This is a genomic window from Cystobacter fuscus (assembly GCF_044360685.1).
GTDB lineage: Bacteria > Myxococcota > Myxococcia > Myxococcales > Myxococcaceae > Cystobacter > Cystobacter fuscus_C.
The window spans coordinates 3,105,797-3,161,666 of record NZ_CP043491.1 but is presented as its reverse complement, the minus strand read 5'-3'; the positions used below and the strand labels follow the sequence as shown (position 1 = coordinate 3,161,666).

The window sequence follows — 55,870 nt, the reverse complement described above, 5'->3', positions numbered from 1 at the left end:
TCGTCGGTCTCCTTGCCCATGACGAACACGTCCTTGCCGCCGAAGCTGTTGGCGTGCGCGTAGCCGTCCTGGGTGACGTTGCCGACCTTGCCCTTGCCCTTGTCGATGTCCGTGACCTTCACCCGGTCGTTGCCGGAGATGATCTCCAGGCCGCCGGTCACGGTCATGTTGTTGTCCGCGGGCACGGTGGAGACGTTGATGCGGGTGCCATCGCCGAGCACGAAGGTGCTGTCGCGCTTGAAGTCCCACTTGCCGCCGTCACCCTCGTCCACGTGCGGGTCACCCCACACGCGCGTCGACTTGCCGTCCGGACCGGTGATCTTCCACTCGTGCTGGCTCGTCGCCTCGATCTTGTAGCCGCCGGGGGTGGTGATGACGCCGTTGGAGCTCGTCTTCAGGCTGCCCGAGGGATGGCTCGAGTCGGTCGGAGAAGGACGCGACGGGGTGCTCGCCCCACCCGTCCCCACCACCGCGTTGAAGATGTCCATGATCGAGCGGTTGGGGGGGAAGAGCTGATCCGCCGAGCCAGGCGCGCCCGCCGCACCCGTCGCCGTGGTGCTCGTGGTCGTCGTGGTGGTGGTCGTCGTGGTCGTCGTGGTGGTGGTCGTCCCCTGGCCGATGCCGGCCAGTTGCGACCCCAGCTCATTGAGCAACCCCTGGGCCGTCTGCAGCGCCTGCGCTGCGGACAACACATTCTGCTGCTGGGGCAGAGCCGTCATGACACCACGAGCAACGTTGCTGATGTCCTTGATGGAAGACATGGATTTTATCCTCCAGCCCGCTGGGGGCTGAGTTGTTTGATGGGGGACCGACAGCGACCCTACAAACAGATTATCGGAATCTGAGGGCCCAAGTTTCCGGTGCATTTAAAGGTGATTTCCAAAAGTTTCGGGAACCCCTGAGCACCCCTGGGAACGAAGCTCCGACGGAGTCCCCCCACGGCAGGCCACAGGGGAAACGAAACGAAACCGGCCCCGTATGGATTCCCCCTGAAGGGAGAGCCATACGAGGCCGGTTCCGAACGAACGCTTGCTGGAGGAGCGACTACCCGCCGATGTTCTTGATGACGGACATCGCCATCTCGTGCATCTGCTTCATCATCTGGGTGATGAGCTGGAGAAGTTCCTGCTCCTTCTGCATCTTCATCTGGGCCTCGAGGAAGGGCTTCATCTCGGCGGGGGCGTTCGCGAGCATCTGGTTCTGCGCCGCGGACAGACCACCGATACCACCCTGCGCGTTGCCGACAATACCCATCAAGGAACCCATGGTGTTCTCCTCAAGGCCCTCTGTCGGGGCCGAAATCGGGGGGGAAACAAACAGCTTACAAACTGATTATCGGCCCATGCGCTCCGGAGTTTCCTGCTGATTTTCCCCACCCATTTCTCGGGCACCTGGGATCACGAGGGCGGCACCACCGGAAGAAGCCGGCACGGACCCCAGGCACGAAAAAAGAACCGGCCCCGTATGGAGCCTCCCTGACGGGAGGGCCATACGAGGCCGGTTCTAGAAGCTCGCTTGATGGAGAAGAGACTACCCGCCGATGTTCTTGATGACGGACATCGCCATCTCGTGCATCTGCTTCATCATCTGGGTGATGAGCTGGAGAAGTTCCTGCTCCTTCTGCATCTTCATCTGGGCCTCGAGGAAGGGCTTCATCTCGGCGGGGGCGTTCGCGAGCATCTGGTTCTGCGCCGCGGACAGACCACCGATACCACCCTGCGCGTTGCCGACAATACCCATCAAGGAACCCATGGTGTTCTCCTCAAGGCCCTCTGTCGGGGCCGAAATCGGGGGGGCGAAGCAAACTGCCTACAAACTGATTATCGGCCCATGCGCTCCGGAGTTTCCTGCTGATTTCCTCCGGCTTTTCCCGGGGCCACCGGGAACTCTTGGGGAAGGCTAACCCTTCGTCTTCCCGAGATCAGGGCTCTGAATCCACGTCTTGAAGGAATCGAGCTGCTGGGTCTCGGTCTTGGGCGTGATGGGCTCGGGGACATGCCCGTCCAGCTGAGCGACGACGGGCGCCCGGCGAGGGGGGCTCTCGAAGCCATCCTGGGCACCCCGGGCCCGCTTGGGCGCGGGAGCCGACTTCGCAGCCCCGGCCGACTTCGTGGGAACCCCCTCGGCGAGGTTCACCTTGGAGAAGGCCGCGGGCACCGGCGGCGCCCCCTCGGGCCACTCCATCTGCCCGGAGAAGCCCACCGTGACGAGCCGCTCCTGCATGAACTCCACGCACTCCATGATGATGGGCGGAGGCGGAAGGACGGGATCCTTCATGAAGCGCACGAAGGCGTTCTTCACGTCCACGTAGAGGTTCATGCTGAACGGCGCGCCCACCTTGGTGTTGGCGAGCAGCTCGTACATCTTGCGCATCACGGGTTGCGCCGTCCCCTTGGCCGTACTGGCCTGCTTCTCGAGCGCAGCCAGAAGCCGATCCCGCTTCGCCACCAGCTCGGGCGGCTCGACCGGGACCGCGTACTCTGACTTCGACTTGCCTTTCGCCATGAACAGGCCTCTTCAAGGGGGGGGAATGAGACTTCCCTGGGGAAGTCAGGGGTCATACTAGGAAGAAATGAACTAACCGATCAAGCTTGCCGCCCGGGAATTTACTTCCCACAGCGCAATATTCGGGCCACTCAACGATGGAGCAGTCCGCTGAGGATCGCGGCGGCCTTCTGGGCCAGGGGCTCCCGCTCGGGGAGCAGGGAGGCCACGCGGCGCAGATCCTCCACCGCCTGGGAGCGCTGCCCGAGCGACAGCCGGACCTCGGCGCGGCCCACGTAGGCCTGGGCGTCACGGCCATCCAGCTTGAGGGCGACGTCGTAGGCGGCCAGGGCGCCCTGGGCGTTGCCCGCGGCCATCTCCACCACGCCGAGCGCCTTGGCGAAGTAGCCGTCCGCCGGGTTGACGGCGTAGAGCCCCTGGAAGAGGGTGCGCGCCTCGGCGATGCGGCCCTGGTAGAAGAAGACGTAGGCCGTCTTGGCGATGGCGTAGAGCTCCTCGTCGGTGTAGCCGCGCACGTCGCGCAGCGTCGCCTTGCCCTCGGCCCACCGCTGGAGCTGAGCGGCGAGCTTCGCCTCGTCCTGGTTGTTGTTCACGCGCTGTGCGGTGGCCATCGCCTAATACCCCTCTTCCTGCTGCTCCTCGCGCATGCGGCGCTGGATGTCCTGGATGTCGGCGTGCACCTGGCCCACGAGCGAGAGCATCTGCGCCTCGCGCTGCAACAGGCCCTTGAGGCGCTCCATGCGCTCGGGCGTCGTGTTGATGAGCGACAGGCTGCGCTCGAGCAACTGCCGCTGCTCGGTGTCCGCGCGGCCCGCCACGCTGCCCAGGAAGGGCCGGTCCGAGAAGCCCTCGAGGTCCGCGTCATGGCCCCGGGGCTGGGGAGGCGTGGGCAGCCGCAGTTCCTCCGAGGAGTGCGCCGGACCGATGAAGTCCAGCAGGGCCGCCGAGGCGAGCGCTGGATTCTTGGGGTTGCCAGCCTTGCGCTTCTTGCGGTCGAACTGCGAGGGCTCGACCAGCTTCTCGCGAACCGCGCGGGGTCCCCCCCAGGGCCAGAGTGGCGCTCGGGGGGGTTGGTTGTTGATTTTGGCCATGGCGGGGGCGGATTTCACTCCAGGAGGGGCGTTGCCGTCCAGCCCCTACCCCTCAGCGCTTGCCGCCTGCCTGCCCGGCGCGCTGCAACTCGTAGACGAAGTTGAGGATCTCCGCGACCGCGTCGTAGAGTTCCTCGGGCACTTCCTGGCCCACGTCCACCCGGTAGAGCGCGTTGGCGAGCGCCACGTTCTTCATCAGGGGGATGTTGTTCTGGCGGGCGATCTCCCGGATCTTCTCCGCCTTGAGACGCAGCCCCTTGGCCACCACGCGCGGCGCCGCGTCCTTGTCCTTGTCGTACTGGAGCGCGATCGCCATCTCGACATCGTCGTTCATGGGAGTGCCTCTCAGGCCCGCGCCGCGGGCGTGTCGTTCTTCAGGCCGTAGACGAAGTTGAGCACCTCGGCGACGGCATCATAGAGCTGCTCGGGGATTTCCTCGCCCACGTCCACGCGCAACAGCGCATGCGCCAGGGGCACGTTGCGCAGCGTGGGCACGTCCCGCTCGCGCGCGAGCGCCTTGATGCGCTCGGCCCTGGAGTCCAGCCCCTTGACGATCACCCGCGGCGCCGTGTCCTTCTCCTTGTCGTACTTGAGCGCCACGGCCACGTGGTCCGGGTTGGTGACGATGACGTCCGCGCTCTGCACCGCGTGCATCTGCGCCTCCTCCAGGATCTCGTGCGCCACCTGCTTGCGGTGGGCCTTCTGGTGGGGATCGCCCTCGCTCTCCTTGTATTCCTTCTTCACGTCCTCCTTCGACATCATCTGGTCCTTCATGTACGCCTTGCGCTGCCACCAGACGTCGAAGATGGAGAAGAGGAAGAACACCATGACGACGCGCGTGGCGACGATGAAGATGAGCTCGCCCATGACGGCCAGCGTCACGTGCACGTCGCCGCGCACCGCCCCCACCACCATGGGCATGGTGCCCTTGAGCGCGCCGTACGTCACGTAGCCGGCCACCGTCATCTTCAAGACGTTCTTGATGACCTCGACGATGGTCTTCTTGGAGATGAGGTTCTTGGCGCCCTCGATGGGATTGAGCTTCTCCGGCTTGGGGATGAGCGGATCCATCGTGAAGAGCGCGCCCACCTGGAGGAAGTCCAAGAGGCCGCCCATGATGGCCACCGCGCACACCACCGGCAGGGACACCAGCAAGATGGATTGCAGCGCCAGGCTGGCGAGCTGGTAGGTCGCCTGCTGGAGGTCCTCCGGGTGGGAGATGTGATCGAAGCTGAAGTGGAAGAGCTCGGTAATCTTCTGCTCGAACATCGACCAGATGCCCTTGACGACGCCCAGGCCCACCACGAGACCGGCCACGCCCGTCAGGTCCTTGCTCTTCCAGACCTGGCCCTTCTTCCGGGCGTCATCGAGCTTCTTTTGTGACGGCTCTTCTGTTTTCTCGTCGGACATGGGGCGGTTCCCCGGCTCAACCGAGCAGGCGCAGCGCGTCGCGAAGCAGGGCGAGCATGTGGACGAACTCCTGCTGCATGCGGCCCATGATGAGGCTCAAGGCGATGGAGGTGACGATGACCGTGGCCAGGGGCTTGAGGGACTGGGCGAGGAAGGACACCTGCACCTGGGACGCCATGCGGTTGATGGCGCCCAGCGCCACGTCCGTCACGAAGGCCGTGAGCAGGGTGGGCGCCGCCAGCGCCATGGCGATGGTGAGGATGTCCGCGAAGGAGCGGATGAACAGCTCGAAGAAGGGCCACGAGCCCGAGCTGAAGCGCGGAAACCGGTCCAACGGGACGATCTCGAGGCTCTCGGCGATGGCCTGGATGATCAGGTGGTGGCCATTGAGGGTGAAGAACATCACCACCGACAGCTGCCCCTTGAGGTTGGCCAGCAGCGTCACCTTGTCGTTGACCAGCGGCGCCTGGAGCTGCGCGCTGTTGGTGCCCGCCATGGAGTCGGCGAGGTTGCCCGCCACGCGCGCCGCCTCGAACACCTTGCTGACGATGAGCGCGAGCGACACCCCGATGAAGATCTCCTTGAGCAGCAGCGCGATGTAGGGCAGCGAGCTGGTGGGCAGCGCCCCGATGCGGTGGCTCACCAGGGGGAACATCACCGCGGAGAGCGTGATGCCCACGCCCATCTTGATCTCCGGAGGCACCTGCTCCTCGCCGAGCAACGGCGAGAGCACCAGCACCGGCATGATCCGGCACATCAGCAGGCCCATCGTGAAGATGGCGAGCGAGAAGTTGGCCTGCTCGGTCAGCCGGGCGATGACTTCGGAGACGTTCATCGGATGAGCACGGGGAACTGCTCGAAGATGAGGATGGTGAAGCGCGCGAACTGGCTGCCCATCCAGGGGCCCATCAGCGCGAGCAGCAGGAACACGGTGATGAGCTTGGGCGCGAACGAGAGCGTCTGCTCCTGAATCTGCGTGGTGGCCTGGAAGACGGCGATGATCAGACCCACCATCAGGGCCATCAACACCGGGGGCAGCGACACCATGATGACCAGGGTGAGGCCCTGCTGGACGATGCTCGTGAGCTGATTCATGGGCGTCTCACAGGTAGCCGACGACGAGGCCCTTTGCGATGAGGTACCAGCCGTCGACGACCACGAAGAGGAGCAGCTTGAAGGGCATGGAGACGGTGGTGGGCGACAACTGGTTCATGCCCAGCGCCTGGAGGATGTTGGCCACCACCATGTCCACCGCGAGGAAGGGCACGAAGAGCAGGAAGCCGATCTGAAAGGCCTGCTTGAGCTCGGACACCACGAAGGCGGGGATGATGATCATGAAGTCCCGCTCGGTGAGGGCCGCGCGGTCCTCCTCGGTGGCGCGCAGCTTGGCCAGGTTGAAGAAGAGCGAGCGGTCCTTGGCGGTGATCTTCTTGTTGAGGAAGGCGCGCAGGGGCTCCTTGGCCTTGCTGGCCGCCTCCAGCAGGTTGCCCACCGACTCCGAGGACAGGAGGCTGGGCCCCTTGGCCATGATGTCCACCTCGGCCGCCCGGTACATGGCCTGACCCACCGGCGCCATGATGTAGATGGTGAGGATGATGGCCAGGCCGGTGATGACCTGGGTGGGCGGAATCTGCTGGGTGCCGAGCGCCTGGCGCACGATGGACAGCACCACGGAGATCTTCACGAAGCTCGTCACCATCATCAGCACGAAGGGGACGAGCGACAGCGCGGCCAGCGCCAGCATGAGCACGAGCGGCCGCGAGGCGAAGGACTCGGGGTTGACCGACTCGACGGCCACGGCGGCGTCCGGGCCCGAGCCGCCGCGCTTGGCGGCGAAGGCGAGCACGGGCTCCAACGCGAAGACCAGGGCGAACAGCCACGGCTTGAGACGCGGGACGGGGAGGCGAACGCTGGGCATGACTCTCACGGGGATCGGCTCTTCAGGCGGCGTCCGGCGGACGGGGGACGCTCGGAGGGGTGGAACCCGGCGGAGTGGCGTCGCGACGGGCGATGAGCTTCTTGAGGAAGGGGGACAGCGGCATCACGTTGGACGCGGGCGGCGTGGAGCGGATGTTCTCCACCGCCCCGGTGTCGAGCTTCGAGAGCAGCTGCAGACCATTCTCGCCACCGCCCACCAGCAGGTACTCGCCCGCGGCCTTCACCACGAAGAGGGTGCGGCGCTGATCCAACGCCACGCGCTCCACCACCGACACCACCGATTGCTGCCCCACGGGCACGCCCTGCAAGCCCATCAGCTTGCGCAGGCCCACGTTGAGCGTGAGGTAGATGAGCGCCATCACCCCGCCGAACACCACCAGGGTGCGCATGAGCATCCACCCGAGGCTCTCGGTGGGCGCCTCCACGCCGGACGTCAGATCGGCCTCGGGTGGCACCTCGACCGGTGCCGACGGCGGAGCGGCGCCCTCCACGGCGCTCGCGGGAGCGGACGCACCGGACGGCGGGGGCGCGAGCTCGGCGGCGGTGGGAACGGCGGCGGGCTCCTCGGCACGGGCTGGCGGTGCCAGCCAAAGGCAGGCGCAGAGCGCCAGGACATGACGCGCGGAGAAAACGGATGAGACGGCCATGGTGGGCCGCGAGGCTAGTTCATTGCACGAGAGACCGCCACGGGCCCCCCTGCCCTTCCCCCTCGCCTGCCTGCCTGGGCGCGGGGCCTCAGCCGGCGAGCGTGAGGATGCGCACACCCAGCTGGCCCTCGATCTCCACCAGTTCACCCCGCGCCACCACCTTGCCGTTCACCGACAGGTCCACGGGCTCGCCCGGCGCGCGGTGCAGCTCGACGACCTGGCCCGCCCGCAGCGACACCACCTCATCCGCCGTCACCGGCACCCGGGCGAGCTCCACGCAAATCTGCAACGGGATGTCACCCAGCAGGTCGCCTGCATCCATCTGGTCTTCCATCTCTCCACTCTCCGCCGTGGGGTTGTCCGACTCGGGGTTGGTGTACTCCTCCCCCTCCCCGCTGGCCTCATCATCCGAGCCGCTCAGGGCCTCCGCCGCGGCCTCGTCCGACTCGGAGGGGCCCCGCCGATCCAGATGAGACGGCTCGGTGAGCACCACCTCGGTGATGCGCGCCTGGTACTGGCCTTCCTCGACGAAGACCTCCGAGGCCAGGAAGCCCCGGCGGCCGAGCCCCAGGAACAGCCGCGCCGTGCCCTCCGAGCCCTGATCCGGCCGGGCCGAGAACTCGTCCACCAGCACCACGTCCTTCACCCGGAGGCTCGCCAGGTCGTGGTGGCTGATCTCCGCCAGGCCGATCTCCGCGCGCAGCCAGGTGCGCACCGAGGACAGGCGGCTCAAGTGGGCCTCCATGTCCATGCGCAGCAGCGAGCGCCGCTGCTCGGGCGAGGGCTCCGGCGTCAGGCTCTCCAACACGCTCGCGGGCAGGAACAGGCGCACCATGCCCTCCTGGGTGCCGAGCCGGGCGCGCAGCTGGAGCACCGCCACCTGGGCCTCCTCGCTCAGGCGCGACACCGCCTCGTCCACCCCGCGCGCCGTGCCCTCCAGCCGCAGCCGGCCCTGCTGGGGCTCCGTCCCTGGCATCAGGGCGCGGATCGCCTCGAGCACCACGAAGCTCGCCACGCCCTCCTCGATGTCCGTCAGGGGCCGCAGGCCCACGGTCTCGCCGGCGCCGCCCAGGAGCAGATCCACCGCCGCGTGCGCCAGCGACAGCTCGACCTCCAGCACCGCGCGCCCGTGATGCCCGCCGGGCACCAGGAAGCACAGGAAGGTGGGCTCGGCGAGCAGACGGCGCAGCTCGCCCGAGCCGAGCACCCGCGACGACTCCAGGCTGAAGCCGACCTGGGTGTCGAAGATGGCCTTGAAGCGCTCGCCCAGCGCCTCGACGGCCTCGGCCCTGGGCTTGAGCCACGTGAGCCGCTCGAGCAGCCGGGTCTCCGTGAGGGAGACCTTCGCCAGGCGGGGGAAGACGTGGGGCTTCCAGGGTTTCGATGAGCGGGGCTTGAGCTTGCGCGCATCGACCACCATCGTGCGCTCCTCACCCGGCCCGTCATCCGTATCGAGGCTCATGTCTTCGCCTCGACCCTCATGTCCTCGAGAGTGAGCCCGCGGCTGGCCAGGGCGTTCTTGAGACCCTCACGCTGCCCCTCGAGCATCTTGAGCACGTCGCGGTCCTTGCCGCTGAAGACGGCGTGGATCTTCCCGTTCTTCGCGCTGAGCTTGATGGACAGGCCACTGAGCACGTCGCCGCGCAGCTCGATCTGGAACTCCGCGTTGCCCGCGGCGTTGGTGCCCACGCGCACCCGCTCGACGATCTTCTGGGCGATCTCATTGGCGATGGCGCGCAGCCGCTCCGAGCCGGTGTTGGGCTTGGGTTGCGCCACGGGCACGGGCGCCATCAGCGCCGGGTTGAAGCGGAAGCCCGCCGCCAGCTCCCCGTCCTTCTTGTCCTTGCCGTCCTCGCCCCCACCCTTGCCACCGCCGTCCGCGTCCGTCTTGAGCGCGCCCTTGCTCCGGCTCGTCTGGGCCCCCGCGGCCGCGGTCTCGTTGCTCTGCTCGGACTCCTCGCCGCGCTTGAGCAGGAGTTCATCGGCCGTGCGGGTGTCCGCCGAGCGCGACTCGACGCGCGAGCGCAGCACGCCCTGCTCGCCCTGCCGGGCCTGGGTCTCCTGCGTCCCCTGGGAGAGATCCTTCTGGCGCCCCTCGGCGACGGAATCCGCCTCGGCCTTGCCCGTCTGGCGCTGCAGGCCGCGCACGTCGCCGCCCTTGCCCTCCTGGAGGCGGGCGAGGACGGACTTGCCCAGGGACTGGGGAGGAGTCTGGGTGGCCTTCTGCTGCTGAGCGTTCTGGGCGTCCTTCTGCTGCCCCACGAGCTTGGAGAAAGCGGAGGCGCCTTCCTGACGCTGCTTGGCCTTCGCCTCCTGGAGCCGTTTCTCCTGGGCCCGCAGCTCAGCGGCTCTCTCCGCCTGACGATCGTCTTCGACTCGGCTCATCGCTTCACCACCTGGGGGGGTCCGAGTCTACTTTCGCTGGCGCATCATGAACAAGGTGTTCCCGATCTCCTCCTGGTTCATTTCCTCCTTCTTGTCGCGCTCTTCCTTGAGTTGCTTCTTCCAGTTCTCCTTGTGCTTCTCGATGGCCTTGAGCTCCTTGGCCGCCTCGGCCATCTCCCGGCGCTTCTGCTCCACGAGCTTCTCGGCGGTGATGACGGCGTCCTTCTGGCGCTCGACTTCCAGGGCGAGCTGCGCCTCCTCGTCCTTGAGGCGCTCCTCGTAGCGGTTCATCTGGTTGAAGCCGCCAATGCCGGTGACGCCCTTGGCCATCACCTGCTGGAGGTACTCCTGGACCTTCTGCTTGCGCATCGCCTTGCGCGTCACGAGTTCTTCCTCGAGACGCTGGAGCTCTTGCTTCTCCTTCGCCAGGGCCTTGACGGCGGCGGAGAAGGCCTGCTCGGCCTCCTCCTTCGCGCGCTCGCGCATCTCGATCAAGGTCTGCAATCGATAGGGGGGCATGGTGCCCGCATCCTATCTCCAAACGGCGCGCGCGCGTTACTCCGCGAAGAGCTCGATGAGCTGCTGCACCGTCACCTCGAAAGGACTGTTGGAGTGGGTGTCCTGTTTGAGGAAGTCGATGATCGCGTCGTACTTGTCGATGGCGTAGTCGGTGCGCGGATCCGTGCCGTACTGGTAGGCGCCCAGGAGGATGAGGTCGCGCTGCTTCTCGTAGGTGGAGAGCGTCTCGCGCAGCTTGCCCGCCGCCTTCTTGTGCTCCTTGGAGACGATGCCGCTCATCACACGCGAGAGGCTGACGAGCACGTCCATGGCGGGCCACTGGTTGCGCTCGCCCAGGGCACGGTTGAGGATGTAGTGGCCGTCGAGAATACCGCGGACCTCGTCGGCGATGGGGTCTTCCATGTCACCGCCGGCCACGAGACACGTGTAGATGGCGGTGCACTTGCCCTTCTCGGAGTTGCCCGTGCGCTCGAGGATGCGCGGCAGCATGGAGAAGACGCTCGGCGGATAGCCCTGACGCGCCGGGGGCTCGCCGATGGCGAGGCCAATTTCACGCTGGGCACGCGCCAGACGCGTCACCGTGTCGAGCATGAAGAGCACGTTGCCGCCGCGCTCGCGGAAGAACTCGGCGATGGCCGTGGCCACGTAGGCGGCGCGCAGACGCACGAGGCTGGGCTGGTCCGAGGTGGCGCACACCAGCACGGAGCGCTTCATGCCCTCCTCGCCCATGGCGTCCTCGATGAACTCACGCACCTCGCGGCCACGCTCGCCGATGAGCGCCACCACGCACAGATCCGCCTTGGTGTTGCGCGCGATCTGTCCCATGAGCGTGGACTTGCCCACGCCCGAGCCGGCGAAGAGTCCCACGCGCTGGCCCTCGCCCACCGTGAGCAGGCCGTCGATGCAGCGCACGCCCAGGGGCAGGGGCCGCTCGATGCGCTGGCGCGTGAAGGGGTCCGGACAGTCCCGGTCCACCGACCAGTCCGCCATGCCTTGCGGCAGGGGCGTGCCGTCCATGGGCTCGCCAATGCCGTTGAGCACGCGGCCGAGCAGCTCGTAGCCGCACTTGATGGTCAGCGGCCGGCCCGTGGGGATGACCTCGCTGGACGGGCCGATGCCCTGCAGCTCGCCGAGCGGCATGAGCATCACCTCGTCGCCCTGGAAGCCCACCACCTCGGCCTTCACCGAGGCGCGGCCTCCGTGCCCCTTGATGACGACCACCTCGCCCACGCGCACGCCGGGCACGCTCGCCTTGACGACCAGGCCCGTCAGCTCGGTGACGCGGCCGCGCACCCGGTACAGCGGCGTTTCCTTGATGAGGGAGAAATAATGCGAGAGATCGATGGCCATGGCTTACGCGGGGCCTTCCTTCTTGCCCTGATCAGGCAACAGCACGTTCTGGAGCATCTCGAACTGGGTGGGCAGCTGCGCGTCCACCGTGCCGAACTCCGTCTGGACGATGCAGCCCACGGGAGCCACGTCCGGGTCCTCGCGGATGGCCACGTCCACCGCCCGGCCGATGAGCTCCATCAGCTCCGCCTTGCGCGCGCGCAGCACCGCCGCCGACTTGGGGTTCACCCGGAGCACCACCGCCCGCGCGTTGCGCAGCTCCTCGATGGCCTTGGCGCAGATGTCCGCCAGCAACAAGGGATCCCGCTCCACGTCCCGGCCGATGATCTTCTCGGCGATCTTGCACGCCAGCGCCACGACGTCCCGCTCCTGCTGGACGAGCAGCTCCCCGGCATGCATCTTCGCGCGCACCATCAGCTCGGTGACCTGGGACAGGCCCTCCTGGCGGCCCTGCTCGCGCGCCTTGGCGATCACGTCCTCGCGCTCGCGCTGGGCCTCCGCGAGGATGCGCTCCTTCTCCCGCTGCGCCTCCTCGAGGATGGCCTGGGCCGACTGCCGGGCCTCGAAGACCTCGGCGTTCATCACGCCAGGACGCGGCGCACGCAGCGAGGGCCGATCCCCACCGGGCAATGGCTCCGACCCCGAATCGCCCTTGATCACCTTGCCAACTGCCATGGAAAGCTCCTTGTCGGCGGGATGCTAGCGCGTTCCGCCCCGAGGTCCACGCCCACTCGCACCCCCGGGCCGAGGCCGCTCGCCCCTCCCGGACTGGGTGTCCTCGCGCCGGGTGCCCGGATTGGTGCCCACCACCCGGGGAGGGCGCTCGGAGTCATCCCGGGGCACGGGGGGCAGGACGACCCCCCGGCTCTGCGTGCGCGCCAGCGGGGAGCGGAAGATGCGCGAGCCCTCCGCGTCCGAGGCGGAGACGGCCGGCTGTTCGTTGACCCGGGAGCGGCGGGGCGGAAGCGTGAGCCCACCCGGATCCACGGCCCGCGGCACCCCGTCCCGGGTACCCCGGGGCAGGGGGGCGCCCCGGCTCACGCGAGCGGGCTCGGGCGCGACGAGCGCCTTCTGCCGGTCCGCGTAGCTGAGACTGGCGGCGCCCGCCCGACGCGCCTCGCGCTCGGCGATGGGATCCCTGCGCTGGCCCCCGGACGTGAGCGCGGGCGCGGGCATGGACACGGAAGCCCGGCGCGGCGCCGGAGCCCCCTTCATCGCGGGCGGAGGCCCGAGGGCCGGCGGACGGGGCGGGCTCAACCGGACGGGCCGATCGATGAGCCCCCGGGCCGCGAGCCGCTCGAGGTCGGTGACGATGTCGGTACGGCCCCCATCCCCGCGGCTCGTCGGCTTGGCGCGCTCCTCGCGCACCCACTTCGCGAGGATCTGCCCGAACTCCCCGCGGTGCTTCTCCACGAGGCGGGCGGCGAACTCGGCGGACTGGGCCACGCTCGCGCGCGCCAGCCGGTGCACCCCGGCGCCCCGGATGGCCGCGGCCAGGTTCTCCATGCCCCCGTACTGCGCGAGCTGCGCGTGGGCTTCCTCCTCGGGGAGCCGGCGGGGGGCATTGGCCGTCACGGCGCGCACGGAGAGCTGGCGCAGGTGGGGCGGAAGCTGAGCGAAGGCCGCCTCCCGCTCCGCCTCCGGGATCCCCGCCAGGGCCGGGCCCAGCACCCGCGCCCCGAGGCGATCACACACCGAGAGCAGCTCACGCGCCTGGAGCATCAGCACGTCGGTGAACTTGAAGGGCACGTGCGCCGAGGCATCGCGGGCGAGCCGCTCCTCCAGCTTCCAGCGCACGATGTCGAGGATTTGAGGCCGCACCTCGCGCGTGAGCTTCACCCGGCGCGTGTTGGGCAGGTACGAGCGCACCGCCTCGGCGAGCGGCCCCGGCAGCGCGCGCAGCATCACCTCCACCAGCGCGGCGCGCTCGCGCTTGAGCAGCGCCGCCAGCCGCTCGGGATCCGCGCTCCACATCTGCCCGCGCCGATCCTTCACCAGCCGCTTGATCTCCTGGACCAACAGCGGAATGCGCTTGTCGCGCGGAATCTGGAGGATGCCCTGGGCGCGATGCACCAGCAGTTCCGCCTCGTCCTCGGGCAGATGCTCGAGCGCGGCGACGCCCTCCTGACCCCCGAAGGTGACGGCGGTCAGGAGCATCATCAGCTGGCGCTTGCTCAGCGAGGTGAAGAACTGGTCCAACGGTCACCCCACTCGAGAGAGACGTCGCAGACGAACCACGTGGGGGGCTCGCATCAATCCCGCTTCGCGCGGGCCCGTGCCGCCGCGGCGCCCCCACTTCCGCGGATGAGCGGCCAGGCCGCCAGGCCGATGGAGGCCAGGATGAGCAGCACGGCCACCGCCGCCATCATCCGGAACTGGCTCAAGCTGGAGGCCGTCATGCGCATGCCCATCACGTCCTGCAGCCGGCTCTCCGGACCCACCTCCGCGTCGGGAGGAATCGCCGGCGTGAGCAGCACCGTCACCGCCGTGGGCTTGAGTTCCGGCACCGACGTGGAGACGAACTGCTGGATGTCCTCGCGCTTGATGGGCGGCTCGTTCTTGGGCCCCGGCCGGTACTTGATGAACACCGACGCCGAGGGCAGCGGCTTGTTCTCCGGCTGGGTGAGATCGTTGTTCTCCGGAATCATCACGATGACCCGGGCCTCCAGCACGCCGTCGATCTGATTGAGGGCGTTGGAGACCTCGCCGCCGAGCGACTTGAGCATCATGGCGCGCTCCTCGGTGGCGGTGGGCACCATGCCGCCCTTGGCGAAGTGGTTGAGCCCCGCCTCCATCGGGCGAGGCAGCGAGTACGCGCGCAACAGCTCGGCCGCCTGGGCCGCGTCCGCCTTGGGCACCTGGATCCGGAAGCGCAGCTCGTTGCCGCCTTCTTCCTTCAGCTTGGTGGCGGCGATGCCGTTCTTGCTGAGCAGGACGTAGATTTCGTTGGCGTCCTGTTCGGTCAGTTCGTGTTGCAGATCGATGGTGCAGCCAGTCCCCAGCGCGAGAACGAGGAGGGCCGCGAGCGCGTACGGTCGGAGCGTCATGGGCGGCGCGTAGCTTAGATGGGGCGGCGTGCTTCCAACAAGGGCTGCTCTGGAAAGACCCGCAACGCCCGAGGGCGCCCCCTCGCTAGAGGAGACGCCCTCGGAAGACAACGACCGCCAGTCCGGTTGCCTGCTAGACCTGGGTCTTGAGCGTGTCCTTCAGACCGCTCGTGGCCTTCTCGACCACCTTGCTCGTCAGATCCAGCTCCTGCGTGTACTTGTACATGCCGGCCTGGAGCGACAGCAGCTCCGCGTTGGAGAAGGTCTTCCCGGACGCACCCGACTGGATGAGCTTCTCCATGTTGACCTGGCCGCGCTCCAGCTCGCTCACCACGTGGGAGATCATCGCGCTGGCCTTGCTGGTCTCGGGCTTGGCGTCCACGGCCTGGGCGCCCTTGGCGGTGGCGGGCTCCTGGCCGGCGGGGTTCACCTTGTTGAACGCCGCCTTGTTCGTCTTGTCGATGGCCTCGGCCTGACGCACCTGGTCGGCGCGCTGGGTGGCCTGGGTCGCCTGGGTGGCCTGCGCGCCCTGCACCTGCTCGGCGCCTTGCGTCTTGTTGGCCAGGGCCGCGTCGAACTTCGAGGCGCCCTGCTTATTGACCTGTTGCGCGCCCTGGTCTTGGGACTTCTGCTGGGCGATCTGCGCCGCCGACACGCCGGCCATTGGACCCGCCATGTGACTGCCTCCTTGAATCCTCGGGGGAGGAAGGTTCCTCCTCGTTCAAAAGTTCCTTGAGCCGCTCGATGGCCCGCGCATGCAGCCGCGACGCCCAGCTCTTCGACTGCCCGATCTCCGCGCCCGCCTCTTCCAGCGTCTTGCCCTGGAAGTAGTAGCCCTGAAGCAGCCGGCGCTCCTTCTCCGGCAGCTTCTCGATGGCCGCCCTCACCCTCACCCGCTGCTGCTCCAGCTCCATCCGCTGGTCCGCCGGCAGGGACTCATCCGTGAAGCCCAGGGCATCCGAGCCCTCGAGGCTGGTGGCGAACACCATCGCCAGCCCCGCCACCGCGTTGGAAATCTCCATGACATCATCGTCAATGGACCCTCCGCGGTTGCCTCCTCCCTGCTCACGATCCGAAAGATTTCCCAAATAGGCCGTGGCGCGCTCGCCCATGTAGGCGCCGCGCGCGTCACTGCCCTTGAGCACTCCCATCTTTCTCAGGCCGTCATAGATGGCGCCCTTGATGCGGTAGTGGGCAAATGTGAGGAAGTTGGCCCCCATCTTGGGGTCAAAACGGTCCGCCGCCTCGAGCAGGCCGATCTGGCCATAGGCGAGGAGCTCATCCAGTTCGAGCTGGGCGGAGAACTGCTTGCGCACGGTCGAAGCCAACGACCGGACGTAGGGGCCGTACTTCTCCAGCAGGACCTTCTTGTCTTCACCGAGACCCAAGCGCGCGGCTCACTCGGCCTTCGACCACAACCGCTCGAGGGCCTGATTCAGACGGGGGTCATCCTGCAGGGCATCCGCGATCTTGGTCGTCAGGGCCGATGACTTCATGTTGAGCTTCTCCTTGAGCACCTCGGCGACGAGCTTGCGCGTCGCCTCCTCCTTGCTCTTGAAGTTCCCGTTCTTGAGCTGCTTGGAGATGGCGAGGGCCTGGGCACTCATCGGATCCAGGGCCATGGGTGCCTGCACGTTGCTGGAGCCCACCATGCCCGAGGGGCCGACGAGCCCTGCGGTGCGGTCCACCTGACCACCGAAGGAAGCACCTCCGGCCTTGCCCGCGGGCGCCTTGCCCACGGCGCCCTTGGCGCTCCCGGTACTCCCGGTGCCCCCGGTTCGTCCTCGACTGCCCCCGCGTCCGACTCCACCGACCGACATCGGCATCTCCTCCTATCCGCGCAGACTAGCGCCTGGCCGAGGGCGGCGGCAGTGCCCCCGCTTCCTTGGCTTCGAGGAGGCTCTGGGCCAGACGCGCCCCGTCTCCCTCGGGTTCCAACTCCATGGCGGCCTTCAACTCCTTGACGGCCTCCGGCACCTTGCCCATGAACAACAAGGCCTCACCCACATGGGCGCGGGGAAGCGCCGACTGGGGGGCGAGCCGCTGGGCGGCACGATAGGCCTGGAGGGCCTTGTCATGCCGTCCCTGGGCGAACTCCAGCGAGCCCATGGCCAGCTGGGGCACCTCGCTGCGGGGCATCAACACCACCGCGCCGGCGAAGACCTCACGCGCCTTGTCGAACTGGCCCATGTCGAGCCAGAGATAGCCCGCCTCGAGGAGGATCATCGCCTCGCGCCTGGCGAGAGGAATGAGGCTGCCCGAGATCTCCGAAGTCTCCGCCATGTGACGTGTGCGTCCTTTCCTGGCCCGGAAGGAGATCTCCCGGGCACTGGAACCCCGCGGCCGAGCGCGGCCGCGAACTACTTGATGTTGCCGATGGAGTTCTTGGCCGAATCGTGCCGCGTCTTGAGCACGTTGGAAATGGTGCTGAACACCTGATTCTCACGCTGCATGGCCACCTGCATGCCCAGGAGCTTCTTCTGCTCGGTGAACATGCTGGACATCTCGCTGTTGAACTCGGTGCCCACGCCACTGCCGCCGGTGGGCACGGTCACCTGGTTGCCGGCGCCGATGCTGATGTTGGCCACGGGGTTGCCAATACCCCCCAGGCCGCCGGCCCCACCGCCGGCCGCCACGCCGCCCCCGGCGCCCACCGTGGTGTTCAGGGAGGTGGCCCCCGAGCCGAGCGCCGCGCCGTAGTAGGGCGCCGAGCCCGAGCCACTGCTGTTGCCGAAGGTGGTGAGCGAGGACACCGCCGCGGACACCACGGAGCCACCGGGCACCATGTTGGCCACCACGCCCACGCCGCCCGCCACCGCGTTGGCGGCCGTGCCCACACCCGACTGCACGCGAGCGGCGAAGCTCGTGTCCGGCGTCACGCGCGCCGTGGTCAGGTTGGTGGACATCCGCGGCATGTTCAGGTTGCTGTCGATCTTCATGGTTCCTCTCCAGGCGGTGGAACGACCAAGGACTTGGGAGCCAGGCTCGAACACCGGGTCCGGCGCTCCCTTTCCCTGATTATCGCCGATCCGCCCCTACAGTTGCGTGGGGGGCTCCCCCCTCGTGTCATTTCTCAAGAAAACCGAGTTACTTCCGGCCCTTGGCGCGTGACTCCGCCACCAGTTGCTCGCGGGTGTCCAGCAGCACGGCCAGCAGTTCCTCGGTGCGGGAGATGGCCGCCTGGACCTTCTTGGCGTGCTCGGCCTTGGGGCCCTTGAGGTTGGCCAGCTCGTTCTTCAGCGGCGTGAAGAAGGAGCGCACCTCCTCGGCGGAGGCGGTCTCGATGAAGGCCTCGATGGCCGGAAAGGACGGCGTGGGCAGGGGCTCGGCGACGGGCGCGGGCGACTGCTTGGGAGGCGGAGGCATGCGGGACGAGGACTCCTGTCGGGGCCAGCTCCAGGCCGGCGCGATCGAAGCCCCGACGGTAGGGGAAAAGTCCCCTCCACTTCAAGCCGCCTGCCCTCCGAGCGGCGTGGCGCTCCGCGTTGGGACGCCCGCCCAGGGCTCGGGCAGGTCCGCTGCCCCGGGGCACGGTGTCCTCGGCACCCGCCGCACCTAGCTTTTCGTGGCGGCGGGCACGTCCATGGGGGGCACGGCCACCGCCATCAACCAGGAGGGATGTCATGACGAAGAAGATCGTGGGTCTGTTCGCGACCGTGGCGATGCTCGGCTCGGGGGCCGCCCTCGCCGGAGGAGACAAGCAGCACAAGCAGCAGACGCAGACCCAGAGCAGCGAGCAGATGGGACAGGACGCCTACGGTGGCGCGGGCGCCCAGCAGGACCTGCAACACGAGCAACAGCAAGGACAGCCCCAGGGACAGCAGCAGGCGGGCACCGCCGCCAACCAGATGCTCGGCGAGAAGCAGATCTCCGGCACGGTGATCAAGAGCAGCGGGGATGAGCTGAAGCTGCGCACCGAGAACGGCGTCATCGCCGTGAAGGTCAACAAGCAGACCCAGTTCCAGGACGCCTCCGTCAAGCGCATCAAGGACCTCAAGGAAGGCCAGCAGGTGCGCACCAGCTTCACCGTGGAGAAGGACAGCAACATCGCCAAGAGCATCTCGCTCGACAGCGGCATGGGCGGCAGCGGCCTGGAGGTCGACCCCGGCATCAACCAGGGCCTGGACAGCTCGCCCCATCACCAGACCGACAACCAGGACCTCCACCAGGGCATGAACCCGAGCCTCCCCAACACCGGCGGTGAGCACTCGGGTGACAAGACCTTCTAGTGGAGCGCGCTCGAACGACGCTCGCGGTGCCCATTGGACGCCGCGAGCGTCTCGCGCTCGCGCCTGGCCGCCTGTCCGGGAGGCCACGGCGCGGGGGCTCCCCTCCCCTTTCGTCCCCACCGCTCCAGGAATGGACAGGTTCAACGCCATGAACGGATTGATCGCACTCTCCCTCTCCTGGCTGCTCGGCCAGACGGCGCCCGCCACCGAACCCACCGAAGCGGAAGCCACGAGCGCCGTGCAGGCCGCCCAGCTCGAAGAGCTGCGCGCGCAGATGGAGCTGCTCCAGGTCCAGAACGAGGAGCGCGCTCAACAGACCCAGGCCCGCCTGGAGACGATCGAGCAGGAGCGCGCCGATGAACAGGCGGCGCGCCAGCAGGCCGAGCTCCTGCGGCAGGAGAGCCTGCGGAGCCTGGCACGGGCTCAGGAGTGGCTCGCCGCCATGGATCGACTCCTCGAGACGGGGGAGGAGCCCATCGGTCCGGCCGTCGTCTCCGCCCAGCGCGAGCTGTCCGACGCGCTCGCCAGCACCGCGGACATCGGCCGGGGCGAGAGCGCCCGGCTCATCCAGAACGTGCTCCAGCGGCTCGGCACGCTCGAGGACTCCGTCGCGCAGCGCAATCCCGACGCGGCGCGACTCCAGCTCTTCTTCGCGAGCGGCGAGCTGCGCTCGGCCTGGAGGATGAACCTCGACCAGACGAGGCTGCCCGCGCTCGAGCCCTGACTCAGTCCCCGAAGTGGGGGGTGATGGACACGGGCGGGCTCGCCGGCTTGGCGATGAGGTAGCCCTGCACGAAGTCCACCCCGTGCGCGCGCACCCACCGCAGCTCCTCGGGCGTCTCGATGCCCTCGGCCACCGTGAGGATGCCGAGCTGCTGCGCGAGCTCCAGCAGCTTGCGCGTGATGGAGGCCTTGTAGGGATCCTGGTGGATGCCCCGGATGAGCTCCATGTCCAGCTTCATGATGTCCGGACGCAGCTGGTGGATGAGGTTGAGCGACGAGTAGCCCGCCCCCAGGTCATCCAGCGCCACCCGGAAGCCCGTGCGCCGGTAATAGGCGATGAGCGACTTGAGGTGGTTGGCGTTGGGCGTGTGGTCCGACTCGATGATCTCGAACACCACGTCGCTCGGCGAGATGCCCATCTCGTTGATGGCGGCCACCGTCGAGCGCAGGCAGTACTCCGGATCGTAGATGGCCGTGGGCGTGAAGTTGATGAACAGCGGCGCCTTGAGTCCCAGCCGGGACGCCTCGCGCACCGCCGACAGGCGCGCCGCCAGGTCCAACTGGAAGAGCAGGTCCGCGTCGCGCGCCAGCGTCAGCATCTTGCCCGGGAACACCAGCGCCCCATCTGGCTCGAAGCCGCGCATCAGCGCCTCGTAGGCGTACACCCGCCGCGTGTCCTTGGCGTCCACGATGGGCTGGTAGTGGCTGGTGATGCGCTTCTCGGCCAGCATGTCCACCAGCCACCCCGAGCGCGCCATGGTGACGAGCTGCGGCAGCGAGCCCACCCGCGGAAAGTCCCGCAGGCCCGGCTCCGCGTCGCCCGGAACGAAGAGCACGCGCGTGGCACGCGACTCCTCGTCCGTCAACGCGCCCAGCACGTCCGCCGCGAACGTCCCCAGCTGCGCGCCCTCCAGCCGCACCGCCACGCACTGATCTTGCGGCAGCGGTTGGAAATCCCGGCCGGACTCGCCCAGCACACGCACCAGTTTGCCGTAGCTGTGGCCCAGCGGCAGCCAGAGGAAGAGACGGCCCCATCCCTCCAGCTCGTGCTTCTGGGGAAGAGACTGGCACCGCTCACACGACTTCAATACGGTCTGGCTCATGTGCCTCACTCACTGCTCCCGCAGAACGAGCAACCCACGTGACGTTTCCGCGGCGTAGAGGTAACCGTCTCCCGGTACCTTCACCGCACTCAACCCATCGACGAACGCCCGTCCCCGGCCTGGATCCGATTCCCGCCACGTATTGTAGTAGGCTTGCTGCCTCGGTGTACTGGGGCTGGAGACATCCAGGATGCGCAGGCCGTCCTGCGCATAGGCCACGTACAGCCGCGTCCCCACCAGGGTCATCGCACTCACAGTGGACTGGGGTCGCGTCTGGAATTGTCCCACCTGGGTGATGTGCTGAGGATCCGACACGTTCAGCGCCCGCACCCGGGAGTCCCAGCCCTCACTGGCCTCGAAGGCGATGGTCTGCCCCTCGATGAGACCGGCCGCCACCGGACGGCTGGTGGCCTTGTCGTACTGGAAGCGCCCCAGGGTGACCGGGGCGTTCGGGTTGGACACGTCCGCCACCGCGAACCCGTACCGCCAGTGACCCATGTAGAGCCGGTTGCCCGTCACCACGCCCTCGACGGGCAGCTCGCCCCGGTTGAGCAGGCTGTCCTCCACGAAGTAGCGCTTCATCAGCAGGGGCTTGGTCGGATCCTGGTGGAGGTCGAAGATGAGGACCTCGGCCCGGGGGGACGGAGACATCACGTAGAGCCGCTCCTGGTCCTCGTACAGCCCCCAGGCCTCGACCGGGGCTTCCGCCGGCAGCGCCGACAGACGCTTGGGCAGCGCCGGGTTGCTGACGTCGTAGACGAGCAGACCCTGGGCGGCGCTCGAGACGTAGAGCGTCTGGCCCTTCACCCACGCCCGCCGCCAGACGTCCTTCGTGGGCGTCACCTCCGCGACCTTCTGGGGCGCCGACGGGTTCTTCACATCGAAGACGAAGAGGCCGTCCGCGTACGCCGTCACATAGGCGTAGCCCCCCGACACGAAGAGATCCGACGCCACCGCGCCCCGCGGCAGGGGCACCTCCGCCACCAGCTCCACCCCCGACGCCTCCTCCTCCCCCGCCACCCGCTGCACCCGCACCGCCTCGAAGGTGCCCTTGAGGTCCGCCGCGCCGTTGGCGCACCGGCGGAACTCGCCCGTCACGCGCGTGGCATCCGGGGCCTGGCAGGCGGAGAACGCCAGCCGCAGCGGCACCGAGGAATCCGTGTACTCGCTCGACAGGAAGAACGGGCCGCCCTCCGCGGGGCGCTCCTTGAGCGGGGTGTTGAAGATCAAGGGGCTCTCGGGCAGCAGACGCAGCGCCCCGGGCGTGTCCAGCCCGTCCAGCGTCACGTTCGCCTGCCAGATGCCCTCGGCCTTGATGGCGCTCACCGCTGGGACGTCGCACGCCGAGCGGTCGAAATCCTCGGACTGGCACCCCACGGTCTCCGGCTCCGTATTGGCGCAGCCCATCCACACGGGGAATAGGGCCCCCGCCATGGCCACCAGTAAACGATTCATGAACTTCTCCATACCGGGCGCACGCTCCGGACAAAAGCCCCCCACCCCCTCCTGGGACGTAAGACGCTGAGCAGTCGCGCGGAAGCGCTCGGTTGGCCACTCGTCTCCATGGGATAGGTTGCTACCTTGCCTCCGTCCCCGTCTCCCCACCCGGGAGGTCGCCCTCTTGAATCGACGCATCCCCATCGCCGCCCTGCTCTGCGTGCTCCTCCCCGAGGCGGCTCTCGCCCAGGTCTACGTCATCCCTCGCCGGGCCTACCGCTCGCCCGTCCACACCTACGAGTTCGATTGGAAGCACCTGGACATCCTCGTCGGGCCCAACGCCGAGGGGGTGGCTCCCCCCGCTGCCCACCGGGCCCATCAGCAGGCCCCCGGCGCCCCGGGCGGCCCCCTGCCCACCGCGCCCGCCGTCCCCACGACCCATACCGGCGACAACCCGGCGGGCCACTCCGCCCAGGACGCCCTCCCCGGAGGGGCCGAGGCCACCCGCTCCGGAGATCCCGGCACCGCGGGCGCGTCCACCGAGGATGGGGGAACCCGCCTCGACCCGGGCCCGCTCTCCGTGCCCATCTTCCTGCCGAGCGCGGATGGCGGCACCGCGGACGGCGGCCCCGCCTATGCCCAGTCACTCGGGGACAAGAGCGGCGGCGTGCGCTTCTACTTCTATGAGAACGAACGCGAGGTGGCCCAGTACGCCGCGCCCCAGCTCGAGGACGCCTACCGCTACCTCGTCGGCCGCTTCAAGTTCGTCCCCACCCAGACCTTCCCCTACATCCTCTACAGCTCCTACCAGGAGTTCCTCCAGACCAACATCACCCCCGTCTCCGAGGGAACCCTGGGGGTCACCAGCACCCAGGGCAACCTGGAGCTGACCCTGCCCTATCTGGGAGACCACCGGCAGTTCGGGGAGATCAGCTCCCACGAGATGGCCCACCAGTTCACCATCCAGAAGGTCCGCTTCCTCGCGGACCGGGAGAAGGTCGGAGGGGATCCGCTCAACGGCATGCCCCTGTGGTTCATCGAGGGGCTCGCCGAGTTCTACGCCAAGGGCGGCCTGGACCCCGAGGGCGAGATGATGGTGCGCGATCTGCTCGTCAACCCGGACCTGGCGCGCGGCTACGCCTTCCTCGACTTCTGGTCGCCCGGGCCCTACGGCTTCCTGTGGATCTACAAGGTGGGCCAGGCGCGCTGCCAGTTCCTCGAGGACACCTACGGCGAGGGCTTCATCCAGAAGGTGCTCGACAACTCGCCCAAGCTCGTCTCCGGCACGGACAAGGTGCAGCACCTGGAGTTCGACGGGCTCCTGGAGCTGCTCACCGGGGACGCGCCCCAGACGATCGCCGCGCGCTTCGAGGACTGGCTCAAGCAGCGCTCCTACCGCGCCTACCTCAAGTCCGAACAGAACACGCCCGGGGTGGAGCTCTTGCGCGAGCGCCAGGGCATCGTCACCGCGCTCAACAGCCGGCCGGATGGGCGCGTCCTGCTCTACCGCAGCATCATCCCGGAGACGGGCGAGAGCCAGCTCATCCTCGTGGACCCCCGCGCGCCCGAGGACACCCGCAAGGTGCAGGGCGATGGCGTGCCGGGCTACGAGTCACTCCACCCCGTCTTCGGCCGCAACTTCGCCCTCTCCGATGACCGGATCGCCTTCGTGGCCGAGGCGCTCGCGCGCGACATCCTCTACGTCCAGCGCTACTCGCACTCCATCAAGGCCGCCACCAACCGCGACGGCACCGCGCCCCCGGCCAGCCGCAATGCCTACATCAACAACCCCACCGGGTTGTACAAGGAAGCCCCCTACGAGGTGGACTTCGACCTGGGCGAGCGCGTGGCCTGGCCGCTCGAGCGCCACGGCCTCATCGCCGCCCACTCCCCGGCCTTCTCGCCGGACGGCAAGCAGCTGGCCTTCATCGGCCTGAACGAGAAGGGCACGCGCGACGTGTACGTGCTGCCACTCGACCAGGGCGCCGACGCGCAGCCCCAGCAGCTCACCCACGACGTCTACGCCGAGCGCAGCCTCACCTGGGGCGCGGCGGGCATCGTCTACACCTCGGACGCCACCTCGCACGGCTACTACAACCTCTTCCGGGTGAAGCCCGGCAACGGCGAGGCGCCGGAGCGGCTCACCACCGAGGCGCGCGACCACGCGGACCCCACCGTGCTGCCCAACGGCCGCCTGTTCTTCGTGGCGTATGACCAGAGCCACTCGGATCTCCACGAGTACACCGGCGGGGGCTCCATCGTGCGCCGCACCGACGTGGCCACCGGCCTCTTCGAGCCCAGCCCCGCGCCGGACGGCAACCTGTGGACGCTCTTCCACCTGTCCGGAGAGCGCAAACCCGCCCTGATCCGCGCCCAGCAGCTCTTGAGCATCCCCGTGCCCGCGGGCTCGCAGGACCGCACCACCCCGCCCAGCCCCCTGCCCCAGCGCGCACTCGAGGGCGCCGAGCGCTACAACCCCTTCGCCTGGAAGAACATCGACCTGGGACCCATCCTCGGCTTCGCGGGCGGCGGCGGCGGCGGCTTCTACGGCCAGGTGGCCGCCTCGGCCACGGACCGGCTGCGCAACCACGCCCTGCTCCTGCAGGTGGCCGTGTACGGCTCCTTCGATCTCACCGATGGCATCCTGCTCTACATCGACCAGTCGCGGCGCACCACCTGGGGCGGCGGCCTCTTCCAGTCGCTGCGCTTTCGCGTGGACCGCTCGCTCGTGCAGGCCTCCCAGGGGCAGATTCCCCTGGGCTACCTCATCTCCGGCGAGCGCTTCTTCGGCGCCACGGGCCTGGCGCGCTACCCGCTGAGCACCTTCACCTTCCTCGAGGCCAGCCTCAACGTCGGCGGCGCCTCGTACTTCCTCGATCCCTCCACCGCCTTCATCCTCAACCTGCAGGAGCTCAACGGCGTGGGAGACCTCTATACCCAGTGGAAGCAGAACCAACCCGGCATGCGCTTCCAGACGGAGGTGTCCGGCGCCTTCGGCTACAACACCCTGCACTACCACTACACGGGCGTGGCCACCTCGGGCACCTCGTTCCTGGCGGAAGTGACCGCCGGCGTGCAGCCCTTCCACGGCGAGTTCTTCGGCAACGTGCGCCTGGACGCCGAGCGCTACTTCCCCATTCCCCTGGGCAGCACCCACATCATGCTGCGCGGCGGCGCGGGCACGAGCTTCGGCGGACGCTTCGCCCGCTCCTACTATCTCTCCAGCTTCGACACCCTGCGCGGCGTTCCCTTCGGCGACACGGACTGGCTGCTCGGCCAGCACTACCTCTACTCCACGCTGGAGCTGCGCGTGCCGCTCGACGCCATCGTCCGCATCGCCTTCCTCAACAGCATCATGGGCGTGGCGGGCTTCGACGTGGGTGGCGTGGGCGGCTCGCTGCACGACATGTTCGACCGCCGTGTGGTCGACGCCGCCGTGGGCATCAACGTGGGCCTGGGCCCCATCCTCCTGCGCCTGCACTTCGCCTACCCCTTCGACACCAAGGCCAAAGCAGGCCGGCCGGACACCAGGTGGGTGACGCAGTTCTCCATCGGGCTGGCCGGACTCGAGGGCTACATGTTCAAGCAGCGCGGCGGCACGAAGCCGGCGAAACAGGGCCCCGCGCCGCCCGTGAGCCTCAGCGGGATGCGCGGAGGCGTGCGCTAGCCCAGGCACTCAGTCGGACTGGGCGGCCACCAGCGCGGCGTTCGCCCGCGCCAGGGGGCCGCCCTCGTGCGGAATCCGCATGAAGTCTCCCCGGAGCGCCTTGAGGGCGAACTTCTCCAGATCGATCTCCCTCCGGGTGCGCACGCCCAGCCGGCGCGCGAGCAGCGACAGGGGACCGAAGCCGAACACCCCCTGCTGCAACAGCAGCCCCGACGCCACCGCGCCCACCAGCCGCCAGGCCCCGCCGCGCGGTGGCCCCACCACGCACCCCAGCAGCGACACCGCCGACGCGGCCACCATCACCACCCGGTTCAGGTCCCACTCCTTCTCCAGCCCCTCCAGGTAGCGGCTGATGACCGAGTGGTCCGTCTGCTCCGCCATGTGCCGCACGCACCGCTCCACCTCGGCGTCGATGCGGCGGTTCACCTCTCCCGGCGCGTGCATGCGCACGGCATCGGTCGAACTCTGGTTCCAGGATTCCATCGTGCCTCCAGCAGCAGTGGGTAGGCGCTGCCCCTCGAAGGTAGAGATGGGTGCGCCCGCGGGTCATACCCAGGGTGGCCCCCGCGCTCGCCCGAGCCCCCTCCACCCCTGCGCAGTCCACCCCGGGATGCCTAGCTTGGGCCGCGTGAATGCCCTCTCGCGCCTCTTGATCGCCTGCCTGTGGTGCGGCACGGCGTGCGTCCGCCGGGATTTCCCGGAGCAGCTCCGCGTCCGCGACCACGTACCCAGCTCCGGACCCGGGCTGTCCCTCGCCCTCTACCAGTCCGTGGGCATTGGCCTGCGCCCCGGCCATGGGGTGGAGCTCGTCCAGGACGAGCGCATCCTCGACACCCTGGAGGAGGAGATCCGCGAGGCGCGCGAGTCCATCCACCTCCTGCTGGCCCGGTGGGAACCCGGCGACGCCTCCCGGCGGCTTGTCCAGGCGCTCGCCGCGCGCCGGCCGGACGTGGTGTGCCGCATCCTGGTGGACCCGCTCCAGAGCCCGGCCTTCAAGGAGCAGGTGGAGTCCGAGCTGGTACGCGCGGGCTGCGAGGTGCGCGCCTTCCGGCCCTTCATCGGCCAGGAGGTGGTGTTCGCCGACTCGCGGCTGGAGGCGCGCAACCACCGGCAGCTCGTCATCCGGGACGGCCGGGGCGGCCTCACCGGCGGCTTCGGCGCCGTGGCCCCTCGCGGCGGCACCCGCGACACCCATGTCCACGTCGAGGGCCCCGCCGTGCGCCAGTTGCAGCAGTCCTTCGCCCGGGACTGGCTCGAGGCCGGCGGCGGGCTGCTGCCCGAGTCCGCCTTTCCCGCGCTCGACTCCCAGGGCCAGGCCCGCGCCGGCTTCATCGCGAGCACCGGCTCGCCCTCGCTGAGCCACTCCGAGCGCATGGTGCAAGTGCTGCTCGCCTCCGCCCAGCACCGCCTGTGGCTCACCAACGCGTGCTTCGTGCCCACCCCCGCCACCGTGGACACGCTCATCCACAAGGCCAAGAGCGGCGTGGACGTGCGCATCCTCGTGCCCGGGCTCGAGGGCACGGACACCTCCGCCAGCGTGCTCGCCGCGCAGCGCTCCTCCTATGAGCGGCTGCTGGAGAACGGGGTGCGCCTGTGGGAGTACCAGCGCGCCCCCCTGGAGTCGCGCACCGTGCTCGTGGACGACCACCTCGTGGCCGTGGGCTCCACCAACCTCCAAGCCCATGCGAGCGCCCTGCTCGAGGAAGGCGCGCTCGTCGTCGAGGACGGACCCCTGGCCCACTCACTCGCCACCAGCTTCGAGCGGGACCTGAGCCAGGCGGTGGAAATCCGCAAGGAGCAGTGGCGCGAGCGCGGCTGGTTCCAGCGCTTCACCTACCGGCTCCCCCCTTCGGCCGCGGGCTGCCGCTGACCCCTGGACAAGAAGCCCAGGGCCCTGTTGGGAGAAAATCATTTCACCTCGGGCAGGGCCTTTTCCCATGTCCGGGTCCGCAACGTCTGACATCGGACGGTGCGAGCCTTCACCACCCGGCATCCGTCTTGCTCAAGCGACGCGTCATGAAAATCGCGCGTCCTCTTTGCCTGCTCACCTTCTCCGCCCTGCTCGCGTGCAACCCCGGGAGTGAGTCACCGCCCGTGGTGGGAGGTACTCCTTCCATTCAATCGCCCCCGCCCACACCGGGCACTCCGCCATCGAGCGAACAGCCCCCTCCCGCGCCCTCCTCGGAGCAACCGCCTCCGTCGACGGACCAACCTCCACCCGTCCCCGACGAACAGCGCCCCTTCGTGCTGCCCGCCGTGCAGCAGAGCGTGCAGGCGTATGAACTCCTCTTCCCTCCCGGAGTGATGGAGAAGTTCTACGCGAACAAGGACACGCCCGAGCAGGACGCCACCTTCCGCTACGAGGGCGTCGACTACCCGGTGAAGGTGCGCCTGCGGGGCGCCTCCGCGCGGGACTTCCCCAAGAAGAGCTGGAACGTGAGCTTCGAGAAGGACTCACCGTTCGAGGGGCGCACCTCGCTCAACCTCGTGGCCGGCTACTCGGACGCGTCGATGCTGGCGGAGAAGATCGCCTTCGATCTGCTCGCCGCCATGCGGGTGCCCGCCGCGAAGGTGAAGTTCGTCCGGCTGAGCCTCAATGGAAAGCCCGAAGGCGTCTTCCTGGACATCGAGCAGATCAACAAGTCCTTCCTGAGCGCCCATGACTTCCGGGACAAGGACGCCTCCATCTACCGCGCCGGCTGGAAGGACACCGAATTCAAGCTGCGCTCCTGGAAGGTGCCCTACCAGGGCGATTGGCAGAAGAAGACCAACGAGAAGAAGGAAGGCCACGAGGCCCTGGACGAGGTGCTCGCCGTCATCAACCGCACCCCCGAGCCCGAGCTGCCCCAGGCGCTCGCGCGCGCCATGGACCTGGAGGGCTACCTGCGCTCCATGGTCATGGACGCGCTGATGGCCAACAACTACATCGAGGACTCGGAGAGCTACTTCATCCACGATCATGTGACGAAGCGCTGGGTCTACGCCGCGTGGGATCTCAACAACGTGGACGCGCGCTGGTGGTACCAGATGGCGCGGGGCCCGGACCTGGTGCCCATCTATGATCAGCCGCTCTACTCCTTCACCCTGGGCAACCCCGAGGTGGCCAATCGCTACCGCGATCGCAAGGGCATCCACCCGGGCTACCTGCCCGTCTTCTCCAACCTGGCCACCCGCGTCGTGATGAATCCCGAGTTGCGCTCGCGCCTGGAGGCCCGCCTGGACAAGGCCCTGCGCGAACTCTTCACGATGGAGGTCATGGGGCCCTACATCGATCAGTTGCACGCGGTCATCGCGCCGTACATGGCCCAGGATCCCTACATGGACCACGCCAAGTTCGAGGAGGGCGATGAGTTCATCAAGGAGTTCGTCCGGCTGCGGCGCGATTTCATTCTCAAGGAACTCGCGCGCATGAAGGCCCAGAAGCCTGGCGTGGTGCTGGAGACACTGGACGCGAAGGCCGGCTGGGTGGAGCTGCGCAACCGCGGCACCACGCTCGTGGACGTGGGCGGGTGGGTGCTGACCACGAACCTGCGGCGCAACATCCCCGCCCTGCTCCAGCCCGAGCCCACGGCGGCGCCTCCCGAGCAGGCCCGTGCCGGCAGACCCGTGGGCAGCGTGCTCCCCGCGAGGAAGCTGGCCCCCGGGGCGCGCGTGCGGCTGACCGCCGCCGAGCTGGGGCTCACCTTCACCCCCGAGGGGGAACTCGGCCTCTTCGATGGCCAGTCCGTGTCGGGTCTCAAGGACGCGCTCTTCTACGGCAAGCTGCCGGAGGGCCAGCACTACGAGCGCGCCGAGGACGGAGCCTGGAAGACGCGTTGAGGCGGCTGGCGGTTCCCGCTCGGGGCCCGGCCTTCACCCGCGCTCAGGCCAGGGCGAGGGTCAGCAAGGCCGCGGCCGCGAGCGAAGCCACGGTCCGCACATGGTTCCACGCCGTCCAGTTCGTCAGGTAGCTGGACCATAAAGCGGCGGCCTCCGGGCTCGAGGAGGGGGTCGCCGCCAGCTTTTCATTCATCGGCACGTTGAACACGGCCGTCACGAGCAAGCCGCCCACCAGGTAGAGCGCGCCCCCCGCGAGCCGGCAGGCGGAGCCCTCGTGGTGCCAGCGCAGGAGCGAGGCCACGACGGCCCAAAGACATACCGCCGCGGTTCCGAAGAAGAGCGTGAAGAACAGTGGATTCAAGATGGCGGAGTTGATCGCTTGCATCGCGGCCATGCCCTCCCCCGGGGGCAGGCGCGACAGGGCCCTCATGACGAAGGTCGAGAAGGTGAAGAAGAGGCCCGCCATCAGCCCGCAGCCGAGTGCCGCCAGCACGGTCAGGGGGAGGAAGGATTTATCCAGAATCATCCTCGCGACCCTACTTCACGGCCTGTTCGAGCCTCAACCGCGAGGATTCCGGCGAGGGCCTTCCGTGCCTCGAAGCACGGGCGGGACGACGCCTCGCGGCAGGGTGTCCCCGCAGCCCGCGCGCACGAGCACGCCGCCCCCCACGATGAGCAGAGCCCCGATGATGGTCGATGAGCCCCTCCACCACGTTGAACGCGCCCCAGCCGATGGAACGAGAGGAGAGCAGGCTCGGCTCAGAGCGGCGGGCAACCTCTACTGGAAGCGGCGGGAATCAAAGCCGCCAAAGAGGGAGCCGCCTCCACTCGCGACCAGAGGAATCCCCCCGTTTTCCCTTTGAAAGTGCGTCCGCTCGGTTTGGTCCCCTTGGACCGCTCGCCGACGGTAGACGCATTCGGAGAGGGAGACCCCATCGAGAGGCACCCTGCCTCCGCCTTCCCTCTCACGGAAAGGTGTCACAGGACTCGTTCTCGTCCCCTACGAGTCGTCCGACCCCCTGGGCGGCCGTGTGCGTCAGTTCACCTCCGGGGTGTGAGGCAGATCACGGAGCCAAAGCGGTTCGGGTGGCAAGCTGCTCTCAACCTGGACGCCAGAGGGTGGCCGACAAGGGACTTCCCAATCCGTCAGGAGTCCCTCGCCAAGAAAGAGACCGAACCATGAACTCCATCCCACTCGTCGAACCACAATTCCGCCCTGGAGAGGGGTCCAACCATGACGCCAGGCGTGCCTCGGACGTCATCAACATCATCGTCCTGGTTGCTGGCACCGTGGACCCGCTCAACATGGACAGCAGCACGCGTGCGGCCAGTTACAGCCGGAGCGGGCTGGCCCAGGACACCAACTGGTATTGGAGTGACGACACCCAGCTCATTCAGGACCTTGAACGGTTGAGGGAAAGCCACAAGAACCTCCATGTCTTCACCGAGCATGGCTGGTCCGGCGCCAATGCGGTCGATAACCGGAAGGTCGCGGGGGCCTACCTGGCGGATCGCCTGGCTGGACAAGGCGGTGAGTCCGCCTACTACCAGGGCTTCCTGAAGCGAGAGGTGAACTTCCACCTCATTGGCCACTCTCATGGCGGCAACGTCATCAATGAGCTGACGCAGCGCGCGGCGGAGGTGTGGCCGAAGAATTGGAGGATCCGCAGCATCAGCTACCTGTCGACTCCCTTCTTCAAGAAGAAGCATCAGGTCCGAACGGAGGCGTTTCATCCGGACTGCAAGATACTGAATGTCATCAATCAATACGACCTGACCCAGAGGGTCATCGCTGACTTCTCCCTGCTCAATCTGCATGGCCTGACCGAGCGTGCCGAGTTCGTGGACTTCAAGCAGCGCGCCGATACCATTCACTTCGATGTTTCGCGTCTGGCGGCCTTGGGGACTGTCAGGCCAAGGAGCGTGGGGAAGAACTGGTATGACGTCAATCCGCTGGTGATGGAGCCCCGGAGCGCGGCGCTGCTCTACGACGAATGCATCAGATTCCTCGATGACCTCCAGCGCGCGACTCCTTCCCTGCGTGGCCTCGTTGGCCTGCTCAACCGCGAGCTCGACTTCCCTGTTGCCAAGGGACTGGGCGCGTGCAGGCGCAAGGTGCTGAGTGATGGGCTGACCGCCAGGTTTCAGGCCGGGATCGACAAGCTGGAGGGCAGCCTCACGCGGACCCTCTCCGCGCTCAGGGCGCGCCGGAAGAGCAACGCGTACCCGCTGGTTGGCTTCTTCCGGGATCTCGCGGGCTCGCAGCAGAGCCTGTTGGGCGTCCTCGCGAATCTGCTCTGGGTGGACCGCCAGTCCTTGATGGGTCCGCTCCTGGAACTCATCTGCGACTCCCTGGTGGAGCAGATCGATTCGTTCGAATGCGCGAGTGAGTCGCCCGCCGCCCAACTGCGAGGCAGCGCCTACGCGTCGAGCCTCGAGCAGCTCGATGTCACGCGGCATGACGAGTACTCCAGGATGAATGGGGATGCCGCGGTCCGGAGCCTCTTCAAACGCCTGGAGGAGGCCCAGGAGCGCTATGCCCAGAGCAGCCAGAAAAAGGAGCTGGTCGACATCCTGCTCACGCTCCTCACGCAAGTCGAGTTCTTGCGGAAGGCGAGTGGGTCCAATTACCTCAAGTACATCCAGTGGGGGCTCGCTTGCCTGTCTGGCGTCGACAAGGCCTGGTCTTTCGTGACGAGGCAACCCGTCTCGGAGCTGCTCCAGGTGTCGGGGCGGTTCATGGAGGTGATGTCGACCTACCGTCTCCTGTGCAACGAGAGGAACTTCGGACCATTGGAGAGGAAGAGACAGCACGTCAGCCGAGTGAATTATGGCAGCCTGAGCTACTTCATGCGCGTCTCGCACTCCGTCAGTCGGCAGGCGATCCCCGAATGGGTGAGCAAGTTGAAGGAGCAACTCGACACGCGGAGCCAACTGCGCCGCGAGATGTAGAGCTCGCGATGATGTTGGGTCCCATTCATGCCGCGTTCAAGGCCCAGAGAAGGTGTCAAAAGTCCCTCGAGTGCGGTCCGGAGGATTGGCTCCACGTAGCGGGTGTCGCCGTGGATTGTCGCGATGGCGTGGATCATGTCGAGGAGCTGCTCATGGGCCGCAACTGGGGGTGACCTATCGCGGCGGCCCCCTTGATCCCGCCAACCATGTCAGACAGGTCCGTAGAATCCGACCCGCCCTGCAAGGAGCAGGGCTGAAGCCTGAAAGGCTGTGTCCAAGTTCATGAGAAATTCATCTACCCTGAATGGGAGTATCTTCTTCGCGGCCCTCTTGAGTTTCACCATGGGGGCAGGTGAGGCCCAGGCGGCCGGAACGTTCATGGGGGCGTGGGACCTGACGGGGGATGGTGTTGCGGAGTCAGTGTACAACAACCTGAGTTCGATCGAGGTCAGACAATCGAATGGCCTCACGCGCAGCTACCCTATCACGAGCGCCGCTTGGACGCTGTTGACCGTGGCGGACATGGATGGAACGGCGGGCTTGGAGTTGGCGATCAACGTCGGCTCCAGCATCAAGATCATCACCCATCGCACGGGCTGGGTCCGTGACTACTTCATCTCCTCGGGGTCATGGGTACCGCTCGGGTACCATGATCTGAACGGTGATGGTGCGATGGATATCGCAGTCAACACCGGGCCCGCCGTGAGGATCATCAAGCCCAAAATGGAAACGGTTCAGGACTATGCCATCTCGAATGGCTCGTGGGCGCCCATCGGTTTCGCGGACACGGACGGGGATGGCGTCATCGATATCATTGTCAACAACGTGCGTACCGTCAAGATCATCAGCGATCGGAGCGCCTCCTCTCGCGATTACGCCATCTCGAGCGCCAGTTGGGCACCCCTTGGCATCATCGATACGGACGGGAAGCCTGGTGCCGAGGTGGTCATCAACAACCTCTCGTCGGTCAGGATCATCAACGATCGGATCGCCTCCTCTCGCGATTACGCCATCTCGAGCGCCAGTTGGGCACCCCTTGGCATCATCGATACGGACGGGAAGCCTGGTGCCGAGGTGGTCATCAACAACCTCTCGTCGGTCAAGATCATCCGAAACCGGGACGAGAGCACGAAGGATTATACTGTCGGGAGCCCCTACTGGAGTGTGCAGCTGATCGCCGACCTCGACGGCAAGGCTGGAAACGAGATCATGTTGAACCTCGGTACTTCCACCAAGACCATCTACGACGCCTCCGAGCAATACTACTGAGAGCCTGAGAAATGTGTCTGAGAAATGTGCCTGAGGAATGTGTCTGAGAAAGGTGTTAAAGGACTCGTTCCGCCCCTTCGCCTCCTACGAGTCGTCTGACACCCTTCCCGGACACCCTTCCCGGCGGCGCCGTCAGCGCAGCGCCGGGTAGTCCGTGAAACCCTTCTCCTCGCCGGTGAAGAAGGTGGCGGAGTCCGGTGGGTTGAGCGGGGCGCCGTGCTGGTAGCGCTCCACCAGGTCCGGATTGGCGAGGAACGGCACGCCATAGGAGACGAGATCCGCCTCGCCCCGCGCCAGTGCCGCCTCTCCCGTCTGGGCGTCGTAGCCGCCGTTGACGATGAACGCGCCTGGGAAGGCCTTGCGCAGCAGCGGGGAGATGCGCTGCTCCGGGCCTGGCACCGCATTGCCCGACACGGCCTCGGTCACGTGCAGGTAGCCGAGCCCCAACCGGCCCAGCTCGCGAGCCATATGGGTGAACGTCTCGACCGGGGTGGAGTCCCACATGCCCCCGTAGGGGAACGCTTGGGGCGAGAGCCGATAGCCCACCCGCTCCGCGCCCCAGACGCCCACCACCGCCCGTGCCACCTCCAGTGGCAAGCGCGCCCGGTTCTCGATGCTGCCGCCGTACGCATCGGTGCGCTGGTTGGAGCTGTCGCGCAGGAACTGGTCCAGCAGGTAGCCATTGCTGCCGTGCAGCTCGACGCCGTCGAAGCCCGCCGCCTTGGCGTTCTCGGCCGCGCGCCGGAACTGCTCGACGATGCCGGGAAGCTCGTGCGTCTCGAGTGCCCGCGGCGTCACCATGGGCGTCCTGCCCTTGAACGTGAAGACCTGTCCTCCCTCCACGGGGATGGCCGAGGGCGCCACGGGCAGCTGGCCGTCATGGAAGTCCGGGTGAGACATGCGCCCCACGTGCCACAACTGGGCGTAGATGACGCCGCCCGCCGCATGCACGGCGTCCGTGACCTTCTTCCAGCCCGCCACCTGCTCGGACGAGTGGATGCCAGGCGTGCGGATGTACCCCACGCCCTGCGTGCTGACCTGGGTCGCCTCGGTGATGAGGAGCCCCGCGGAGGCGCGCTGCACGTAATAGGTCACCGCCAGGGGGTTGGGCACGTTGCCGTCGACGAGCGCCCGGCTGCGCGTCATGGGCGCCATCACCATCCGGTTCTTCAGTTCGAGCCGGCCCAGGCGAAAGGGAGAGAAGAGCTGTGAGTGCTTTGCCATGGCCAGAAAGTGCCCGGGTCGGTATGGACGTGCCATGGCATCCAGTCCAAAAGAATTGACCGATCGTCCAGACGCCCGGGACGAGCAGGTAACCGACGTCCTCGCGGATGTGTTGGACTCGATGCGCCTGACGACCCTGATGCATGGCCGCTTCGAGCTGGGAGCCCCCTGGGGGGTCCGGTTCCCGGAGAGCCCGGGCGCGCACATCGTCGTCATCGCGCGGGGAAGTGCCCGCCTGGAGGCGGAGTGGCTCGAGGGGGCCATCACCCTGTCGGCGGGTGACCTGGTCCTGTTTCCGCACGGCGGAGGGCACACGCTCCGGGACGCGGAAGACAGTCCCCTGCACCTGCTCGGGCAGGGTGAATGCCAGCGGGCCCGTGGGGTTGGGCCCATCCGACTCGGGGGGGACGGGGCCCGGACGACGCTGGTCGCGGGTTCCTTCCGGCTCGGGGGCGCGTCCCGCACGCCGCTGTTCGAGGGGCTTCCCCGCCTCATCCACGTCACCGCGGACGATCCCCAGGCGTCCCCCTCGCTGGCGGCGATCGTTCAACTGCTCATCACGGAGAGTGCCTCGTCCAGTCCGGGCGCGACCGTCGTCATGAGCCGGCTCGCGGACATCCTGCTCGTGCAGGTCCTCCGGACACACATCGCGGGAGGCCAGTGCGAGGAGCGCGGGTTGTGCGCGCTCGCGGATCCCCAGATTCGCAAGGCCCTCTCGCTCATCCACGAGCGGCATGCCGAGCCCTGGACGGTCGAGAGCCTCGCGACGGCCGTGGCTCTCTCGCGCTCCAGCTTCGCCGCGCGCTTCAGCGAGCTCGTGGGAGAGCCTCCGTTGGAGTACCTCGCGCGGTGGAGGATGACGAAGGCCGCGCAGTTCCTGCGGGAGAGCGATTCGTCCTTGAGCGAGGTCGCAACGGCCATCGGCTACCAGAGCGAGGCCTCGTTCAACCGGGCCTTCAAGCGCTGGGGTGGAGTCGCTCCAGGCGCGTACCGCCGTGAGCACCGCCAGGGGTGACCCAGCAGACACCTGAGCGGCTCGCCGGGGGCGCAACCCCCGCTCAGGCTGGAGCGGGAGTGAGGGGAAGCACCAGTGTGGCCGTGGCTCCCTTGCCGGGCCCATCGCTCTCCAGGGAGAGCGAGCCTCCGAGCAGCTCCGCCGCCAGGGCGCTCGAGTGCAAACCCAGGCCGTGTCCTCCCTCGAAGCCGGAGAAGCCCTGGCAGAACAGCCGCTCGCGGTTCTCCGGCGCGATGCCCACGCCGTTGTCCTCCACCTGGATGCGCACGCTGTTCGCCTCGGAGATCAACCGCACCTGGAGGTGGGCCTGGCCCTCGGGTAGCCCGCGCATCGCGTTCTTCGCGTTGCTGATGAGGTTGACGAGGATCTGCAGCACCTTGTGCCTGTCCACCTTCACGACGGGTGGGGAGTCCAACCGCTGGGAGACCTGGATGCCGTGACGCGTGAGGGCCGACATCTGAAGACTCAAGGCGTCCTCCACGAGCTGGCGCAGGTCGCAGTCCTCGACGACGAGCGTGCTGGTCCCATGGACCTGCTGGATCTGCACGATGGCGCGGATGTGATCGATGTGCATGGCCAGTGTACCCACGCAGTCCTTGAGCGAGGACTGCTCGCGCACCAGTTCATCCGCGAGCACGAAGAGATAATCGGTGAGCTGCTGGCCCCGCAGTGAGCCGGTGAGGAAGCCGACCAGATCCTCGCGGTGCTCGCCGAGCAGGGTCGTCACCTGCTTGAGCCGTCCCATGCGCGAGAGGTGCAAGGTCTGCCGCATCATGTCCATGTTGATGACGGTGCTGGTGAGCACGTTGCCCACGTTGTGGAGCACGTTGGTGGCCACTTCCGCCATGCCCGCCGAGCGCGCCGTCTCCACCAGCACGGCCTGGGCCCGCCGCAGCTCCCGTGTGCGCTCCTCCACGCGCTTCTCCAGGTCGTCATTGGCGACGCGCAGGGCGCTCTCGGCGCGTTGGAGGTTCGCGTACAACCGCGCGTTCTCGATGGAGATGGTGGCCTGGGAGGCCAGGTGCTCCAGCAGCGAGAGCCGGAGCGGGGTGAAGGCATCCGTGGCGAGGTTGTTCTCCAGGTAGAGCACGCCGCGCAGCTCTCCCTGACGCACCAGGGGCAGGCAGAGCACGGAGCGGGCGATGAGCTGCTCGAACCAGGGATCCGAGGAGAAGGGGTGAGGCGCGGAGGCATCCCGGATGAGCACGTGCTCCTGGGTGCGCCGGACATAGGCGAGCAGGGACCAGGGCAGTCGCGCGTTCGCGTCGGGAGGCACCTCCCCCTGGGCCCCGCCCAGGTCGAGCGCCATGACGGAGAGCCCCTCTCCTTCCGGCATCAGCAGGGCGCCATGCTGGGCCCCCGCGTTCTCGATCGCCACGTGCAGCAGGGTGCTGGCCAGCTGCTCGAGGACGATCTCCCGGGAGATGGCCTGCTGGGCCTTCACCAGCGTGAGCGCGTCGATCCGCACCGACGTCGTATCGGTGACGCGCTCCTCCGCCGGGGACCGGGCGTCCGGACGAGAGTGCCGTGCCAGGTGACGCGCCTTGCCCAGGGCACCCCAGCGGCAATAGGCGTCGTGCGCCTTGTCCTCATAGGCGTCCGCGATGGTGGGAACCTCGCGGGCCCGCCAGTAGTTCGCCGCCAGCTCACAGGCCAGCGCGAGGTGATGCAGATGGCCATATTGGCGCGCGGACTGGATCGCGGCCTCATAGGCATGGAGGGCCTCGTCCAACCGTCCCGTGACGCGGGCCAGCTCCGCGGAGACCATCCGCTCGAAGGCGCGTATGTCGTCGGGACAGATCCGGGCCCACGTCTCGATGAAACCCAGGTGTTGGCGGAGCTCCTCGAGCAGCGAGGGGCGCAGCTCGGGCGCCGCGCCAGGGACACACGCCGCCAGGGTCAGGGCACGCATCACCTGGAAGTCCTTGCGGTAGACGGGGCTGGCCGCGGCCCAGTAGAGGGCCTGGGCCTGCTCGCCCGCCTCGCGCGCCTCCTCGTAGGCGCCTCCCATGAAGCGCGCCTGCATCTTGAGCGACCAGTAGAGGAAGCGCAGCGAGCTGATGCGGTTGGGGGTCAGCCGGGCCTCGAAGTCCGCTTCCCGGAGTCCCTCGTCATCCAGGGTCCCGAACGAGGGGGTGAGCCCGCGCAACTGCCGCACGAAGCGCCCGGTGAGCAGCTCCGTGTCGAGCATGTCCGGAAAGTTCGCCTCGCGGGCGAAGTCCACGTGCGTGAGATTCTCCTGCTGGACGGCCTCCAGGTCGTGCCCCAACGCCAGGCGCAAGGCCATGATGTGGTTGCCGCAGAAGCACCCCATGCTGGAATTGAAGTCCTGGACGGCCTGATGGAAGGTCTCGCGGATGATCTCCAGGCCCCGGGTGTAGGGCTCGATCCAGCAACTGCTGTGCTCCAGGCAGAAGAGGACGGTGGCCCGCTTGGAGTCATAACCATGGCGATCGAGGACATCCAGCCCCAGCCTCGAGAAGGCATGGCCCTCCACGTAGCTGTGGAAGTAGAGCCCCAACCCCATGCCGTACATGGCATACCCATGCGCGCTTTCCAGGGTGGTGCCGTACTGGAGGCTGAGCGTCACCATCCGGCTGAGGTGGAGGATGGTGAGGTTGGCGTCGACGAAGAACGAGGGCTCGGTCAGGGCGGCGAGCACCTTCATCACCGCCCGCATGTCCTCGTCCGTCATGAGCGGCAGGTCGATGAGGCTCGCGACGGGGCGGCCATCCAACAGCGCCCAGACCTGCTCATGGGCCGCCACGGCCTCCTCCCTGGTGGGATGGGCGGGCAGGGGCATGCCCATCCGCGCCAGGCACTCCAGCAGGCACGCGCAGGAGCCGGCGGTGTCGCCCGACATGGTGAGCAGCACGCTCTTCAAGTCGTAGACGGCGGCCCACTGCGCCTTCGTCCGGGCCCGGTCGCACAGCTCGTCCACCCTCTGGCGGGCCGCGTCGACATGGTTGCGCATGAGCTCGCTGCTGGCCTGGGCCAGACTCAGCTCGAAGGTCAGCGCGGGCGCCGTCTCCCAGGGGTCGCCCGGCAGCAGCGCGATGGCGGTGGCGAAGTAGGTGATGGCCGAGGCGTGCGCGCTCGACGCCTGCGCCTTGCGGCCCGCCTCGGCGTTCAGCCGCGCGACGCGCTGGCGCTCCTCGGGCTCGCGCAGCAGCTCGAGTCCGGCATTGAACTGGCCCACCACGTCGAAGAGCCGCTCCCCGAGCGACTCGGGAGGAAGGTCCCCCGACAGCAGGCGGCCAATCTTCAGATGGATGGCCTCCCGCTCCTGCTTGGACATGAGGGCGCAGGCCGCCTGCTGGATGCGGTCATGGAGGAAGCGATGGGGTAGCGCCCCCGTGCTCGTCACCAGGCCCTCTCTCAGGGCCGGCGCGAGCCCTTCCCGGACCGCGTCGAGGTCCATCCGGGACACGAGGCCGAGCAGCTCGATCGAGAAGGAGGTGCCCACGCACGCGGCCAGCGCGAGCAGACGCTGGGTCGACGTGGCCAGCTCGCGCAACTTGCCCACCATGAACTCGACGACGTTGTCCGAGTAGCCCTGGGCCCGGACCGCCTCCACGTCCCAATGCCAGGTGCCCAGGGGGGTACGCGACAGGAGGCCATCCTGGTGGAGCGCCAACAGGAAGCGCAGCAGGAAGAAGGGGTTGCCTCCCGTCTTCTCGTGAGCCAGCGCGGCGAGCGGAGCAAGGGCGTCCCGGTTCACGCCCGGCAGCGCATCGAAGAGGAGTTGGTGGACATCCCCGACGCCCAGCGGCTCGAGCAGCAGCGACGTCATCCGCGCGCCCGCCACGCGCAGCTCCTCCAACACCTGCGTCAGGGGATGCGCGAGGCCAACCTCGTTGTCCCGATAGGCGCCAATGAGCAGCATCGACGAGGGCTGGGGATGGATGAACAACTCGAGCAGCAGCCGCAGGCTCGCGGGATCCGCCCACTGCAGATCATCCAGGAACAGGACGAGGGGGTGCTCGGGCGTGGCGAACACGCCGAGAAACTGGCGGAAGACCTGGAGGAAGCGCCGCTGGGACTCGGACGGGGGCAGCTCCGGAACACGCGGCTGCGGCCCGATGACAAGCCCGATTTGGGGCACCAGGTCCACGAGGAGCTGCCCCTGGCCCGCGCAGGCCGTCGTCAGACGCTCGCGCCACTGCTTCAGCTCCTCGTCGGTCCCCGCCAGGAGCTGTTGGGTCAATCCCCGGAGGGCATGGGACAGGGGGGCATAGGGGATGTCGTGCTGGAACTGCTCGAACTTGCCCTGGAGGAAGAAGCCCCGCTGGCGCACCACGGGCTTGTGGAGCTCGTGGACGAGGGCCGACTTGCCGATGCCCGAGTAGCCCCGGACCAGGAACAGCTCGGGACGGACGCCCCGCACGACGCGCTGGAAGCCTTGCTGCAGGGCGTCCAACTGGGCCTGTCGCCCGTAGAGTCGCTGCGGGAGCTGGAAGCGGTTCGGGTAGTCCTCCACGCCCAGGGGAAAGTTCTCGAGCCGTCCCCGGCGCCAGTCCCCAAGGCAGCGACACAGGTCCGCCTTCAACCCCTCGGCGCTCTGGTAGCGCTCCTCCGCCTCCTTGGCCAACAACTTCAGGACGAGGGAGGACAGCACCGCGGGCAGTTCCGGAACGCGCTCCACGAGGGCCGGCGGGGACACGGCCAGGTGCGCGTGGAACCACTCGAGCGCATCATGGCCATGGAAGGGCCGGGCGCCCGTCAGCATCTCGTAGAGGGTAACCCCCAGCGAGTACAGGTCCGTGCGGGAGTCCAGCGTGCGGTTCATGCGCCCGGTCTGCTCGGGGGACATGTACGCGAGCGTGCCCTCGATGAGCGTCGCGGGCGCCGCGTCCACGTGCTCGACGAGTTGAAGCGTGGCGCTGCCGAAGTCGATGAGGCAGGTGTCACCCGTGGGGGTGACGATGATGTTGGAGGGCTTGATGTCCTTGTGGATGACGCCCCGCCGGTGAATTCCCGCGAGGGTGGTGCACAACGAGATGGCCAACTCCAGGGTGCGCTCCACCCCCAGGGGTTGGCCGATGATCGACGACAGCGGCGAGCCCGACACCGCTTCCAACAGGAGGATGGGTCGGTCCTGGACACACTCGAAGGCATGGGCCCGGGGAATCCCCCGGATGTCCTGGAGGCGCTGGAGGACTCCGAACTCGCGGCGGTAGCGCTCGATCTCTCCAGGACCAGGCACAGAGGCAGAGGGCGTCTTGAGGATGACGGGCAGCGAGTCTTCCTTCCTCACGGCATGGAAGAGCAGGTTGTTGCCCGTGGTCTTGATGACCTCCCGCAGGGAATAGCCAGGAATGAGCAACATGCCGCGGTCCCCCGTGGTGGAAGAGGTCTCAACCGTGTTCGCGGCGCTTCGATTCTCCAGGAGCGAGGAGACCAGCCGAGCAACAGACAGGATAGGACACACGGGAGGGAGGAACCAGACACGGACAAAGGAGAACCCCCCATGTTCCCCCTTGGACTGGCCTCCAGGAGGTCGCCTGACCTCTCCTCTGGCCCGGGCGAGGGCCGCCGTGCGCACGGTGGACGCCGGGGCCACGAAGTGCCTCCACTCCAACATCGGGGAGGTTCCCGCTGCTCGTCAATTAGAGCGGGTCACTAACAATTGCCATACGCGGCCGCGCAGATCACACCGCGCAGAGGGTTGCCCGCATTCTCGATGAGGCAAAGGGCCTTTCTGAGCTGACAGGCGGAGGGGGGAGGCTTCGGCGGATTCCCGGGGGCAGGGCCAGAGCCGGCCATGGCCACCTGCGAGGGAAGGACAACCGCGCTCGCCACCCCCAACGCCAACCCCAGCAGTCCCATCTTCAGCGTCTTCATCATGTCGTGTTCTCTCATGTCGTCTGGACGGTGGATTCCGTCACTCCCCGTTTCGCTGGGGGTTACCTCTTCATACGGAACTCCATTTTTTCGGTTACTCGGCCCCTCGGCTCCTGCCCTCTCCCGCCACACGGCCCCCCTCCCTCCGATACGCTCGGCTCGTCAATTCGTTGGAATCATTGTTGTTTTTAGAAAATCAGGGGCATCTTGGTTTTCGATGTAACCGGCAAACGAAGTTCTCCGTATGGACAGGCGACTCTCCGAAAAACGGGGAGCAACGAGAAGTGGTCCGAACACCACGGGAGAAGACGACATGATGAAGACGCTGAAGATGGGAGTTCTCGGGTTGACGTTGGGGTTGACGGGCGCCCTTGTTTTTTCCTCGCAGGAGGCGAGGGCCGTCCCCAAGGCCCCGGACAGCAACCAGTGCAAGCTCATCAAGGCCGCATGCATCTTGAAATCCCATTCCTGTCAGTCCGTCGCGTGCCCCTCCGTGGCGCTCTGCATGGCCTGGGCCGGCTGCTGAAACGCCTGAGAGGGATGGCCCGAGCTGTCGACCCAGGCCATCTCGTAGCGCGCTGCCTCCAGGTAATAACCATACAGGGTTGTCCGGCTCGAACCACGTCCGCGTCAACTCCTCTCATTGGCCCACGAGCCGCCGGAAGTGTCGCGTCAGTTGCGCCTGGTCGTAGAAGCCGACCAATGCGCGAGCTCGGAGGGCCTCCCGCCTGGCGCCGGGCAGGCTCTCTTGAGGCGCTTGCTCAACACCCGCAGGAGAGCTTGCAGAGCGACGCACTGAGAGAACACACATTCGAGTTCCCACACTGCAGCTTCTTCACTTCGCACACCGCCTTGCAGAGGTTACAGGTGGAGCCGCCCTGGGTGGCGTTCGTGGCCCCCCCCGCTCCCCCCGAAGAGGAGCCGGCCATCGCCACCTGCGAGGGGAGGACAAAGGCGCTCGCCACACCCAGCGCCAGCCCGAGCAATCCCACCTTCAGTGTCTTCATCATGTCATGTGCTCCCGTGGAATGGGGACGGTGGTTTCCTTCGCTCCCCGTCTTTCGGGGAAGTACCTACCGATACGGAGTCCCCCATTTTCTGGTTACACCTTCATCTTCTGGTGAGACCGGGGTGGATACTCAGTGGGCGTAGGGTTCAGCCCGCCTTGATCTGGTTCATGACCCAGTCCACGAGTTCGCCTTCGCTCTTGCCCGCCAGCGGGATCGTCGCGAGCGCCTGGCCAGTCACCTGACCCTTGGGGAACGTCTTCAGATTACCGGGGGCGTTGTAGCTCTCGGCGTTTGGATCGCTGCCGACGCGAGTGGCGAGGACGAGCGCCCACGAAAAAAAACAGGGAGGCCTGTAACCGAGAATCCCGCTCGCCCGTCAGATACGGGGACTCACCTCATCCCCGGAGAAATCCCATGAACAAGAAGCTGATCGGCGCCGTGCTCGGAACCCTCGTCATCGCCTCCCCCGCCCTCGCCGAGGCCCCCAAGGCCAAGCCCGCCGCGACCACCAAGGGTAGCGAGAAGTCCTGCAAGGGTGACGCGGCCGCCAAGGGTAGCGAGCACTCCTGCAAGGGTGATGCGACCGCCAAGGGTAGCGAGAAGTCCTGCAAGGGTGACGCGACCGCCAAGGGCTCCGAGAAGTCCTGCAAGGGTGACGCGGCCACCACCAAGGACGCGAAGTAGTTCTGGTTCCAGGGGACCGCGGGCAACCGCGGTCCCCGTCGTGTAGGAAACCCCTCTCATGCCCACCTCCATCCAAGGCATTGGTCTCGGTCTGCGCCGCGCCTACGCGCGAGAGTTGCTCGCGACGGACAGACGAATCGACTGGCTGGAAGTCACACCGGAGAACTGGGTGGGGTTTGGAGGCGAGCGCGCCCGGATCCTCCACGCGTGCGCCGAGCGCTGGCCCCTGGTGTCCCACAGCGTGAGTCTTTCGCTGGGAGGCCCGGATCCACTCGAGGCCCCGTTGCTCGACTCCCTCGAGGCACTTCGCCAGCAGACGGACTTCGCGTGGTGGAGCGATCACCTCTGCTACTCCTCGGCCAACGGAGTGCACTTCCAGGACTTGCTGCCCCTGCCCTTCAGTGAAGAGGCCGTCGAGCACACCGCGAGCCGCATCCGCGAGGCGCAGCAACGGGTGGACGCGCCGCTGCTCGTGGAGAACATCTCCTATTATGCGCACATGCCCGGCGGCGAATTCGACGACGCGACCTTCGTCCGCTCCGTGGTGGAGCGCTCGGGCTGTGGGTTGTTGCTCGACGTCAACAACGTCTATGTGAACGCCGTCAACCACGGCTTCGCGCCCCGCGCCTTCATCGATGCCATGCCCCTGGAGCGCGTGCGTCAGCTGCACCTCGCGGGGCACACGCGGCAGGACGACGGGTTGATCATCGACACGCACATCGGGCCCATCATCGACGAGGTCTGGGAGCTGTACCGCTACACGCTGCGGCGGGCCGGACGGCTCATCCCGACCCTGGTGGAATGGGACCAGGACCTCCCCCCACTGGACGAAGTCCTGGACGAGCTGGAGCGCGCTCGCGCGCATGCCCACGCGGCGCTTGGCATGCCGGAGGACGCACGATGAAGCTGCGCGAGTTCTTCGGCGCCATCACGCCTTTTCTCCAGGGCGAGGCCTCGCACCGGGAGGCGGTCCAGGCCCTCTATGGCGTACCCGAGCAAGCGCGGGTCATGGATGCCCGGCGGCTGGCCCTCTACGGGCGCATGTGCCAACGCCATCGTTTCGAGGTGCTCGAGGGGCTCTACCCGCACTGCGTGCGCGCGGTGCGCGATCGCCAGGGAGAGGAGGGCTGGGCCGCACTCGTGGAGGCGTATTACCGCGCCCACCCCATGCGCGCCGCCGAGCTCAACGCCAATGGTGCCCACCTTCCGGAGTTCCTCACCCACTACGCCCCCGCGAAGGGTCTGCCCGAGTGGCTGCCAGAGCTGGCGGACGTGGAGTGGTGGGAGTGGGAAGTGCTCGTCGCTCCGGATCGCGAGCAGGAGGGGCCACGCCCCTGTCTGGCCTCGACGGTGGACCTGCGGCCCTACCGCCATGATCTGGTGGAATGGATGGACGCCGAGCCCACCGCGCGCGCGGACGCCCCCGAGCCTCGCGCGAGCCTCGTCCTCTTCTGGCGAGATCCCGAGGGAAACTTCCGACGGGGCAATGCCAGCGCCCTCGAGTTGCACGTGCTCAGGGCCGTTCACGCGGGGCAGGGACTCGACGCGACCGCCGCGGAGGCGGGCCTCCCGGTGGAGGACCTGGAAGCCACGCGGGCCGAGCTCATCGCCTCGGGCGTGCTCCTCGGATTCGCGGCCCCCTGACTCGAGCCGACGTCGCCCTCCGAGAAGAGGCGACTCAGGGGGCGTGGCGGGTGGTGCGCAGACGGGCTCGCACCCAGGGGGCGAGCGCGCCCAGCACGAGCCAGGGCCCCACATGGGAGACGGCCAGGTGCCCGGGGCTCCCATCGGGGCAGTGCACGTGCAGGAGGATCAAGCCCACCGCGCCCGCGGCCAGTCCCGCGGCCACCGCCCGGACGGCGTGGAAGGCCATGCGGCGCAGCATGGCCATGGTGGCGACGAGGGGCAGGAGCGAGAAGAGCGCCCCCGTGCGCACGCAGGAGACGCACCCCTCGACAAAGCCCCTGTGGGGGTTGACGAGCCCCGAGCCGCCCAGCACGACCAGCAGCGCCACGCCCACCGCGCCGGTGCCCACCCCGAGCCAGCCCAGGCGCCGCGCGGGTGCCAGCGCCACCCAGAGCGCGCCCCCCATGGACAGCAGCAGGAGGACGGCCAGCCCCACCACCACCCCGAGGGGCGCCGTGTTGCACAGGCGGTCCTTCGCCGCGAAGACGAGCGTCACGAGCGCCATCAAGCCCGTGTACAGGCCCCCGAGCTTCCAGGCGTCGGACGTCCAGGGAGTTGCCTTGGGCTGCGCCGCCAGCGCATCCAGGGCGACGGCTCGCACGGGCTCCAGGTCGGGGGGAGGCCGAGCGGCTCCCGGAACGGGCAGGGACTCCAGCGCGTCGAAGCCCTCGAGCAGGGCCCGGCACTCCGAGCAGCCGTCCGCATGCGCGGCGAGTTCCGGCGAGAGGGGTTGGCCCAGGGCTTCCAGCACGCGCGTGCACTCGGCGCTCATTCCTTCGCCTCCTGTTCGAGGGCGGACAGCAACTCGCGCAGCCGCGCGTAGCCCCGGTGGGCACGGACCTTGACCGCCGACTCCGTCAGCCCCATCGACTCGGCGATCTCCGCGAAGCCCATCCCCTCGAAGCGGTGCAGGACGATGGGGATGCGCTGTCCCTCGGGCAACTGGGCGAGCGCCCGTTGCACGGCGTTCTCCAGGCCCAGGTCCCGGGGGCCGCCGTGCTCCGAGGCGACCTGGGCGGGCAGCTCTCCCTCGTCCGTCAGCTCCTCGGGACGCTTGCGCCGCTGCCAGTCGCGCGCCGCGTTGGTGGCGATGGCGTACAGCCACGGCTTCACCCGCGAGCCCTCTTGGAAGCGCCCGCGCGCCTTCACCAGCGACAGGAACGTCTGCTGGGACAGGTCCTCGGCCGCGGCCACCTGGCCCGTCATCCGCGCCAGGTAGCCGTGGATGGGCCGCGCATAGCGCTGGAAGAGGACGTCGAAGGCCCGTGCATCACCCTGGCAGAAGCGCGCCATCAATTCCTCGTCTGATTCTCCGGCGGAGGATGAAGCAGCCGGAGCATCGGCGGTACGCGCCAGGGGAGACTTGGGTTTCACCGGGCTCGCACTCTACCCCAGACGAGGCAGCAGCGAAGGCAATATCTGGCTGGGGCTCACCCGCCGCAACGACCTGAGCTGGCGCACCACCGAGCTTCTTCGCCTGCCTGGACACCATCCGCGGCGGCGACTGCGCCGATGGCTGTCCCTGGACCCGCGCCCGCGATTCGTTCACTACGCCTTGCGACCTGGCGGCGCTCAGCCGCTCGCTGCGCGGGCTGAGCGCCGAAGACGACGAACACGTGGGCGAGTTCGTCATCGACGGGCTGCTCGTCGCCGCGCGCCAGCTCGCCCATCTGGCACAGGCGTCGCTGGGCGCTTCGGCGTAGCCGGCAACGGCTCGCCGATGCGAGCGCGCGGCCGGGCTCAGCCCTGGACTTCCGCCCTGAATGCAATCTCGATCAGCTGCTCGGGGAAGGCCAAGGCAGACACGCCGATCAGATTGCTGGCAACCTGCGGCACCGCCTGCTTGTAGACCAGCGGCCGCACCTTCGAACTGGCTGCGAAGGCAGACGGAACGTCGAGCACGAACAGCGTTTCTTCCACCACGTCCGCCAGGGTCGCGCCCAGTTCGGCCAGCAGCACCTCGGCATTCTCGTAGGTGCGCTTCATCTGCGCTTCCATGGTCGAGAAGTCCGCGGGCTTGCCGTCCGCGCCCAGCGCTGCCGGAGCGACGAGCTCGCCCCGCGGGGTGTGCGAAAGCTGGCCGGAGACGTAGATGGTGTTGTTCACGCGTACGGCCTGCACGTAGCCATACGCCTTTTCCCAAGGAACCCCGAAGCTGGCGGTCTTTCGATTCGAGTTGCTCATGATGTGGCCCTCTGAGTGGAAACCGGATTCTGAACGACCCCACCGCCGGCAGCACCCCCCATCCGAGGGAGCCTCGCACTCCTCCGACGAGGCATCGCGGCATGCACCGGGCCAGGGCGGCGATGCGCGCCCGCCTCGACTTTAGTGGCTCTCCCGCGGTTCGTGTGCGTCCCCCGGCAGTCGGTCACACGCCCCGGGATGGACCCCTCCCCGCGCGGAAAATAAAACCGAAAAATCCCCAGGTAAGGATCTTCCCGGATCCCGTCCTTTCAACAACGCGGCGGCCAGACCAGCCGGTGGAACGAACCACCGGTACGGGTGGCCGCCGCGGGTGCGGTGCTTTCACTCGGAAAGGACAATCATCATGAAGAAGCAAGTGGCGTTCCTGTTGACCTCCCTGTCGTTGCTCACCTCTGCTTGCGGCGTCGAGCAGCCCGCGGACAACGAAGCCCACCAGTTGTTGGATCAGGCCTCCGCGGACGAGAGCTTCCGCGCCACGGTCTCCTGGCTGGCGAAGGCCAAGGACATCCAGGTGGACCTCGGCCAGGGCGTCGTGGAGCACAAGGAAGGCGCGACCCGCCTCACCTTCGCGCTGCCGAGCGAGGAGGTCTCCGGGCTCTCCTTCGAGGTCCGCCCGGATGGCTCGACGCGTGTGTACACCCATGAGCGCCTGAACGAGGAGCCCGAGGACCGCTCGGCGCAGGCGGCCTGCGGCCGGTACGTCAGCTCGGACTCGTGCACGACCGGGCCCTACAGCACGGGCGAGTACTGCGCCAACAACGCGCCGCTGTACTCCTACACCGACTATACGCGCGAGACCTACCAGTACGGCCGCAAGGTCTTCTACAAGCAGAGCTGGAAGAGCTGCCAGTGGACGGCGCAGTCCACCACCTGTACGAACACCTGCAGCTGATTCCCGGGCGGCGGGCTCACCGCGGCGGCATCGGCATGCGCGCCGCGGTGGTACCCGCTCGAGCAGGGCCCATGAATCCACGCACTTCCCGCCTGGCACGCGTTCCGTCAGCCGGCGGGAACGAGCCCGAGCAGTGCGCCCGGCCGGTAGAGAGGCCGCGCGGCCCCTTGGGGTACATTCGTCAGGGGCGAAGCGTGCGCATCAGTGATAGGCCATGCCGCCATGTCCGGCGACTCACCCCTCCCCGCCCCCGGCGGCCTGCCCACCCTGCACTTCCCCCCCGAGCTCCCCATCTCGAGCCGGGTGGAGGACATCACCGCGGCCATCACCGCCCATCAGGTGGTCATTGTCGCGGGGGCCACCGGCTCGGGGAAGACGACGCAGCTGCCCAAAGTCCTGCTCGCCATGGGGCGCGGCCGCCCGAGCCAGATTGGCGTCACCCAGCCCCGGCGTATCGCCGCGACGAGCGTGGCGGCGCGCGTGGCACGCGAGCTCGGCACGGAGCTGGGCACGGACGTCGGCTACCAGATTCGCTTCGAGGACCGCTCGTCCCGGCGGACGGCCGTGAAGTTCATGACCGACGGGGTCCTGCTCGCGCAGATTCACGGCGACCCGCTCCTGAGCCGCTACGACACGATCGTGCTCGACGAGGCCCACGAGCGCAGCCTCACCATCGACTTCCTGCTGGGGTGGCTCAAGCGCCTCCTCCCCAGGCGCCCCGACCTCAAGGTGGTGGTGAGCTCGGCCACCATCGAGACCGAGCGCTTCTCGCGGTTCTTCGGGGGGGCTCCGGTCATCCAGGTGGAGGGCCGGACCTTTCCGGTGGACGTGCTCTACGAGCCTCCCCCCGAGGACGCCGAGCTCGCCGACTCCGTCGCCGATGCGGTGGCGGACGTGCTCTCGCTCGACCCGGACGGGGACGTCCTCGTCTTCCTCCCCGGGGAGCGGGAAATCCGCGAGGCCGAGAATGCCCTGAACGCGCGCGAGCTGCGCGGCACGGTGGTGCAGCCCCTGTATGCGCGCCTGTCGGCCGCCGAGCAGTCGCGCGTCTTCGCCACCATCCCCCAGCGCCGGGTCATCCTCGCCACCAACGTCGCGGAGACGTCGGTCACCATCCCGGGGATCGTGTACGTCGTGGACACGGGGGTGGCGCGCCTGTCGCGCTACGACCCACGCTCGGGCACCACGCGCCTGCACATCGAGCCGGTCTCCCAGGCCAGCGCCGACCAGCGCAAGGGGCGCTGCGGACGCGTGCGCGAGGGAATCTGCGTGCGCCTCTACGACGAGGCGAGCTTCACCACGCGGCCCGCCTTCACCGACCCGGAAATCAAGCGCACCGGGCTCGCGGGGGTCATCCTGCGGATGAAGTCCCTCGGCCTCGGTGACGTCGAGGACTTCCCCTTCCTCGACCCGCCCCAGCCGAGGGCCATCGCCGAGGGCTGGCGGGTGCTCGAGGAGCTCGGGGCCATCGAGGGCAAGGAGCGCACCTTGACGCCGCTCGGGCACCAGCTCGCGCGCTTCCCGGTGGACCCGCGCATCGCGCGGATGATTCTCGCCGGCGCCGAGTACGGGTGCCTGGACGAGGTGCTCATCGTCGCCGCGGCGCTCAACCTGCAGGACCCGCGCGAGCGGCCACGGGAGCTCGCGCAGAAGGCGGACGAGCTGCACCGGCGCTTCCGTGACGAGCACTCGGACTTCACGGGGCTCCTCAAGCTGTGGGATTTCGTGCGCGAGGCCGAGGGCCGGGGGACATCCCATCTGCGGCGCGTGTGCCGGGACAACTTCCTGTCCTTCCTGCGGGTGCGCGAGTGGCGGGACGTCCAGCGCCAGCTCGAGGAGACCGTCCGCGAGCTGCGCCTGCCGCGCAAGGGCCGGGGCGCCCCGGCGCGCGGGGACGCCCTGCACCAGGCGCTCCTCACCGGGCTCCTGTCCCGCATCGGCCAGTGGAATCCGGAGCAGCGCCACTACACGGGCGCGAAGCAGACGCGCTTCATGGTTCACCCCTCGTCGGCGCTCGCGAAGAAGCCTCCGGCCTGGGTGATGGCGTTCGAGCTCGTGGAGACGTCCCAGCTGTTCGCGCGCACCGTGGCGAAGCTCGACCCGGAGTGGCTCGCGGCGGCGGCCCCCCACCTGCTCAAGCGCAGCTACTCCGAACCGCACTGGTCGGAGAAGTCCGCGCGCGCCGTGGTGAAGGAGAACGCGACCCTCTTCGGGCTTCAAGTCTTCAAGGAGCGCCCCGTGTCCCTGGCCAGCATGGACCCCGAGCGGGCACGGCTGATGTTCCTCGAGCATGCCCTGGTGCGCGGCGAGTACCGCACCCGGGGGGCGTTCCAGGAGAAGAACCGCCAGGTGCTCGAGCGCGTGGCGCGCCTGCGGGACAAGGCCCGGCGCAGCGAGCTGCTCGACAGCGAGGCGCTGCTGACGTTCTTCGACCAGTGCGTCCCGGCGGACGTGACGGATGGGGCGAGCTTCGAGGCCTGGCGCCGCAAGGCCGAGGCGGCCGACCCCGAAGTGCTCGTCCTCTCGATGGAGGATGCCCTCTCGCACGACCCGGGCCTGTCCCCGGCGCACTACCCGGACGCCATCACCCTGCACGGCACGTCCGTGCCGGTGACGTACACCTTCGACCCCGCGGCCGAGGACGACGGCATCACCCTGAGCGTGCCGCTGCTGCTGCTCGCCCAGTTGGTCCCGGGTGAGCTCGACTGGACCATCCCCGGGTGGCAGCGGGAGAAACTCACCGCCCTGCTCGAGCAGCTCCCCCGCGCCCAGCGCAAGCAACTGGGGCCGGTGCCGGAGCTGGTCGACCGTCTCGAGAAGGAACTCGTGCCCTTCCGCGGGCCGATGATTCCAGCGCTCGCGCGTGCGGTGTCCCGGCTGTGCGGCGTGGACGTGCCCGAGGAGTCCCTCCGGGCGGATGCCGTGGCGCCGTACCTGCGCATCACGCTCCGGGTGCTCGACGAGCGGGGAAAGGAGCTCGCGCGGAGCCGCGACGCCGACGCGCTGCTCGAGCAGTACGGGGGACATGCACGGGCGGCGCTGCGCAGCGCGGCACCGACTTCGGACTGGGAGCGCAAGGGGCTGACGGCCTGGACCTTCGGCGAGCTGCCCCCCATGGTCACCCGGCGGGTCGGCGCACTCGAGATCCGCAGCTACCCCGCGCTCGTCGACCGGGGCACTGCCGTGGACCTGGTGCTGCTCGAGACCTCCTCCGCCGCCGACGCGGCCACGCGCACGGGGGTCCGCCGGCTCCTGATGCTCGCCGCGCGCGGACACGTGGCCGTCAGCGCCGCGCGCATGCCGCCGCCCTTCCCGTCCCTGGACGGCGCGCCGCCCGCGCGGGGCCAGGCCGACGCCTTCCGGGCGCTCGTCCTCGCACGCGGCGTCGACGATGCGTTCAAGCTCGCACCGGGTGCGCCGCTGCCCCGCACGAAGGCGGCCTTCGAGGCGCTGGTCCGTGAGGGCTCACCGCGCATCGAGAGTGCGGCCCGGGACTGGGCGAACGCCGTCGTTGCCACCTCCTCGGAGCTCGCCGCGACACTCACCGCACTCAAGGCAGCATCGAAGGGGCCGAGCGGCGCGGCGGCCGTGCGGGATATCCGCTCGCAGCTCGGGCACCTGTTCCCCGCGAACCTCATCGAGTGGATTCCCTTCGCGCGCTTGCTGAACTACCCGCGCTACCTCCGCGCGGCCCAGGCACGGCTGTCACGTGCGGTGGCGAACCCCGGCAAGGACGCAGGGAAGGCCGCGCCCTTCACCCCCCTGTGGGAGACCTTCCTCGCCAGGTGCGCCACCATGCGTAACCAGGAGGCGGCACAGGAGCTGCGGTGGGTCTTCGAGGAGCTCCGCGTGGCCATCTTCGCTCCGGAGGTGACGACGCCCGTGTCGGTGACGGTGGCGAAGGTCGACGCGGCTCTCGCGGCGCTGCGCTAGAAGCGAGCGGCTGCGCGGCCGAGACGAGCGCATCGGCATCCTCGAGGTTTCGGTTCATGTGCGCTGCCAGCGTCAGGTCGTGCGTGTGCGGCGACGCCGGGAGCGTTCGCGGGGCGGGCACTGCTGGACGGGCGCTGGGCGACGTACTCCAAGGTAGCCGGTCACCAGCGCGCGGAGCTCACGTTCGAAGCGCGGGCTGTCGAGCAGCTCCGGGCGGAAGAGCAGCGTGTGGTCGGTGAGCGCGTCGAGCGAGGTCACCAGGATGTGCGCCGTCAGTGACGGGTCGACGACGTCGAGTTCGTCGCGTCGCGCCGACAACCATTCGGCCAGCGCGTCGGCGAGTCGGCGGTTGACGCGATCGAAGAGCTCAAGTGTGCCCTGGCGAGGCAGCTCGACGAGCACAGCCCGGTAGAGCGGCGCGTCGCGCCGTGAGATGTCGAGCGCGACACGCACGAGCGTCGCGATCCCCTCGTCGACCGACGCGTCGTGAAGCGACGTGCCCAGCTCGATCCAGTGCGCCGTCATCTCGTCGGCGATCCGCTCGACCAGCGCGAGCAGCAGCGCCTCCTTGTTCGGGAAGTACTGATACAGGCTGCCCACGCTCACCCCCGCGGCGCGCGCGATCCGGTTGGTGGTCAGCGCCTGCCAGCCTTCGCGGAGCAAAATGCGAGTTGTCGCTTGAATCAGTACGTCGACCAGCGCCTTGCTGCGGGCCTGCGAGGGTTGCTTTCGGGCGCCATTCTTCCTGGAACTTCTGAGCGTTGCGCGCATCGTCACCTTCCTGCACACGGCCCCTCGAACGCGAGCCCGCCGCGAGTTTTGAATGCGAGCATTCTTTCATAATCTCCATCGCATGAGCCAGCGTGAGCGCCTCACCACACTCGATGCCCCGCGGGGCTTCTGCCTGCTCGGCATCCTCGTGATGAACGTCCAGTCATTCGCGATGCCCCTCGCGGCCTATCTGAATCCCACCGTGTTTGGAGCGCTCGACGGCGTCGACGGTCTTGCCTGGTCGCTCGGTCTGCTTGGCCGCGACGGTGGAGGAGCCAAGGAATCAGAGGACGGCGCGGGTGGAGTGGGCCGGGCTGCTCCGCAGGACGTTCGCACTGGACGTGTTCGCCTGTGCGCGGTGTGGAGGCAGGCGAAAGGTGCTGGCGGATGTGACGTCCCCCGCCGGGGTGCGCTCGATAGGAGAGCAGCTGGGACTGCCCACGCAGGCGCTGAAGCGGGCCCCGGCCCGGGGACCACCCCAGCGGGCGTGGTGCTCAACCTGGCGCAGCCGCTGTCCACACGCCCCAACTGCCTGCCACTCTGCTCGAGCGAGGGCGGCCAGGGCAGGGGTGTGCCCCAAGGGGTTGTACCGTCCCGTGTACCCGGCGCGGCGCGCGGCCTTGCTGGCCTCGGCAGCGGCCCTTCTCGGCCCCTCCGCGCCAGCCCTCACCCTCAACATGGCTTCTATCCCGCCTATACGCGAAAGCCATGGTGTGGTTGTTCGGCTTCCTGCCGGCCTTGCTTGTGGTCCTATCTATCGTTCCTCTTATGGCGCCCAGCCTCAGGCCGCTCCCTGCGCTGGCGTGAAGGTGGGATTCCGCACACTCGTCAGCCCCGCGTGGGTCCGTCCCAACGATTATCGGAAACCAGGCGCGAGATTCCAAGGGGTTTCCATATTTGCGCATGACATAACAAGCGTTGTCCTGCCTACATGACAAATGTTATGCGCCTGCGTAAAGGCGGTTTTTCGCAGGACAGTGGCAAACGCCGGAGGGCCGACGGCGGAATGACGTGCGAAATTGGTGTCGACAGATGGGCCTTTCAACCCACGTACGTGCACGAGTTATGTCTGTGCAACTCGCTGTCCACCATCATCAAGGCGCGGCAGCTTGCGAGCCGCGCTCATCCATTGACTACCAACGGAGAAAGCATGAAATCTACGATCAGGAGGTCGTTCGCATTAGGCGGTGCCTGGGTCGCGGCAGTCACCATGTCGGCTGCCCTCCTCGTCGCGTGCGGCGCGGTGCCGCACGCGCCCGCTGCTCGCGCGACCATGTCAAACAATCAGGAAATCTTTCGCTTCATTGAGGACATCACCGCGTTCGGCCTGCGCCGCTCCGGGACCGAGTCCAGTATCAAGACAACCGACTACATCGCCGCGAAGTTCAAGGAGTTTGGACTTCAGAAGGTAACAATCCGGAAAGGAGACACCCTTCAATGGGACGCCCAGACATGGGGCCTGAAAGTGGCAGGCACCACGATTCCATCCTTCTACATGCGCCACAGTTTCTCCACAGGCGGAGAAGGAAAGTTTTCCACGGGTCCCGGCGGGCTCAATGCTGAGTTTGTCTACGTCGGCGATCTTAAGGACTTGTCAGGCATCGACGTCAAAGGAAAATTCGTCGTGGCGGACGTCGTGCTGAGCAATTTGGATTTGGCGAAGTACACCGGCGCAGCGAAGTTGGTGTATGACCCCGACAAGACGCTCTTCGGCGAAACGCGGCTGGATCCGTTCTCGCCAAATAACTTCCCCTTCAACTTCGCTTCGGCCGTTGAAGGCGGCGCGGTCGGCTTCATCGGCATTCTGTCTAATTACTTCGAGAGCAACCAGTTCTACAACGAGGATGTCGGCTACCTGGTCGATGACGACTTCATGCTGAGTCTTCCCGGTCTGTGGGTGAACCATCGGGACGGGGCGGTGCTCAAGAAGATCCTGACGCAAACGCCCAACGCGACCGGAAAACTGGTGCTCGAAGGTGAAACCAAGACGGTCCAATACCGAACCGTCATAGGCCATCTGCCTGGCAAGACCGCGGAGACGCTGATGGTTCAATCACACCACGATTCCGGATTCATGGGCGCGGTGGAGGATGCCAGTGGCGTTGCGGAAGTGCTTGCTCTTGCAAAGTACTATGGTAGTCAACCTGCCGGTACTCGCCAGCGCGGGATGATGTTCGCGGTCATGGACACGCATTTCACTGACTATGCGGCGCATGACGACATCGCTTTGAACTACATCGTTCGAGGCGGCATAGACGTGGTGGCCAACGTCACGGTGGAGCACGTCGCACGAGAAATGGTCGTGAAGAACGGTCAACAGGTGATGACCGGACAGGTCGACCCGCGGTTGTTCCTCACTTCCCCATCGCTGCTGGATCTCATGAGCGAAAAGGTAAAGAAGCACGACTTCCGCCGCAGCGTCGTCGTGTCCACGGAGTTGTTTACCGCCGATTCGGGCCTGCCCACTGACGTCGGCACGATCCACAGGCATCTGCACTTCCCTGTCATCAGCATC

52 protein-coding genes (2 of these 52 cut by a window edge) are annotated in these 55,870 nt (G+C 67.7%); 15 read left to right on the top strand and 37 right to left on the bottom strand.

The window, feature by feature from the left end; genetic code table 11:
* The 25 genes from F0U63_RS13075 to F0U63_RS12955 all read right to left on the bottom strand — a co-directional run.
* Positions 1-761: the 5' portion of a DUF1521 domain-containing protein gene (locus F0U63_RS13075; protein WP_395846222.1), read on the bottom strand. The gene continues 388 nt to the left of window position 1, outside the view; only the first 761 of its 1,149 coding nucleotides appear in the window; the start codon lies at positions 759-761; the stop codon falls past the left edge of the window.
* 283 nt (positions 762-1,044) lie between these two features.
* Positions 1,045-1,266 (bottom strand): hypothetical protein, encoded by a 222-nt coding sequence (locus F0U63_RS13070; RefSeq protein WP_020918478.1) that lies wholly within the window; start codon positions 1,264-1,266, stop codon positions 1,045-1,047.
* Between the two features lie 264 nt (positions 1,267-1,530).
* Positions 1,531-1,752, bottom strand: a complete 222-nt coding sequence (locus tag F0U63_RS13065; RefSeq protein WP_020918478.1) for a hypothetical protein — start codon at positions 1,750-1,752, stop codon at positions 1,531-1,533.
* A 147-nt stretch (positions 1,753-1,899) separates the two neighbouring features.
* A complete protein-coding gene (locus F0U63_RS13060) occupies positions 1,900-2,505 on the bottom strand; it encodes a hypothetical protein (RefSeq protein ID WP_395846221.1) in 606 nt (201 codons plus the stop codon).
* Positions 2,506-2,636: 131 nt separating this feature from the next.
* Positions 2,637-3,116 (bottom strand): tetratricopeptide repeat protein, encoded by a 480-nt coding sequence (locus F0U63_RS13055; protein WP_395846220.1) that lies wholly within the window; start codon positions 3,114-3,116, stop codon positions 2,637-2,639.
* A 3-nt stretch (positions 3,117-3,119) separates the two neighbouring features.
* The gene (locus F0U63_RS13050; RefSeq protein ID WP_395846219.1) at positions 3,120-3,596 is read right to left on the bottom strand and encodes a hypothetical protein; all 477 of its coding nucleotides are present in this window, start codon (positions 3,594-3,596) and stop codon (positions 3,120-3,122) included.
* Positions 3,597-3,648: 52 nt separating this feature from the next.
* Positions 3,649-3,930, bottom strand: a complete 282-nt coding sequence (locus tag F0U63_RS13045; protein WP_002624781.1) for an EscU/YscU/HrcU family type III secretion system export apparatus switch protein — start codon at positions 3,928-3,930, stop codon at positions 3,649-3,651.
* 11 nt (positions 3,931-3,941) lie between these two features.
* A complete protein-coding gene (gene sctU, locus F0U63_RS13040; RefSeq protein WP_395846218.1) occupies positions 3,942-5,006 on the bottom strand; it encodes a type III secretion system export apparatus subunit SctU in 1,065 nt (354 codons plus the stop codon).
* A gap of 16 nt (positions 5,007-5,022) precedes the next feature.
* A complete protein-coding gene (locus F0U63_RS13035) occupies positions 5,023-5,841 on the bottom strand; it encodes a flagellar biosynthetic protein FliR (protein ID WP_395846217.1) in 819 nt (272 codons plus the stop codon).
* Positions 5,838-6,101, bottom strand: coding sequence for a flagellar biosynthesis protein FliQ (gene fliQ / locus F0U63_RS13030; protein WP_002624778.1), 264 nt, complete (start codon positions 6,099-6,101; stop codon positions 5,838-5,840). Before fliQ ends, F0U63_RS13035 begins: the two co-directional genes overlap by 4 nt.
* Before the next feature lie 7 nt (positions 6,102-6,108).
* Positions 6,109-6,924 carry a type III secretion system export apparatus subunit SctR gene (sctR, locus tag F0U63_RS13025; protein WP_395846216.1) on the bottom strand — a complete coding sequence of 272 codons (816 nt, stop codon included), beginning with the start codon at positions 6,922-6,924 and terminating at the stop codon, positions 6,109-6,111.
* A gap of 22 nt (positions 6,925-6,946) precedes the next feature.
* Positions 6,947-7,591 carry a flagellar biosynthetic protein FliO gene (locus tag F0U63_RS13020; protein WP_395846215.1) on the bottom strand — a complete coding sequence of 215 codons (645 nt, stop codon included), beginning with the start codon at positions 7,589-7,591 and terminating at the stop codon, positions 6,947-6,949.
* Between the two features lie 88 nt (positions 7,592-7,679).
* A complete protein-coding gene (sctQ, locus tag F0U63_RS13015) occupies positions 7,680-9,053 on the bottom strand; it encodes a type III secretion system cytoplasmic ring protein SctQ (RefSeq protein WP_395846214.1) in 1,374 nt (457 codons plus the stop codon).
* The gene (locus F0U63_RS13010) at positions 9,050-9,976 is read right to left on the bottom strand and encodes a flagellar hook-length control protein FliK (protein ID WP_395846213.1); all 927 of its coding nucleotides are present in this window, start codon (positions 9,974-9,976) and stop codon (positions 9,050-9,052) included. The genes sctQ and F0U63_RS13010 overlap by 4 nt, the downstream gene beginning before the upstream one ends.
* Before the next feature lie 27 nt (positions 9,977-10,003).
* Positions 10,004-10,495 (bottom strand): flagellar assembly protein FliH, encoded by a 492-nt coding sequence (locus F0U63_RS13005; RefSeq protein WP_395846212.1) that lies wholly within the window; start codon positions 10,493-10,495, stop codon positions 10,004-10,006.
* Between the two features lie 36 nt (positions 10,496-10,531).
* Positions 10,532-11,845 (bottom strand): type III secretion system ATPase SctN, encoded by a 1,314-nt coding sequence (gene sctN, locus F0U63_RS13000; protein WP_395846211.1) that lies wholly within the window; start codon positions 11,843-11,845, stop codon positions 10,532-10,534.
* Positions 11,846-11,848: 3 nt separating this feature from the next.
* Complete coding sequence (locus tag F0U63_RS12995) at positions 11,849-12,520, bottom strand: FliH/SctL family protein (protein ID WP_395846210.1); 672 nt, start codon at positions 12,518-12,520, stop codon at positions 11,849-11,851.
* Between the two features lie 24 nt (positions 12,521-12,544).
* The gene (locus tag F0U63_RS12990; RefSeq protein ID WP_395846209.1) at positions 12,545-14,044 is read right to left on the bottom strand and encodes a hypothetical protein; all 1,500 of its coding nucleotides are present in this window, start codon (positions 14,042-14,044) and stop codon (positions 12,545-12,547) included.
* A gap of 53 nt (positions 14,045-14,097) precedes the next feature.
* Complete coding sequence (locus tag F0U63_RS12985; protein WP_095985622.1) at positions 14,098-14,892, bottom strand: type III secretion protein; 795 nt, start codon at positions 14,890-14,892, stop codon at positions 14,098-14,100.
* 133 nt (positions 14,893-15,025) lie between these two features.
* Positions 15,026-15,568, bottom strand: coding sequence for an ATP-dependent helicase HrpB (locus F0U63_RS12980; protein WP_395846208.1), 543 nt, complete (start codon positions 15,566-15,568; stop codon positions 15,026-15,028).
* Positions 15,486-16,280 carry a sigma-70 family RNA polymerase sigma factor gene (locus F0U63_RS12975; protein WP_395846207.1) on the bottom strand — a complete coding sequence of 265 codons (795 nt, stop codon included), beginning with the start codon at positions 16,278-16,280 and terminating at the stop codon, positions 15,486-15,488. Before F0U63_RS12975 ends, F0U63_RS12980 begins: the two co-directional genes overlap by 83 nt.
* Positions 16,281-16,289: 9 nt before the next feature.
* The gene (locus F0U63_RS12970) at positions 16,290-16,712 is read right to left on the bottom strand and encodes a hypothetical protein (protein ID WP_395846206.1); all 423 of its coding nucleotides are present in this window, start codon (positions 16,710-16,712) and stop codon (positions 16,290-16,292) included.
* 25 nt (positions 16,713-16,737) lie between these two features.
* The gene (locus tag F0U63_RS12965; protein ID WP_395846205.1) at positions 16,738-17,175 is read right to left on the bottom strand and encodes a tetratricopeptide repeat protein; all 438 of its coding nucleotides are present in this window, start codon (positions 17,173-17,175) and stop codon (positions 16,738-16,740) included.
* Positions 17,176-17,252: 77 nt separating this feature from the next.
* Positions 17,253-17,831, bottom strand: a complete 579-nt coding sequence (locus F0U63_RS12960) for a hypothetical protein (protein WP_395846204.1) — start codon at positions 17,829-17,831, stop codon at positions 17,253-17,255.
* A 148-nt stretch (positions 17,832-17,979) separates the two neighbouring features.
* Positions 17,980-18,258: a hypothetical protein gene (locus F0U63_RS12955; RefSeq protein WP_395846203.1), complete on the bottom strand. Its 279-nt coding sequence runs from the start codon at positions 18,256-18,258 to the stop codon at positions 17,980-17,982.
* Positions 18,259-18,515: 257 nt separating this feature from the next.
* On the opposite strand from F0U63_RS12955, the gene F0U63_RS12950 reads away from it, so the two are divergent.
* Positions 18,516-19,121 (top strand): hypothetical protein, encoded by a 606-nt coding sequence (locus F0U63_RS12950; RefSeq protein WP_395846202.1) that lies wholly within the window; start codon positions 18,516-18,518, stop codon positions 19,119-19,121.
* A gap of 148 nt (positions 19,122-19,269) precedes the next feature.
* On the top strand, positions 19,270-19,845 hold the full coding sequence (locus tag F0U63_RS12945) for a hypothetical protein (RefSeq protein ID WP_395846201.1): 576 nt from the start codon (positions 19,270-19,272) through the stop codon (positions 19,843-19,845).
* 1 nt (position 19,846) lies between these two features.
* Here F0U63_RS12945 and F0U63_RS12940 read toward each other — a convergent pair whose 3' ends face one another.
* The gene (locus tag F0U63_RS12940) at positions 19,847-20,947 is read right to left on the bottom strand and encodes an EAL domain-containing protein (protein ID WP_395846200.1); all 1,101 of its coding nucleotides are present in this window, start codon (positions 20,945-20,947) and stop codon (positions 19,847-19,849) included.
* Between the two features lie 9 nt (positions 20,948-20,956).
* Positions 20,957-22,402, bottom strand: coding sequence for an LVIVD repeat-containing protein (locus F0U63_RS12935; RefSeq protein ID WP_395846199.1), 1,446 nt, complete (start codon positions 22,400-22,402; stop codon positions 20,957-20,959).
* Between the two features lie 166 nt (positions 22,403-22,568).
* Here F0U63_RS12935 and F0U63_RS12930 point away from each other — a divergent pair, with 166 nt between their 5' ends.
* Positions 22,569-26,051 (top strand): tolB protein precursor protein, encoded by a 3,483-nt coding sequence (locus F0U63_RS12930; protein WP_395846198.1) that lies wholly within the window; start codon positions 22,569-22,571, stop codon positions 26,049-26,051.
* Positions 26,052-26,060: 9 nt separating this feature from the next.
* Here the strand turns inward: F0U63_RS12930 and F0U63_RS12925 are convergent, their stop codons facing one another.
* Positions 26,061-26,534, bottom strand: coding sequence for a hypothetical protein (locus F0U63_RS12925; protein ID WP_395846197.1), 474 nt, complete (start codon positions 26,532-26,534; stop codon positions 26,061-26,063).
* Between the two features lie 145 nt (positions 26,535-26,679).
* On the opposite strand from F0U63_RS12925, the gene F0U63_RS12920 reads away from it, so the two are divergent.
* Together F0U63_RS12920 and F0U63_RS12915 are read left to right on the top strand one after the other, a co-directional pair.
* On the top strand, positions 26,680-27,921 hold the full coding sequence (locus tag F0U63_RS12920) for a phosphatidylserine/phosphatidylglycerophosphate/cardiolipin synthase family protein (RefSeq protein WP_395848366.1): 1,242 nt from the start codon (positions 26,680-26,682) through the stop codon (positions 27,919-27,921).
* A 146-nt stretch (positions 27,922-28,067) separates the two neighbouring features.
* Positions 28,068-29,870 carry a CotH kinase family protein gene (locus F0U63_RS12915; protein ID WP_395846196.1) on the top strand — a complete coding sequence of 601 codons (1,803 nt, stop codon included), beginning with the start codon at positions 28,068-28,070 and terminating at the stop codon, positions 29,868-29,870.
* Positions 29,871-29,913: 43 nt separating this feature from the next.
* Here F0U63_RS12915 and F0U63_RS12910 read toward each other — a convergent pair whose 3' ends face one another.
* A complete protein-coding gene (locus F0U63_RS12910) occupies positions 29,914-30,396 on the bottom strand; it encodes a DUF1772 domain-containing protein (RefSeq protein ID WP_395846195.1) in 483 nt (160 codons plus the stop codon).
* Positions 30,397-31,049: 653 nt separating this feature from the next.
* On the opposite strand from F0U63_RS12910, the gene F0U63_RS12905 reads away from it, so the two are divergent.
* Positions 31,050-32,822 carry a hypothetical protein gene (locus tag F0U63_RS12905; protein ID WP_395846194.1) on the top strand — a complete coding sequence of 591 codons (1,773 nt, stop codon included), beginning with the start codon at positions 31,050-31,052 and terminating at the stop codon, positions 32,820-32,822.
* 270 nt (positions 32,823-33,092) lie between these two features.
* Positions 33,093-34,091: an FG-GAP repeat domain-containing protein gene (locus tag F0U63_RS12900; RefSeq protein WP_395846193.1), complete on the top strand. Its 999-nt coding sequence runs from the start codon at positions 33,093-33,095 to the stop codon at positions 34,089-34,091.
* Positions 34,092-34,223: 132 nt separating this feature from the next.
* Here the strand turns inward: F0U63_RS12900 and F0U63_RS12895 are convergent, their stop codons facing one another.
* Complete coding sequence (locus F0U63_RS12895; RefSeq protein ID WP_395846192.1) at positions 34,224-35,315, bottom strand: alkene reductase; 1,092 nt, start codon at positions 35,313-35,315, stop codon at positions 34,224-34,226.
* A gap of 34 nt (positions 35,316-35,349) precedes the next feature.
* On the opposite strand from F0U63_RS12895, the gene F0U63_RS12890 reads away from it, so the two are divergent.
* On the top strand, positions 35,350-36,330 hold the full coding sequence (locus F0U63_RS12890) for an AraC family transcriptional regulator (RefSeq protein ID WP_395846191.1): 981 nt from the start codon (positions 35,350-35,352) through the stop codon (positions 36,328-36,330).
* Between the two features lie 43 nt (positions 36,331-36,373).
* On the opposite strand, the gene F0U63_RS12885 is transcribed toward F0U63_RS12890, so the two are convergent.
* Both F0U63_RS12885 and F0U63_RS12880 read right to left on the bottom strand, forming a co-directional pair.
* Positions 36,374-41,659 (bottom strand): AAA family ATPase, encoded by a 5,286-nt coding sequence (locus F0U63_RS12885; RefSeq protein ID WP_395846190.1) that lies wholly within the window; start codon positions 41,657-41,659, stop codon positions 36,374-36,376.
* A gap of 293 nt (positions 41,660-41,952) precedes the next feature.
* Positions 41,953-42,177: a hypothetical protein gene (locus tag F0U63_RS12880; RefSeq protein WP_395846189.1), complete on the bottom strand. Its 225-nt coding sequence runs from the start codon at positions 42,175-42,177 to the stop codon at positions 41,953-41,955.
* Between the two features lie 310 nt (positions 42,178-42,487).
* On the opposite strand from F0U63_RS12880, the gene F0U63_RS12875 reads away from it, so the two are divergent.
* A complete protein-coding gene (locus F0U63_RS12875) occupies positions 42,488-42,700 on the top strand; it encodes a hypothetical protein (RefSeq protein ID WP_395846188.1) in 213 nt (70 codons plus the stop codon).
* A gap of 235 nt (positions 42,701-42,935) precedes the next feature.
* On the opposite strand, the gene F0U63_RS12870 is transcribed toward F0U63_RS12875, so the two are convergent.
* Positions 42,936-43,184, bottom strand: coding sequence for a hypothetical protein (locus F0U63_RS12870; RefSeq protein ID WP_395846187.1), 249 nt, complete (start codon positions 43,182-43,184; stop codon positions 42,936-42,938).
* 414 nt (positions 43,185-43,598) lie between these two features.
* On the opposite strand from F0U63_RS12870, the gene F0U63_RS12865 reads away from it, so the two are divergent.
* The 3 genes from F0U63_RS12865 to F0U63_RS12855 are packed head-to-tail and all read left to right on the top strand — an operon-like array spanning position 43,599 to position 45,512.
* Positions 43,599-43,868: a hypothetical protein gene (locus tag F0U63_RS12865; protein ID WP_395846186.1), complete on the top strand. Its 270-nt coding sequence runs from the start codon at positions 43,599-43,601 to the stop codon at positions 43,866-43,868.
* Between the two features lie 58 nt (positions 43,869-43,926).
* Positions 43,927-44,772 (top strand): DUF692 family multinuclear iron-containing protein, encoded by an 846-nt coding sequence (locus F0U63_RS12860; RefSeq protein ID WP_395846185.1) that lies wholly within the window; start codon positions 43,927-43,929, stop codon positions 44,770-44,772.
* Positions 44,769-45,512 (top strand): putative DNA-binding domain-containing protein, encoded by a 744-nt coding sequence (locus tag F0U63_RS12855; protein ID WP_395846184.1) that lies wholly within the window; start codon positions 44,769-44,771, stop codon positions 45,510-45,512. Before F0U63_RS12860 ends, F0U63_RS12855 begins: the two co-directional genes overlap by 4 nt.
* Positions 45,513-45,546: 34 nt before the next feature.
* On the opposite strand, the gene F0U63_RS12850 is transcribed toward F0U63_RS12855, so the two are convergent.
* The 3 genes from F0U63_RS12850 to F0U63_RS12840 all read right to left on the bottom strand — a co-directional run bounded on the left by F0U63_RS12850 (position 45,547) and on the right by F0U63_RS12840 (position 47,738).
* Entirely contained in the window at positions 45,547-46,326 is a 780-nt protein-coding gene (locus F0U63_RS12850) for an NrsF family protein (RefSeq protein WP_395846183.1), read from the bottom strand.
* On the bottom strand, positions 46,323-46,928 hold the full coding sequence (locus F0U63_RS12845; protein ID WP_395846182.1) for an RNA polymerase sigma factor: 606 nt from the start codon (positions 46,926-46,928) through the stop codon (positions 46,323-46,325). The genes F0U63_RS12850 and F0U63_RS12845 overlap by 4 nt, the downstream gene beginning before the upstream one ends.
* Positions 46,929-47,294: 366 nt before the next feature.
* Positions 47,295-47,738, bottom strand: a complete 444-nt coding sequence (locus F0U63_RS12840; protein ID WP_395846181.1) for a RidA family protein — start codon at positions 47,736-47,738, stop codon at positions 47,295-47,297.
* A 364-nt stretch (positions 47,739-48,102) separates the two neighbouring features.
* On the opposite strand from F0U63_RS12840, the gene F0U63_RS12835 reads away from it, so the two are divergent.
* Complete coding sequence (locus F0U63_RS12835) at positions 48,103-48,651, top strand: hypothetical protein (RefSeq protein ID WP_395846180.1); 549 nt, start codon at positions 48,103-48,105, stop codon at positions 48,649-48,651.
* A 222-nt stretch (positions 48,652-48,873) separates the two neighbouring features.
* Positions 48,874-52,584 (top strand): ATP-dependent RNA helicase HrpA, encoded by a 3,711-nt coding sequence (gene hrpA, locus F0U63_RS12830; RefSeq protein WP_395846179.1) that lies wholly within the window; start codon positions 48,874-48,876, stop codon positions 52,582-52,584.
* Between the two features lie 72 nt (positions 52,585-52,656).
* Here hrpA and F0U63_RS12825 read toward each other — a convergent pair whose 3' ends face one another.
* Positions 52,657-53,355 (bottom strand): TetR/AcrR family transcriptional regulator, encoded by a 699-nt coding sequence (locus F0U63_RS12825; RefSeq protein ID WP_395846178.1) that lies wholly within the window; start codon positions 53,353-53,355, stop codon positions 52,657-52,659.
* Between the two features lie 943 nt (positions 53,356-54,298).
* Here F0U63_RS12825 and F0U63_RS12820 point away from each other — a divergent pair.
* On the top strand, positions 54,299-55,870 hold the 5' portion of the coding sequence (locus F0U63_RS12820) for a M28 family peptidase (RefSeq protein ID WP_395846177.1). It continues 144 nt past the right edge of the window; 1,572 of the gene's 1,716 nt are visible here — the first part of the coding sequence; it begins with the start codon at positions 54,299-54,301; its stop codon lies beyond the right edge, outside the window.

What these genes read in the sequence shown, in the direction of transcription:
- F0U63_RS13070 (WP_020918478.1), bottom strand. Translation starts at nt 1,266, where the DNA reads ATGGGTTCCTTGATGGGTATTGTCGGCAACGCGCAGGGTGGTATCGGT.
- F0U63_RS13065 (WP_020918478.1), bottom strand. Translation starts at nt 1,752, where the DNA reads ATGGGTTCCTTGATGGGTATTGTCGGCAACGCGCAGGGTGGTATCGGT.
- F0U63_RS13060 (WP_395846221.1), bottom strand. Translation starts at nt 2,505, where the DNA reads ATGGCGAAAGGCAAGTCGAAGTCAGAGTACGCGGTCCCGGTCGAGCCG.
- F0U63_RS13055 (WP_395846220.1), bottom strand. Translation starts at nt 3,116, where the DNA reads ATGGCCACCGCACAGCGCGTGAACAACAACCAGGACGAGGCGAAGCTC.
- F0U63_RS13050 (WP_395846219.1), bottom strand. Translation starts at nt 3,596, where the DNA reads ATGGCCAAAATCAACAACCAACCCCCCCGAGCGCCACTCTGGCCCTGG.
- F0U63_RS13045 (WP_002624781.1), bottom strand. Translation starts at nt 3,930, where the DNA reads ATGAACGACGATGTCGAGATGGCGATCGCGCTCCAGTACGACAAGGAC.
- sctU (WP_395846218.1), bottom strand. Translation starts at nt 5,006, where the DNA reads ATGTCCGACGAGAAAACAGAAGAGCCGTCACAAAAGAAGCTCGATGAC.
- F0U63_RS13035 (WP_395846217.1), bottom strand. Translation starts at nt 5,841, where the DNA reads ATGAACGTCTCCGAAGTCATCGCCCGGCTGACCGAGCAGGCCAACTTC.
- fliQ (WP_002624778.1), bottom strand. Translation starts at nt 6,101, where the DNA reads ATGAATCAGCTCACGAGCATCGTCCAGCAGGGCCTCACCCTGGTCATC.
- sctR (WP_395846216.1), bottom strand. Translation starts at nt 6,924, where the DNA reads ATGCCCAGCGTTCGCCTCCCCGTCCCGCGTCTCAAGCCGTGGCTGTTC.
- F0U63_RS13020 (WP_395846215.1), bottom strand. Translation starts at nt 7,591, where the DNA reads ATGGCCGTCTCATCCGTTTTCTCCGCGCGTCATGTCCTGGCGCTCTGC.
- sctQ (WP_395846214.1), bottom strand. Translation starts at nt 9,053, where the DNA reads ATGAGCCTCGATACGGATGACGGGCCGGGTGAGGAGCGCACGATGGTG.
- F0U63_RS13010 (WP_395846213.1), bottom strand. Translation starts at nt 9,976, where the DNA reads ATGAGCCGAGTCGAAGACGATCGTCAGGCGGAGAGAGCCGCTGAGCTG.
- F0U63_RS13005 (WP_395846212.1), bottom strand. Translation starts at nt 10,495, where the DNA reads ATGCCCCCCTATCGATTGCAGACCTTGATCGAGATGCGCGAGCGCGCG.
- sctN (WP_395846211.1), bottom strand. Translation starts at nt 11,845, where the DNA reads ATGGCCATCGATCTCTCGCATTATTTCTCCCTCATCAAGGAAACGCCG.
- F0U63_RS12995 (WP_395846210.1), bottom strand. Translation starts at nt 12,520, where the DNA reads ATGGCAGTTGGCAAGGTGATCAAGGGCGATTCGGGGTCGGAGCCATTG.
- F0U63_RS12985 (WP_095985622.1), bottom strand. Translation starts at nt 14,892, where the DNA reads ATGACGCTCCGACCGTACGCGCTCGCGGCCCTCCTCGTTCTCGCGCTG.
- F0U63_RS12980 (WP_395846208.1), bottom strand. Translation starts at nt 15,568, where the DNA reads ATGGCGGGTCCAATGGCCGGCGTGTCGGCGGCGCAGATCGCCCAGCAG.
- F0U63_RS12970 (WP_395846206.1), bottom strand. Translation starts at nt 16,712, where the DNA reads ATGTCGGTCGGTGGAGTCGGACGCGGGGGCAGTCGAGGACGAACCGGG.
- F0U63_RS12965 (WP_395846205.1), bottom strand. Translation starts at nt 17,175, where the DNA reads ATGGCGGAGACTTCGGAGATCTCGGGCAGCCTCATTCCTCTCGCCAGG.
- F0U63_RS12960 (WP_395846204.1), bottom strand. Translation starts at nt 17,831, where the DNA reads ATGAAGATCGACAGCAACCTGAACATGCCGCGGATGTCCACCAACCTG.
- F0U63_RS12955 (WP_395846203.1), bottom strand. Translation starts at nt 18,258, where the DNA reads ATGCCTCCGCCTCCCAAGCAGTCGCCCGCGCCCGTCGCCGAGCCCCTG.
- F0U63_RS12950 (WP_395846202.1), top strand. Translation starts at nt 18,516, where the DNA reads ATGACGAAGAAGATCGTGGGTCTGTTCGCGACCGTGGCGATGCTCGGC.
- F0U63_RS12945 (WP_395846201.1), top strand. Translation starts at nt 19,270, where the DNA reads ATGAACGGATTGATCGCACTCTCCCTCTCCTGGCTGCTCGGCCAGACG.
- F0U63_RS12940 (WP_395846200.1), bottom strand. Translation starts at nt 20,947, where the DNA reads ATGAGCCAGACCGTATTGAAGTCGTGTGAGCGGTGCCAGTCTCTTCCC.
- F0U63_RS12935 (WP_395846199.1), bottom strand. Translation starts at nt 22,402, where the DNA reads ATGAATCGTTTACTGGTGGCCATGGCGGGGGCCCTATTCCCCGTGTGG.
- F0U63_RS12925 (WP_395846197.1), bottom strand. Translation starts at nt 26,534, where the DNA reads ATGGAATCCTGGAACCAGAGTTCGACCGATGCCGTGCGCATGCACGCG.
- F0U63_RS12915 (WP_395846196.1), top strand. Translation starts at nt 28,068, where the DNA reads ATGAAAATCGCGCGTCCTCTTTGCCTGCTCACCTTCTCCGCCCTGCTC.
- F0U63_RS12910 (WP_395846195.1), bottom strand. Translation starts at nt 30,396, where the DNA reads ATGATTCTGGATAAATCCTTCCTCCCCCTGACCGTGCTGGCGGCACTC.
- F0U63_RS12905 (WP_395846194.1), top strand. Translation starts at nt 31,050, where the DNA reads ATGAACTCCATCCCACTCGTCGAACCACAATTCCGCCCTGGAGAGGGG.
- F0U63_RS12895 (WP_395846192.1), bottom strand. Translation starts at nt 35,315, where the DNA reads ATGGCAAAGCACTCACAGCTCTTCTCTCCCTTTCGCCTGGGCCGGCTC.
- F0U63_RS12890 (WP_395846191.1), top strand. Translation starts at nt 35,350, where the DNA reads ATGGCATCCAGTCCAAAAGAATTGACCGATCGTCCAGACGCCCGGGAC.
- F0U63_RS12885 (WP_395846190.1), bottom strand. Translation starts at nt 41,659, where the DNA reads ATGTTGCTCATTCCTGGCTATTCCCTGCGGGAGGTCATCAAGACCACG.
- F0U63_RS12880 (WP_395846189.1), bottom strand. Translation starts at nt 42,177, where the DNA reads ATGATGAAGACGCTGAAGATGGGACTGCTGGGGTTGGCGTTGGGGGTG.
- F0U63_RS12875 (WP_395846188.1), top strand. Translation starts at nt 42,488, where the DNA reads ATGATGAAGACGCTGAAGATGGGAGTTCTCGGGTTGACGTTGGGGTTG.
- F0U63_RS12870 (WP_395846187.1), bottom strand. Translation starts at nt 43,184, where the DNA reads ATGATGAAGACACTGAAGGTGGGATTGCTCGGGCTGGCGCTGGGTGTG.
- F0U63_RS12865 (WP_395846186.1), top strand. Translation starts at nt 43,599, where the DNA reads ATGAACAAGAAGCTGATCGGCGCCGTGCTCGGAACCCTCGTCATCGCC.
- F0U63_RS12860 (WP_395846185.1), top strand. Translation starts at nt 43,927, where the DNA reads ATGCCCACCTCCATCCAAGGCATTGGTCTCGGTCTGCGCCGCGCCTAC.
- F0U63_RS12855 (WP_395846184.1), top strand. Translation starts at nt 44,769, where the DNA reads ATGAAGCTGCGCGAGTTCTTCGGCGCCATCACGCCTTTTCTCCAGGGC.
- F0U63_RS12850 (WP_395846183.1), bottom strand. Translation starts at nt 46,326, where the DNA reads ATGAGCGCCGAGTGCACGCGCGTGCTGGAAGCCCTGGGCCAACCCCTC.
- F0U63_RS12840 (WP_395846181.1), bottom strand. Translation starts at nt 47,738, where the DNA reads ATGAGCAACTCGAATCGAAAGACCGCCAGCTTCGGGGTTCCTTGGGAA.
- F0U63_RS12835 (WP_395846180.1), top strand. Translation starts at nt 48,103, where the DNA reads ATGAAGAAGCAAGTGGCGTTCCTGTTGACCTCCCTGTCGTTGCTCACC.
- hrpA (WP_395846179.1), top strand. Translation starts at nt 48,874, where the DNA reads ATGTCCGGCGACTCACCCCTCCCCGCCCCCGGCGGCCTGCCCACCCTG.
- F0U63_RS12825 (WP_395846178.1), bottom strand. Translation starts at nt 53,355, where the DNA reads ATGCGCGCAACGCTCAGAAGTTCCAGGAAGAATGGCGCCCGAAAGCAA.